The organism is Veillonellaceae bacterium, assembly GCA_025992895.1.
Lineage (GTDB): Bacteria > Bacillota > Negativicutes > Veillonellales > Dialisteraceae > Dialister.
On sequence record DAJPGA010000001.1, the window covers coordinates 1,805,001 to 1,862,671 of the forward strand.

The 57,671-nt window shown below is 46.5% G+C and carries 52 protein-coding genes, 4 tRNA genes, 1 other RNA gene and 2 other annotated features (2 of these 59 cut by a window edge); of the genes, 15 read left to right on the forward strand and 42 right to left on the reverse strand.

Features of this window, described 5'->3' with window-relative positions:
- From OIM03_07850 to OIM03_07890, 9 genes are all read right to left on the reverse strand, one after another.
- Nucleotides 1-1,328, reverse strand: partial view of a sel1 repeat family protein gene (locus tag OIM03_07850; protein ID HJI74181.1) — the 5' portion only. Its footprint begins 187 nt before the window's first position; 1,328 of the gene's 1,515 nt are visible here — the first part of the coding sequence; it begins with the start codon at nucleotides 1,326-1,328; the stop codon falls past the left edge of the window.
- Between the two features lie 206 nt (nucleotides 1,329-1,534).
- Complete coding sequence (locus OIM03_07855) at nucleotides 1,535-1,852, reverse strand: thioredoxin family protein (protein HJI74182.1); 318 nt, start codon at nucleotides 1,850-1,852, stop codon at nucleotides 1,535-1,537.
- A 141-nt stretch (nucleotides 1,853-1,993) separates the two neighbouring features.
- Nucleotides 1,994-2,338, reverse strand: a transfer-messenger RNA (tmRNA) gene (ssrA, locus tag OIM03_07860).
- 70 nt (nucleotides 2,339-2,408) lie between these two features.
- Complete coding sequence (locus OIM03_07865; GenBank protein HJI74183.1) at nucleotides 2,409-3,359, reverse strand: P1 family peptidase; 951 nt, start codon at nucleotides 3,357-3,359, stop codon at nucleotides 2,409-2,411.
- Nucleotides 3,359-4,285, reverse strand: coding sequence for an RluA family pseudouridine synthase (locus OIM03_07870; GenBank protein ID HJI74184.1), 927 nt, complete (start codon nucleotides 4,283-4,285; stop codon nucleotides 3,359-3,361). Before OIM03_07870 ends, OIM03_07865 begins: the two co-directional genes overlap by 1 nt.
- Complete coding sequence (lspA, locus tag OIM03_07875) at nucleotides 4,285-4,716, reverse strand: signal peptidase II (GenBank protein ID HJI74185.1); 432 nt, start codon at nucleotides 4,714-4,716, stop codon at nucleotides 4,285-4,287. The genes OIM03_07870 and lspA overlap by 1 nt, the downstream gene beginning before the upstream one ends.
- A gap of 117 nt (nucleotides 4,717-4,833) precedes the next feature.
- Nucleotides 4,834-5,811 carry a 3D domain-containing protein gene (locus OIM03_07880; protein HJI74186.1) on the reverse strand — a complete coding sequence of 326 codons (978 nt, stop codon included), beginning with the start codon at nucleotides 5,809-5,811 and terminating at the stop codon, nucleotides 4,834-4,836.
- Nucleotides 5,812-6,441: 630 nt separating this feature from the next.
- Nucleotides 6,442-8,616: a polyphosphate kinase 1 gene (ppk1, locus tag OIM03_07885; GenBank protein HJI74187.1), complete on the reverse strand. Its 2,175-nt coding sequence runs from the start codon at nucleotides 8,614-8,616 to the stop codon at nucleotides 6,442-6,444.
- Between the two features lie 2 nt (nucleotides 8,617-8,618).
- On the reverse strand, nucleotides 8,619-10,175 hold the full coding sequence (locus tag OIM03_07890; protein HJI74188.1) for an exopolyphosphatase: 1,557 nt from the start codon (nucleotides 10,173-10,175) through the stop codon (nucleotides 8,619-8,621).
- Between the two features lie 569 nt (nucleotides 10,176-10,744).
- Here OIM03_07890 and OIM03_07895 point away from each other — a divergent pair.
- A complete protein-coding gene (locus OIM03_07895) occupies nucleotides 10,745-12,322 on the forward strand; it encodes a Ppx/GppA family phosphatase (protein HJI74189.1) in 1,578 nt (525 codons plus the stop codon).
- Nucleotides 12,323-12,389: 67 nt separating this feature from the next.
- Entirely contained in the window at nucleotides 12,390-12,881 is a 492-nt protein-coding gene (gene queF, locus OIM03_07900) for a preQ(1) synthase (GenBank protein ID HJI74190.1), read from the forward strand.
- 49 nt (nucleotides 12,882-12,930) lie between these two features.
- Here the strand turns inward: queF and OIM03_07905 are convergent, their stop codons facing one another.
- The 4 genes from OIM03_07905 to OIM03_07920 form a co-directional block, all read right to left on the reverse strand.
- Nucleotides 12,931-13,614 (reverse strand): energy-coupling factor transporter transmembrane protein EcfT, encoded by a 684-nt coding sequence (locus OIM03_07905; GenBank protein HJI74191.1) that lies wholly within the window; start codon nucleotides 13,612-13,614, stop codon nucleotides 12,931-12,933.
- A complete protein-coding gene (locus OIM03_07910; GenBank protein ID HJI74192.1) occupies nucleotides 13,611-14,429 on the reverse strand; it encodes an energy-coupling factor ABC transporter ATP-binding protein in 819 nt (272 codons plus the stop codon). The genes OIM03_07905 and OIM03_07910 overlap by 4 nt, the downstream gene beginning before the upstream one ends.
- A complete protein-coding gene (locus OIM03_07915) occupies nucleotides 14,422-15,906 on the reverse strand; it encodes an ATP-binding cassette domain-containing protein (protein ID HJI74193.1) in 1,485 nt (494 codons plus the stop codon). The genes OIM03_07910 and OIM03_07915 overlap by 8 nt, the downstream gene beginning before the upstream one ends.
- A 59-nt stretch (nucleotides 15,907-15,965) precedes the next feature.
- Nucleotides 15,966-16,194 (reverse strand) — a binding site (T-box leader).
- A 129-nt stretch (nucleotides 16,195-16,323) separates the two neighbouring features.
- Nucleotides 16,324-16,818, reverse strand: coding sequence for a nitroreductase family protein (locus tag OIM03_07920; GenBank protein HJI74194.1), 495 nt, complete (start codon nucleotides 16,816-16,818; stop codon nucleotides 16,324-16,326).
- A 317-nt stretch (nucleotides 16,819-17,135) separates the two neighbouring features.
- Here OIM03_07920 and OIM03_07925 point away from each other — a divergent pair, with 317 nt between their 5' ends.
- From OIM03_07925 to OIM03_07945, 5 genes are all read left to right on the forward strand, one after another.
- The gene (locus OIM03_07925) at nucleotides 17,136-17,564 is read left to right on the forward strand and encodes a universal stress protein (GenBank protein HJI74195.1); all 429 of its coding nucleotides are present in this window, start codon (nucleotides 17,136-17,138) and stop codon (nucleotides 17,562-17,564) included.
- Nucleotides 17,565-17,667: 103 nt separating this feature from the next.
- Nucleotides 17,668-18,096 (forward strand): universal stress protein, encoded by a 429-nt coding sequence (locus OIM03_07930; GenBank protein ID HJI74196.1) that lies wholly within the window; start codon nucleotides 17,668-17,670, stop codon nucleotides 18,094-18,096.
- A gap of 152 nt (nucleotides 18,097-18,248) precedes the next feature.
- Entirely contained in the window at nucleotides 18,249-18,677 is a 429-nt protein-coding gene (locus OIM03_07935; GenBank protein ID HJI74197.1) for a universal stress protein, read from the forward strand.
- A gap of 206 nt (nucleotides 18,678-18,883) precedes the next feature.
- Nucleotides 18,884-19,312 (forward strand): universal stress protein, encoded by a 429-nt coding sequence (locus OIM03_07940; GenBank protein ID HJI74198.1) that lies wholly within the window; start codon nucleotides 18,884-18,886, stop codon nucleotides 19,310-19,312.
- A gap of 18 nt (nucleotides 19,313-19,330) precedes the next feature.
- Nucleotides 19,331-19,816 (forward strand): universal stress protein, encoded by a 486-nt coding sequence (locus OIM03_07945; GenBank protein HJI74199.1) that lies wholly within the window; start codon nucleotides 19,331-19,333, stop codon nucleotides 19,814-19,816.
- A 60-nt stretch (nucleotides 19,817-19,876) separates the two neighbouring features.
- Here OIM03_07945 and OIM03_07950 read toward each other — a convergent pair whose 3' ends face one another.
- The 12 genes from OIM03_07950 to OIM03_08005 form a co-directional block, all read right to left on the reverse strand.
- A complete protein-coding gene (locus OIM03_07950) occupies nucleotides 19,877-20,731 on the reverse strand; it encodes a mechanosensitive ion channel family protein (GenBank protein HJI74200.1) in 855 nt (284 codons plus the stop codon).
- A 138-nt stretch (nucleotides 20,732-20,869) separates the two neighbouring features.
- On the reverse strand, nucleotides 20,870-21,712 hold the full coding sequence (locus tag OIM03_07955; protein ID HJI74201.1) for a bifunctional 5,10-methylenetetrahydrofolate dehydrogenase/5,10-methenyltetrahydrofolate cyclohydrolase: 843 nt from the start codon (nucleotides 21,710-21,712) through the stop codon (nucleotides 20,870-20,872).
- A gap of 10 nt (nucleotides 21,713-21,722) precedes the next feature.
- The gene (locus OIM03_07960) at nucleotides 21,723-23,390 is read right to left on the reverse strand and encodes a formate--tetrahydrofolate ligase (GenBank protein ID HJI74202.1); all 1,668 of its coding nucleotides are present in this window, start codon (nucleotides 23,388-23,390) and stop codon (nucleotides 21,723-21,725) included.
- A 161-nt stretch (nucleotides 23,391-23,551) separates the two neighbouring features.
- Nucleotides 23,552-25,516, reverse strand: a complete 1,965-nt coding sequence (locus OIM03_07965) for a penicillin-binding transpeptidase domain-containing protein (GenBank protein HJI74203.1) — start codon at nucleotides 25,514-25,516, stop codon at nucleotides 23,552-23,554.
- Complete coding sequence (locus OIM03_07970) at nucleotides 25,509-26,912, reverse strand: HD domain-containing protein (GenBank protein HJI74204.1); 1,404 nt, start codon at nucleotides 26,910-26,912, stop codon at nucleotides 25,509-25,511. The genes OIM03_07965 and OIM03_07970 overlap by 8 nt, the downstream gene beginning before the upstream one ends.
- 286 nt (nucleotides 26,913-27,198) lie before the next feature.
- A complete protein-coding gene (locus tag OIM03_07975) occupies nucleotides 27,199-28,410 on the reverse strand; it encodes an NAD-dependent malic enzyme (protein ID HJI74205.1) in 1,212 nt (403 codons plus the stop codon).
- Nucleotides 28,411-28,430: 20 nt separating this feature from the next.
- Nucleotides 28,431-29,198 carry an adenosylmethionine decarboxylase gene (gene speD / locus OIM03_07980; protein HJI74206.1) on the reverse strand — a complete coding sequence of 256 codons (768 nt, stop codon included), beginning with the start codon at nucleotides 29,196-29,198 and terminating at the stop codon, nucleotides 28,431-28,433.
- A gap of 126 nt (nucleotides 29,199-29,324) precedes the next feature.
- The gene (locus OIM03_07985; protein HJI74207.1) at nucleotides 29,325-29,912 is read right to left on the reverse strand and encodes an XTP/dITP diphosphatase; all 588 of its coding nucleotides are present in this window, start codon (nucleotides 29,910-29,912) and stop codon (nucleotides 29,325-29,327) included.
- 35 nt (nucleotides 29,913-29,947) lie between these two features.
- A complete protein-coding gene (locus OIM03_07990; protein ID HJI74208.1) occupies nucleotides 29,948-31,426 on the reverse strand; it encodes a hypothetical protein in 1,479 nt (492 codons plus the stop codon).
- A gap of 146 nt (nucleotides 31,427-31,572) precedes the next feature.
- Nucleotides 31,573-31,965: a 30S ribosomal protein S9 gene (gene rpsI, locus OIM03_07995; GenBank protein HJI74209.1), complete on the reverse strand. Its 393-nt coding sequence runs from the start codon at nucleotides 31,963-31,965 to the stop codon at nucleotides 31,573-31,575.
- A gap of 24 nt (nucleotides 31,966-31,989) precedes the next feature.
- Nucleotides 31,990-32,430, reverse strand: coding sequence for a 50S ribosomal protein L13 (rplM, locus tag OIM03_08000; GenBank protein ID HJI74210.1), 441 nt, complete (start codon nucleotides 32,428-32,430; stop codon nucleotides 31,990-31,992).
- Between the two features lie 459 nt (nucleotides 32,431-32,889).
- A complete protein-coding gene (locus OIM03_08005) occupies nucleotides 32,890-33,018 on the reverse strand; it encodes a hypothetical protein (protein HJI74211.1) in 129 nt (42 codons plus the stop codon).
- Nucleotides 33,019-33,046: 28 nt separating this feature from the next.
- Between OIM03_08005 and OIM03_08010 the strand changes: the two genes are divergently transcribed.
- On the forward strand, nucleotides 33,047-34,507 hold the full coding sequence (locus OIM03_08010) for a carbon starvation protein A (protein HJI74212.1): 1,461 nt from the start codon (nucleotides 33,047-33,049) through the stop codon (nucleotides 34,505-34,507).
- A gap of 74 nt (nucleotides 34,508-34,581) precedes the next feature.
- Here OIM03_08010 and OIM03_08015 read toward each other — a convergent pair whose 3' ends face one another.
- From OIM03_08015 to OIM03_08055, 9 genes are all read right to left on the reverse strand, one after another.
- Nucleotides 34,582-35,214, reverse strand: coding sequence for a lactate utilization protein (locus OIM03_08015; GenBank protein ID HJI74213.1), 633 nt, complete (start codon nucleotides 35,212-35,214; stop codon nucleotides 34,582-34,584).
- 55 nt (nucleotides 35,215-35,269) lie between these two features.
- Entirely contained in the window at nucleotides 35,270-35,962 is a 693-nt protein-coding gene (locus tag OIM03_08020; protein HJI74214.1) for a hypothetical protein, read from the reverse strand.
- A 13-nt stretch (nucleotides 35,963-35,975) separates the two neighbouring features.
- Nucleotides 35,976-36,473: a hypothetical protein gene (locus OIM03_08025; protein ID HJI74215.1), complete on the reverse strand. Its 498-nt coding sequence runs from the start codon at nucleotides 36,471-36,473 to the stop codon at nucleotides 35,976-35,978.
- Between the two features lie 14 nt (nucleotides 36,474-36,487).
- Nucleotides 36,488-37,636 (reverse strand): M20 family metallopeptidase, encoded by a 1,149-nt coding sequence (locus OIM03_08030; protein HJI74216.1) that lies wholly within the window; start codon nucleotides 37,634-37,636, stop codon nucleotides 36,488-36,490.
- A 25-nt stretch (nucleotides 37,637-37,661) separates the two neighbouring features.
- On the reverse strand, nucleotides 37,662-38,813 hold the full coding sequence (locus OIM03_08035; protein HJI74217.1) for a M20 family metallopeptidase: 1,152 nt from the start codon (nucleotides 38,811-38,813) through the stop codon (nucleotides 37,662-37,664).
- A 233-nt stretch (nucleotides 38,814-39,046) separates the two neighbouring features.
- Nucleotides 39,047-39,751, reverse strand: coding sequence for a helix-turn-helix transcriptional regulator (locus OIM03_08040; protein ID HJI74218.1), 705 nt, complete (start codon nucleotides 39,749-39,751; stop codon nucleotides 39,047-39,049).
- Nucleotides 39,752-39,980: 229 nt separating this feature from the next.
- A complete protein-coding gene (locus tag OIM03_08045; protein HJI74219.1) occupies nucleotides 39,981-41,111 on the reverse strand; it encodes an aminotransferase in 1,131 nt (376 codons plus the stop codon).
- Between the two features lie 205 nt (nucleotides 41,112-41,316).
- Nucleotides 41,317-42,090: a protein tyrosine phosphatase gene (locus OIM03_08050; GenBank protein ID HJI74220.1), complete on the reverse strand. Its 774-nt coding sequence runs from the start codon at nucleotides 42,088-42,090 to the stop codon at nucleotides 41,317-41,319.
- Complete coding sequence (locus tag OIM03_08055) at nucleotides 42,074-42,490, reverse strand: hypothetical protein (GenBank protein ID HJI74221.1); 417 nt, start codon at nucleotides 42,488-42,490, stop codon at nucleotides 42,074-42,076. Before OIM03_08055 ends, OIM03_08050 begins: the two co-directional genes overlap by 17 nt.
- A gap of 136 nt (nucleotides 42,491-42,626) precedes the next feature.
- Between OIM03_08055 and OIM03_08060 the strand changes: the two genes are divergently transcribed.
- Nucleotides 42,627-43,454, forward strand: coding sequence for an alpha/beta hydrolase (locus OIM03_08060; GenBank protein HJI74222.1), 828 nt, complete (start codon nucleotides 42,627-42,629; stop codon nucleotides 43,452-43,454).
- A gap of 70 nt (nucleotides 43,455-43,524) precedes the next feature.
- Here the strand turns inward: OIM03_08060 and OIM03_08065 are convergent, their stop codons facing one another.
- From OIM03_08065 to OIM03_08080, 4 genes are read right to left on the reverse strand one after another with little or no spacing between them, the layout of a single operon-like run.
- The gene (locus OIM03_08065; GenBank protein HJI74223.1) at nucleotides 43,525-44,097 is read right to left on the reverse strand and encodes a DUF6020 family protein; all 573 of its coding nucleotides are present in this window, start codon (nucleotides 44,095-44,097) and stop codon (nucleotides 43,525-43,527) included.
- Nucleotides 44,051-45,127: a DUF6020 family protein gene (locus OIM03_08070; GenBank protein HJI74224.1), complete on the reverse strand. Its 1,077-nt coding sequence runs from the start codon at nucleotides 45,125-45,127 to the stop codon at nucleotides 44,051-44,053. Before OIM03_08070 ends, OIM03_08065 begins: the two co-directional genes overlap by 47 nt.
- A gap of 30 nt (nucleotides 45,128-45,157) precedes the next feature.
- Nucleotides 45,158-46,774: a glycosyltransferase family 39 protein gene (locus OIM03_08075; GenBank protein HJI74225.1), complete on the reverse strand. Its 1,617-nt coding sequence runs from the start codon at nucleotides 46,772-46,774 to the stop codon at nucleotides 45,158-45,160.
- A 20-nt stretch (nucleotides 46,775-46,794) separates the two neighbouring features.
- Entirely contained in the window at nucleotides 46,795-48,549 is a 1,755-nt protein-coding gene (locus OIM03_08080) for a DUF6020 family protein (protein HJI74226.1), read from the reverse strand.
- A 171-nt stretch (nucleotides 48,550-48,720) separates the two neighbouring features.
- Here OIM03_08080 and OIM03_08085 point away from each other — a divergent pair, with 171 nt between their 5' ends.
- Complete coding sequence (locus tag OIM03_08085) at nucleotides 48,721-49,734, forward strand: uroporphyrinogen decarboxylase (protein ID HJI74227.1); 1,014 nt, start codon at nucleotides 48,721-48,723, stop codon at nucleotides 49,732-49,734.
- A 103-nt stretch (nucleotides 49,735-49,837) separates the two neighbouring features.
- Here OIM03_08085 and OIM03_08090 read toward each other — a convergent pair whose 3' ends face one another.
- From OIM03_08090 to OIM03_08100, 3 genes are all read right to left on the reverse strand, one after another.
- Nucleotides 49,838-51,133 (reverse strand): dicarboxylate/amino acid:cation symporter, encoded by a 1,296-nt coding sequence (locus OIM03_08090; GenBank protein HJI74228.1) that lies wholly within the window; start codon nucleotides 51,131-51,133, stop codon nucleotides 49,838-49,840.
- Between the two features lie 64 nt (nucleotides 51,134-51,197).
- Nucleotides 51,198-51,437, reverse strand: a binding site (T-box leader).
- A 98-nt stretch (nucleotides 51,438-51,535) separates the two neighbouring features.
- The gene (locus OIM03_08095) at nucleotides 51,536-52,570 is read right to left on the reverse strand and encodes an MATE family efflux transporter (protein ID HJI74229.1); all 1,035 of its coding nucleotides are present in this window, start codon (nucleotides 52,568-52,570) and stop codon (nucleotides 51,536-51,538) included.
- A 43-nt stretch (nucleotides 52,571-52,613) separates the two neighbouring features.
- Nucleotides 52,614-52,886 (reverse strand): MATE family efflux transporter, encoded by a 273-nt coding sequence (locus OIM03_08100; GenBank protein ID HJI74230.1) that lies wholly within the window; start codon nucleotides 52,884-52,886, stop codon nucleotides 52,614-52,616.
- 216 nt (nucleotides 52,887-53,102) lie between these two features.
- Between OIM03_08100 and OIM03_08105 the strand changes: the two genes are divergently transcribed.
- The 5 genes from OIM03_08105 (at nucleotide 53,103) to OIM03_08125 (ending at nucleotide 55,201) form a co-directional block, all read left to right on the forward strand.
- Nucleotides 53,103-53,178 (forward strand) — tRNA-Val (locus tag OIM03_08105).
- Nucleotides 53,179-53,451: 273 nt separating this feature from the next.
- A tRNA-Asn gene (locus OIM03_08110) sits at nucleotides 53,452-53,527 on the forward strand.
- A 2-nt stretch (nucleotides 53,528-53,529) separates the two neighbouring features.
- Nucleotides 53,530-53,604, forward strand: a tRNA-Glu gene (locus OIM03_08115).
- A gap of 1 nt (nucleotide 53,605) precedes the next feature.
- Nucleotides 53,606-53,681 (forward strand) — tRNA-Val (locus OIM03_08120).
- A 470-nt stretch (nucleotides 53,682-54,151) separates the two neighbouring features.
- Entirely contained in the window at nucleotides 54,152-55,201 is a 1,050-nt protein-coding gene (locus tag OIM03_08125; GenBank protein ID HJI74231.1) for an acyltransferase family protein, read from the forward strand.
- 124 nt (nucleotides 55,202-55,325) lie between these two features.
- Here the strand turns inward: OIM03_08125 and OIM03_08130 are convergent, their stop codons facing one another.
- Nucleotides 55,326-57,671, reverse strand: partial view of a YfhO family protein gene (locus tag OIM03_08130; protein HJI74232.1) — the 3' portion only. The gene runs 168 nt beyond the window's last position; the window shows 2,346 of its 2,514 coding nt (coding positions 169-2,514); the start codon falls outside the window, past its right edge — the gene reads right to left on this strand; the stop codon is at nucleotides 55,326-55,328.

Genomic DNA, 57,671 nt, shown 5'->3' on the forward strand with positions numbered 1-57,671 from the left:
TCTCCTGCATAAAAACGCCAGCGAAGTTTTCTGGTGTCAATTCTCTTGGAATTCTCCCCTTTTTCAGCAGCTTCCAGGAATTCCTGCTTTCCCGCTCCTACTTCCGGTCCTTTATAAAGATACATTCTGGCAAGGACTGCCCAGGAATCGGCATCTCCGGCCTCAGCAGCTTTCTTGTATAATTCTTCTGCCTTTTTAAGCTGCTCAATGTAAATATTCCAAAGTTCCTTATCTTCTTTATTTCTATGTGCCTGTCCGGAAAGACGGGAAACAGAGCGCATGACAGGCATCGCCTGCATGGTGTAGTAGGAAATCAGGTCCTTCCTGCACTCTTCGCTCCCGGCTTCAGCGCCTTTTCTTAAATAATACAGACGCTTTTCCTGATCCCCATCCACATAGGATGTCTCCGCCAGAACACGGTATGCTTCGAGGCATCCAAGCGATCCGGCTTCTTCCAGGTACTCCACGGCGCGCTCTTTCCCTTTTTTGCTTCTTGCTGAGCGGAGCGATGATACCCCCGCATGGAGATAGACCTGTGCGGCCTCTGCTTTTCCTCTTTCAATGCCTCTCCGATATGCTTCCATGTACCAGTATACTGACTGCTTCATATTCCTGTAAACACCCATGCCTAAATCATACAGGTGTCCCAGGCGCATGCACGCCGTCGCTCTTCCATGATCAGCCGCCTGCCGGAAGAGGATAGCAGCCCTCTTGACATTAATTTCCGTACCAAAACCATGAAGGAAAGCAAGTCCTGCTCTTTCCATGCATTCCCCGTCGCCGCGCATGGCGCCCTGCAGATAATATGACAGAGCCTTCTTGTCATCACGAAGGCTCGTAACTGCAAATCTGTCATAGGCCCCTACACTGTAAAGCTGTCCTAATTTGGCATAGGACTGGTACAGATTCCCTTCTGCAGCCGCCATGAACCAGTTGACAGCGATATCCCTGACCTCTTCGGAGCGCAGTGCATCCGGCATCATCAATTTGCCTGCCTTGTAAGCGCCGCGCGGAAGCCCCAGCCGGTAAGCTTCTGCATAATAGCCAAAAGCTGCCTGGATATCCTTCCGTCCCGTGTCACCGTATTCACTGATTTTTCCCAGATAAATACAGCTTTCTGCATGACCGCGGCCGGCCAGCAGCTGGAAAGCCTGCTCTGCCTTCTTATACTCTTTTTCATCAAAAAAGTGGACGCCCAGTTTGTAAAGAAGGCTCACTGCAGCGCGGTCTCCCTGAACGACTGCCTTGGTCAGGTGCTCCAAAGCCTTGTCATATGATCGTATCTTAAGATACTGTTTCCCCAGTCGTAAATCTTCGGTGCTCTTCATTGCTTTCGCTCTCCTTGTGTTGGTTTACTTGCAAGCCAATACCTTGAAACGGCACCACTTTGCAGAATTCTGCTCTTTTTATTTATTGTACCACGGAAAAAGTGCAATTGAATGAAGGTTAGTATTGCAGTCTTTTTCCAAAATGGCCTCGGGCAATAAAAAAAGCTATGATCGGATAATTCCAATCACAGCTTTTCTGGTTTTTATTACTTGGAGTTCTTTTCGATAAACTCTTTGAGCTGCGGATAACCTACTGTGCCGTATCCAATGATGCGGTCCTTCGGCTGTCCGTCATGGAAGTAAATCAGAGTCGGAATGGTTTCCACTTCATAACGTTTTGTGATTTCTTCATCGACATCGCAGTTGAGGCCGTAAATCGGCTGGCTGATTTCTTCGGAAAGTTTTTCAACCATTGGGCGCAGGCGGCGGCAGTATCCGCACCATGGTGCGCTGAAACCGAGAATGACATCGCCCTTTGCGATAACCTGATCAATGTTTTCTGTTCCTGTAATTGGCTGTATCATAATTTTCTCCTTCTTCCCGAAAGGGAACTTACATTTCTATTGTGAGTTCATTATATCTTACATATTGATTTTTGTCAATGTTTAGATACAATGATCTTTTTTGTAACAAAAAAGCGGATCATCACGATCCGCTTTGGTTTTTGGTGGAGATGAGGGGAGTCGAACCCCTGTCCAAAAAGCCTGTCCCATAAATTTCTCCGAGTGCAGTTACTGTTTTAGAGTTTAAGCAAAGTATCGTACAGGAACAAACTGCCTTTGCCGATTCCAGAATTAGTTTTCCGCAGAAGTCCCGGACTTCCTTCATTGGTATCCTATTGGTTGATGTCAGCCTGAGGTCATAGGAAAACGCCAGGGGACATTAGCAGATTAAGCTGCTAAAGCAAAATCACGTTTTGCGTTTAAGTTTTTTCACCGTTTAACGGGGTAGATGAAATCCCGACTCGCTGTTTATGAACCAGAATCTCCTGTCGAAACCGGTACATCCCCAAAAGTTAGGTACTTAGCTATTGTACGAGATAATTCTCCAATTGTCAAAGATTATATTTAATTTCTTCTATTATTTGATGATATCACGGTAAGCGGGTCTTCCGCCCATGCCTTCTGCGGATGCGGCCGCATCAAGCACTGCGAGGCGTACAGCTTCCTCCGCCAGATATCCTACTGTATCGATGGTTGTCTTTACTTCCCCGGACGCCATGGTAAAGAGAGTATCTCCGTCCATGGATGTATGGACAGGGCGGATCGAGCGGGCCAGCCCGTCGTGAGCCATGGTAGAAACCATCCGGCATTCCGTCTTTGTCAGATCTGCATTCGTGATGATGCATCCAATGGAAGTATTTCCACCCATATTTCTTTCATATCCTTCAAGCGTCAGCCTGTGTGAGGAAATAATGGTACGATCATCATCTGCCAGAGCTCCTGCCAGGATCTTATCCTGATCATAGATTTCTCCGCATGCATTGACTGCCATATAGGCGCCTACAGCCAGTCCGTCCGGAAGGATGATTTCAGCATATCCTGCACCGCTTTTCATGGCATGTTCAAATCCGGTAAGTTTTCCGACAGATGCCCCCGTTCCTGCGCCATAACATCCAACGGGGAAATCCGTCCCGGCTGCGGATGCTGCCTTGATTCCCATTTCAAGATCCGGGAATGCATGCGGATCACCTATGGAAAGATCAAAAAGAACTGCTCCGCAGACAATCGGTACAGCCGAATCACCGACCGGAAATCCGATTCCCTGTTCTGCCAGGTATCTCATGACGCCTGAATCGGCTTCAAGGCCGAAGGCTGATCCTCCGGATAATACGACAGCATGAATTTTCTGCACGGTTTTTTCCGGACTCAAAAGGTCTGTTTCCCTTGTTCCCGGAGCGCATCCCCTCACGTCAACGCCGGCAGCGGCGCCATCTTCAGGCGCCAGAAAAACTGTCACGCCCGTAAGGCCTTCCCTGTCTTCTGCTGTACCGATTTTAAATCCCGGAACATGTGTTGTTCTGATATCCATCAAAGCTCCTCCTTTCCAGCAATCTCAAGACAGCGCAGCATATCTTCAGGCACCGGTGCTTCAAAATGCATGGCTTCCCCCGTTACCGGATGATGAAGATCGAGGAAACGGGAATGGAGCGCCTGTCCCTCAATCGGGAACGCATCCTTTTTCCATCCATATAAGGGATCATTCACAACCGGGTGTCCTATGTGCGCCATATGAACACGAATCTGGTGTGTCCTGCCTGTCTCAAGGCGGCATTCAATCCAGGAATAATGAGGCATGAATTCAAGGACACGGAAATGCGTCACTGCAGGTTTCCCGGTCTTTGGCTGCACGTCCCACTTCATGCGGTCCTTTGTGCTTCTGCCAAGAGGGAAACGGATGACGCCTGCATTTCCTTCCATTTGTCCGTGGACGAGCGCCACGTAGATCCTCTGCGCTTCATGCGTGGCAATTTCCTCTTTCAGGACAGGAAATGCCCTGGCAGACTTGGCCACGACCATGACACCGGACGTATCCTTGTCCAGGCGGTGAACAATGCCCGGGCGAAGCGGATCCTCGCATGCTTCAAAAAGTTTCGGCCCGCAATGGTACAAAAGTGCATTGACAAGCGTATGGTCCGGATTGCCTGAACCGGGGTGGATGACCATGCCGCGAGCCTTGTTGATGACCATCATGTCATCATCCTCATATAAAATGTCGATCGGAATATCCTGAGGGATGATTTCCAGTTCTTTCTTCTCTTCCCAGCTAAAGGAAATCTCATCTCCCGTGCGGACATGGTAATTCGGCCGGATCATCTTATCCGGAGAGAGAATGGCGCCGCCTTCTTTGATCCATTTCTGCACTTCTGCGCGGGACAGGCCGGATCTGTCCTTCAAAAAGTTATCAAGCCTCAGTCCATTTTCACTTTCACTTACTGTATATACGTTTTTACCCATTAGTCTTTTCTCCAAAAATATAAAACGATCAAAGCCACGCCTACGCAAATGGCAATATCAGCCACATTGAATATCGGCCATATCCTGAAATCAAAAAAGTCAACGACTCCGCCAATCCTGACACGATCGATGGCATTCCCCAGGGCACCTCCTAAAAGGAGACCGACCCCTGCCGAAAAATAAACCGGTTTGGCAGGTATGCGGCTTCTAAATATGAAGAATGCCACATAGAGTACAACAACAATGCCAAGGAAGAACCATTCCTGATGCGGAAATATGCCAAAGGCGGCTCCCGGATTGATGATGTATGTCAAATGGAAGACATTCCTGATGAGCGGAATGGTCTCTCCCAGTTCCATATTTCCTTGAACGATCAGTTTCACAATCTGATCCAAGACGGCCGTCAGGCCCGCAATAACCAATGTCAGCATAAAACCCTCCTGTTTTGTTTCATTATATCATATGCGGCCCTTCCATATTTTCACAGGCATAATAAAACAGCACCGGATATTTCCGATGCTGTCCCATTTTAAAATGAATCAATAGAATCAATAGTTGACGAATACTTCCACGTCTCTTCTGCCAAAGCTGTAGCATTCCTGGAATGTGTCCATACAGAGGTCGATGCGGTTTCCCACGATGGCTCCGCCTGTATCAGCAGCGACTGCTTCCCCGTAATTAGGAATAAACACCTTGGAACCAAGAGGAATGACGCTTGGATCAACGGCAACGGTGCCATGTCCGGCTTTCGTTCCGGTTGCTGTTATACCATAGCCGTCTCCGTCACTTGGATGATAAGCGCTGGCATGCATGGTTGTCACCCAGCCCACAGCGCCTTCCGGATTTCCCGTTTTAGCCATGCCGGGTGTTCCCCTGCTGATGACGTTTGAACGGATGATGTTCGTTTTGATTACTTTGCCGCCAGAAAGAATTTCTTCTACTTCGACTTCTCTCTTTCCCGGTGTTCCTTCCTGAACAACGACTGTTGCATCAGAAGGAAGGCCGCCGTCGTACCATTTTCTATATGTGACGGGCATCGTTTCCGTACGCTTTACCCTTTTCACTGTATATGGCACAACATGGATCTGCATGCCGCTCTTAACCTTCGTCATGCCGTCTTCCATCGGCATCATCTTCTTCCAGTTATAGCCTGCATCGTCCACTACGCCCTGGACCGTCTGCTGCGTCGTATAAACGACTCTGGATTTGCCATCTTCGATGATGGTTACAGGAACCGCTCTTTCAACAACAACCATAGAACCGTTGCTGACTTCATCTGTACTGGTCCAGTACTTGTCATAAGAATTGAGAGAAACATCAAGATCGCTGAGCACTCTCTTGAAACTGGTAGCATTCGTCGTAATGACTTGTTTTCCTTTTTCATCGTAAACGGTAACGACCTTCGCTTCGTCAGCGTTTCCGAATCCGAAAGCTGCCAGAGCCATATCTGTCTGACTGAAAGCAGCAATCAAAAGGAGAGAACCTGCTATTGTTCTTTTTGCCTTAATGAGTGTTGAAGTTTTCATAAATCTATCTCCTATGGCGTTAATTCTATCATAGGTAGACTTTTTGTCAAATTACGGATAGTTGACAATATTATAAGTTGTGTTTTATATAGATTTTATCTGATTTTATTATGAAATTATCACCAGATAAAAATGTATCTATTTTGGCTAGTATTCTATATAAGATTTTATGTTTTACCAGTATTTACCGCGTATTTTAGCATCCTTTAATTGTCAATTATGTCTATTGCAAAAAGACATTTGAGAAATATTAGAAAAATCCTTACTTAAAATCAGTAGATTTTATCGTATTTTCTTCCCTGTCAGCTGCAATTAGCACCACTAATTGTTAACCACTTCCTTTCCCCTCCTGATTTTCGAGATAGCCCTTTTTTGTCCCATTTTTTAACAAATCGCGATTTTTCTATGTCTATTTTTGGTGCCCAAGTGGGAAATTTTATCAAAAAATTCGATTTTGATATAGTCTCATTCCCAAAATAGAACGTTTTTAAAAATAAAAGTGGAAAATTTAAACTTTTTCCACTCAGAAAGGACATGTCCACATCCCGTGGAAAGCCCATAATTTCACATAAAAATGACCCTGACGATATCCATCAGGGTCACATTTATGAACTTATCTTAAATTTTGCATCAATCCTTGGAAGATCCGAAAACAGGAACGTAAGGTTCCATTTTCTGAGCCAGTGTCATTTCTGCTTCCTGGTCTCTCTCTTCTGCTATTTTCTGGAATTCAGCCTGTGCACCCACTTTGTTTTCCGGTGCCACTTCCTTGATCCACATACCGTCGGACTGCATGATATGCGCCTTCTGGTTATCATTGAGTTCAAGAGTTACCATCTTCTTGAGTCTTTCGCAAAGTTCAGCATCCTTGACCGGAATCATAAGTTCTACGCGGTCATTCAGGTTTCTTGGCATCCAGTCGGCGCTGCCGATATAGAATTCTTCGCGGCCGCCGTTTTCAAACCAGAATACACGGCTGTGTTCGAGGAATCTTCCGACAAGGCTCCTGACCGTAATATTATCGCTGATGCCGGGGATCCCCGGTATCAGGACGCAGATGCCGCGGACAATGAGTTCGATCTTGACGCCTGCTCTGGACGCTTCATAAAGTTTGGCAATGATTTCCTTATCAAGAAGAGAATTCATCTTTGCAACGATTCGTGCATTTTCCCCCTGCAGGGCAAAGGATATTTCACGGTCAATGAGTTCCACGCAGCGTTCTCTGAGATTAATCGGCGCTACGATAAAGGAATCCCAGATCGGCGGATCCGAGTAACCGGACAGCAGGTTGAAGAATGCAGATGCATCGCTTCCGAAGTGATCATTGCAGGTGAAGATGCCAAGGTCCGTATACAGCTTGGCTGTCGATGCATTGTAGTTGCCCGTTGCTACATGGACATAGCGGCGGATGCCGTCTTTTTCGCGGCGGATGACAAGCGTACACTTGGAATGAGTCTTGAGGCCTACAAGGCCGTAAATAACGTGAGCACCTGCTTTTTCAAGACGTCTTGCCATAAGGATGTTGTTGGCTTCATCAAAGCGGGCCTTGACTTCCATGAGGACTGTGACCTGCTTGCCATTCTGCGCTGCTTTTTCAAGCGCCTGGATGATCGGGCTCGATGAGCTGACGCGGTACAGTGTCTGCTTGATAGCCAGCACGTCTTTATCTGCGGCAGCTTCTGCCACGAAATTAACGACAGAATCGTCAAAGGATTCATACGGCAGATGAACCATGAGATCTTTCTGGCGGATCATGTCGAATATATTGGTCTTTCCTTCTTTTTCAAGCTGGATCATCGACCATGGATGATGCGGATGGGCTTCCGGATAGCGGAGATGATCATACCCCTTGATACCGCAGAAGGAGAAGAATACTGTCATGTCCAGAGGGCCGTCAATCTCATACATGTCTTCCTTTTCAAGATTCATTTCAGAAGTCATGAAGCGGCGCATAAAGCGGCTCGTGCCCTTTTCGAACTCGATTCTGACGGCTTCGCCTCTCTGTCTTTTCTTCAGCTGGCGTTCTACTTCGACAACGAGATCCTGTGCATCTTCTTCATCTATATAAAGATCGGCATCGCGGGTAAGTCTGAAAGGTCTTGCTTCCAAAAGGTCATAGCCGATGAAGAAACGTGTCGCATAATAACGGATGACCTGTTCCAGGAAAATGAAATCATGTCTTCCCGGGATGTCCTTATTATCCGGAAGGCGGATAATGCGCGGCAGCACGGAAGGAACAGGAACGATGGCAGTCTTGATATCAATATCATTCTCTTCATCCTGCGTCATGTCCCTTTCATTTCTTTCCAGCAGCATGGCAAGGTTCAGGCTCTTGGATGCAAGGAACGGGAATGGATGGGAAGAGTCGACAGCCATAGGTGTCACTACCGGGAATATCTCGCGTTCGAAATATTCTTCCAGCCATCTTTTCTGTTCAGGAGAAGCTTCATCCGGATGAATGAAGTACAGTCCTTCACTTTCAAGTTCCTGCAGAAGGACTTTCAAATATCTGTACTGGCGGGCAACGAGCTTCTGGCATACGTCAGAAATTCCTTCCAGCTGTTCTTCCGGCGTCATGTTGGCAATATCTCTTCTCTTGACGCCATTTTCCTTCTGGTGCTTCAATCCGGCCACGCGGATCATGAAAAATTCATCCAGGTTCGAACTGGTAATCGCAAGAAATTTTAATTTTTCCAGAAGAGGATTATTCGCATCGACTGCTTCCTGCAGTACTCTTCTGTTGAATTGCAGCCACGACAGCTCCCGGTTCAGATAATACCGGTGGTCTCTAACATCTACGTCCATAGCTACCTCCGTTCAAATTTGGCTTCCATGCCAAACACGTTTTCAAAAAGTTCTTTTTCTTTATCAAAAATCCATGTTTCCAGAGCTGTATCCTCATCGCTCTCATATTCAATAAGAAGCGAATCACCTGTAATCCTTGCCGTGACATCCTTGAGCTTCTGCTTTCTGGACATATCCATGGCACGGACCAGACGGAAAATGGAAATAAGCTTCATGGCTGTCATCTTGGAATCATCCGGAAGCACGCGGAAAGGTTCATCCTCATCCGTCGGCTCGCCTTTATGGTCGTAATAGACAATGCATGCCACAATATCCTTTTCCTTGTCGGAGATGCCGAAGATATCAGTTCCGCGGATAATATTCCATGCCGAGGAAGAGGACCCGAGCAGATTGACATACTTGCCGATCTGGTAAAGGATGATGGCCATCCTCAGCAGGAATTCATCTCTTTCATTGAGGCCGTTGTACCTGTCAAAGGCCCTGATGATTACATAGCTGTAAAGTTCCATAGCCTTGGCATGGGCCGGTTCATAGTAATACGATTCCGCAATCGATCTGGTGAGTTCAAGATTCTGCGCTCTCATGTACAGAAGCGCCGGATCCTTCACCTTCTGCGCGCCGTAGAACATGCAGCAAGCCTGAAGGAATGTCATGCCCATCATGACAGCATTTGTAGCGGGAATATTATCTAATATTTCCTTATATATATGAACTGTCGGACTGATGACTGCCGCTGTGGATTCGCTGATGTGATTTTTCTGCATCAGCATGGAAGTGGAGAGCCTTCCCGACTCTTCATAATATTTGTAGAAGGTTTCCGGCTTCACTTCCGCAATGCTCTGGCTGTCCAGCTCAAGATTCAGCTGCTTTCCTACGATTCTTGCTTCGCGGCCGGAGAAAATGACTGTATCGATCTGATGATTTCTGACAAACATCCAGAGTGGTTCCATGATTGCATGGATGTATTCCCCGAGTGCTTCCGGGAAATATCTGGAATCCCTCTGATTCGTCTTGAACGTTTCCAGAAGGCGGAGCGTACCGATGTGGACATTGTGCTGGAAGCAGAGTGAACCGTGTTCCCATACAGTAAGGCCTACGCAGCCTGAAGTAATATCCACAAACAGGAAATTCCTTCCCAGGCGCCCCTCCTGTTCCTTGTTGAATCTTCTTAATAAGTACTGCAGTGCGAAATGCTTGAAATATATTTCCTGCGGCATGTCGACAACCTGCACATTAAAACCCGTATTGACCCGGATCAGGTCAAGAATGGATCTGGCATTCTCCGCTTCGCGGATGACTGCAGTCGCATAAACTGCATACACCTTCACCTGATAATCCGATAAAAGCTGTTTCAAACCATTCAGCATACGGCATAATTTGCGTATTGAATCAAAAGAAAGCTTCCTGTGATTGAAGACTTCTTCACCGAAACTGGTGTCCTTGCGGACTGATTCAATGATGCGCATTTCATCCATGCTGGCATATTCCACAATTTTCATCGATACGTTTGATGATCCAATGTGGATGATCCCGTAAACCAGCGGCTTTCGATCTGCCATAGAGATCCCCCGTTCCTTTAAATTAACTGACGTCAGCAGTACACATACAGCCTACACCATGCATGTAAAACATACGTAAAAATATCCATTTTTCTGAGATATAAAGCATTTTTATCACTTTCTGCCCTTCTGCAGATTCTTCATGAAAAAAATGCCTATGCTGCTTCTTATACTATAAACAAATAATTTGCATGCGTTTTAAGAAGGCAGGTGCAAAACATTTTGTTCAGATACTTCCCTGCATCAATTTACAATGCATTAAATTATTTATAATATATTATTTATTATTATATCCATTCCATAGCCAACTGTCGATGTGCGCACCACCTTATTTTTCTATGAATTTCGCATCTTTCTGGAATCCATTCCTTTTTATTTATCAAGAAAGTATAAAATCCCCGTCTCCCTTCATGATAAATGGTCATCCCATGCCTCCTGTGATTCTTTTGTAAAAATCTTGTATATGGCAAGGCGCATTCTTTGATTCAAGGCATATCTGTTGTAAAATAAATAAGAATGCAAGAAGTACGCGGCATGTATTCAGCCGCTTCGCTATAAAAGGAGATTTCATGGACCGTATAGCTATTATTGATCTGGGTTCCAACTCGATCCGCTTCATTGTCATGCAGATCGGAGAGCAGGGATCCTACAAACTCATTTATCAGGAAAAGAAATCCATCCGCCTTGCGGAAGGCATGACACAGGAGACGCGTCTCCTGACGGAAGAAGCACAGGAGCGTGCACTGAAATGCCTGACTGTATATGCGCATATTATTGAAGTCCAGAAGGTAAAGAAAGTGCTGGCTGTCGCCACTGCTGCAGTAAGGAATGCTGTAAACGGAGCTTCCTTCCTGAAGCGTGTCCGCATGACTACAGGCATTTCCATGACGATCATCAGCGGGCGCGCAGAAGCCGCCCTCGGTTTTTCCGGCGTCATCCACACGATCGACCGCAAGGATTTCCTTCTCTTCGATCTGGGCGGAGCCAGCGTGGAAATTTCTCTTGTAAAAAACAAAAAGCGCCTTCACTCCGTCAGCATTCCCTACGGTGCTGTTACATTAACAGAGATGTTCCAGTCTTCCGGGACGGTCTCCCAATCGAAGCTCACTGAAATGAGAAAATTCATTCAGTCTAAGCTCGATAAGATTACCTGGTTCCCTGAAACGCCTCTTCTTGTCATAGGAGTCGGAGGAACTGTCAGAAACCTTGCAAAAGTTCACCAGAGAAGCACAGGCTATCCGCTTCCAAAACTGCATAATTACAATCTGCCTTCCGAAGATCTCTTTGAAATGGTAAAAGATATTACCTCCAAGACCTTCGAAGAGCGCCAGCACATCAGCGGCCTTTCTTCCGAACGCGCTGACATCATCATTGCAGGCGCCCTGACCGTTCAGGAAATCATCAGGAAAGCCAAGTCATCTTATCTTACGATATCCGGATGCGGCCTTCGTGAAGGGCTCTTCTTCCACTACTATGATCCGATTTATGACAAGGACGGGGATAAGCGCCAGCACATGCTGATCAATTCCATCAAGAATTATCTCCATACGGTTACCGGGGAATACGCATTCCATTCCCGTTATGTCACTGCCCTTGCCCTTTCCATGTTCGATCAGTGGAAGCATGTCCACGGACTCAGCTCCCGTATGCGTACGCTCCTGATGGCTGCAGGTTTCCTTCATGATTCAGGCTCCATGATCAACTATTACAACCATGCGCGCCACAGCGCATACATCGCGGCCAATGCACACATTTTCGGCTGGTCCCAGAAGGAACAGGTCATGTGCTCTCTCCTCTGTGCTTTCCACCACGGATTCTCAGGGAAATATATAAGGAATAATGATGCTTCGAAAATCCTTTCTGAAGAGGAAATGCTCGACGTCAGAAAAGCAGCCCTCTTCCTGGCACTTGCCGAGGGACTCGATGAAAGCCAGGAACAGTGCATTACTCAGGTCATCTGCACATCTGCCAAGGATGCCATGGATCTTCGTATTTACACAAGCAGGAACAATTTCGACGTACCGGCTCATGCAACAGGCCATCTTCTCCGCGAATTTGAAAAGGTTTTCCGCGTTCCCCTCCGTGTACAGTGGTTCCCTGGAAGCAGGAATGCCAATAAGCTTGTCCAGACTGCGAGAAAACTGTAATTTTTACATTCCGGATGAATTATGGTATACTTAGCAAATATAGAAATTTATTTATTTGAGGTGAACAATGAGCCAGAGAGATGATTTAGACAAGCTCAACCAGCTTGGAAATAAAAACACGAAGTATTCCTATGACTATGATCCCAGCCTTCTCGAGAAGATTGAGAACAAGCATCAGGACAACGATTATTTCATCAAATTCAACTGTCCTGAATTTACGAGCCTCTGCCCGAAGACAGGCCAGCCGGATTTCGCTACGATTTACATTTCCTATATTCCTGATAAATACATGGTGGAAAGCAAATCACTGAAGCTCTATCTTTTCAGCTACAGAAACCATGGCGACTTCCACGAAGACTGTGTCAATCAGATCATGATCGACCTGATCCGTCTGCTTCGCCCGCGTTATATCGAGGTATGGGGCAAGTTCCTGCCAAGAGGCGGCCTCTCCATCGATCCATTCTGCAACTATGGAATTCCGGGGACGGAATGGAAGGACTTTGCACGTTACCGCCTGCTGCACCACGATTTGAATCCGGAACGCATCGACAACCGTTAAAAAGACAAAAAAGGCATCCCGACGGGATGCTTTTTTTGTTTATGATCATTTATGCGCCGAGTTTCAGCCTTGCATATATTACGCCGGCAGTAATGAGAACGATGAGGATTATCATAAGATAGTCTGTTCCTTTGGGAGCTACACTTTCCATGAAGGTTCTGTTCGATCCGCCAAATCCGCGAAGTTCCAGCGAAAGCGCCATGGTCTCGCTTCTTCCCAGGGATCGGAGCATCAAAGGACGGACAATGGACATGTATCTTTTAATCTGCTTGAAGAAATTGCCTTTGACAGAGATCCCGCGGCATGCCTGCGCTTCTGCAACGGCCCTGTTCTCATCCACAAAGTCAGGAATAAAACGAAGTCCGGCAGTAAACATGAAAGCATATTCATAAGGCACCTTCATCTGCTGCACCATGGCTGCTGTCAGATCCTGCAGGCGGACAGTGCCAAGAAGATAAATAAAGATGATTGTCATGCCCAGCATTCTCAAGGCAGCTACGACGGATTCCACATTGGAACCGCCGCCGATTTTCTCAATGAGCCCGAGAAATGCGGCAAATACAGTAAGCATAACGAGAGCTTTGACGCTTCTGAAAAGTTCTCCTGAGACAAGAAGAATCAGGATCTCAAAAAGACAGAGAAGAAGAAGGCTTTCAGGCTTCTGGAGAACGATCGCCCAGACGGCTGTTCCCAGCGTCAGTATTATTTTCGTCAGCGGAACAAGATTTCTCATAAAACTCCCTCTCCTTTCAAAGCGATAAATGTCCTGCAGAAGCTGTCCATATCACGGCAGTAAGGTGCGCCTGGCAGTTCCCTTCCCAATAGGACTGATGCCGGATAAAGAAGTCCCCAGTCCTCCGGACGGTTCTTCGCAGAGAACAGTTCTTCCGGCCTGCCGTCAAAGGCGACTTTATGGGATGCAATAACGATGACTCTCGTGCAGTCGCGGGCTACAATATCCATATCATGCGTGACAAGGATGATCGTAATTCCTCTCTGCTGCAGGCTCTCCATCAGACGCATCAGCATTTTCTTTTCATGCCCGTCCTGCCCGCTTGTCGGTTCATCAAGAATCAGATACTCAGTATCCATGGCCAGGGCAGATGCGATGGCGACACGCTGCTGATCGCCGCGGGAAAGGGTCCTTGGATATGCTTCCGCAAGATCTGTCGTATCCGTTTCCATCATGGCCTTTTCAACCATGCGGTCGAGTTCTTCGCCGCGTTTCCCCTGATGATACGGTCCCAATGCAATTTCCTCGCGGACAGTCGGCATGAACATCTGTCTGTCCGGCTGCTGGAATACATAACCGATGAAGCGGCTTCTTTCTGATGCCTCTTCCTTTGTTATGTCCTTTCCTTCGTAAAGCACTCGTCCTTCTGTCGGCTTTTCAAGCCCGGTCAGAAGGCGGGTGATTGTCGTCTTGCCGCTTCCGTTCCTGCCCGTAATGGCAATGAATTCACCTTTCCCGAATTTCAGGGATGTGTCTGAAAGAACGACCGGCATATTCTTCGCATATCTGAATGTTACATGATCAAATTCAAGCATTGTCCCGGCCTCCCTCAAATGAATGAATGACAGATTCCTTGGCTGCCTCTACATTCAGGAAAGAATTCTTGAATGTGAAGCCATGTTCTTCCAGTTCGAGCTGTGCTCTGTACATGTCCGGAATCGCCTCTTCATAGACATGGCTCTTTCTCATGAAACGCATAACTTTTTCCGGATCTCCGGAGCTGATGATTTCGCCCTGATCCATCAGAACGAACTCTGTTGCATAAGGAAGAGCCGCTTCGAGATGATGCTCGGCAACAATAACGGTCAAGCCTTCTTTCTGGTTCAGTTCTCCGACCATTTCATAGAACTCACGGATACCTTCCGGATCCAAGGCCGATGTCGGTTCGTCGAATACAAGAACCTGCGGTTCTTCTGCAAGGACAGCTGCTGCCACGAGTCTCTGGCACTGTCCGCCAGAAAGTGTGGCTACCTTTCTGTCTTCAAGTCCTGTCAGATGAACTTTTGCCAGGGCCTCCTCTGAACGGCGGCGGATTTCTTCAGGCGGGAAACCGTGGTTTTCCAGCGTAAATGCCATTTCCTCCCCGACAGTCAAAGTAACGATCTGCGCTTTGTAATCGGCAAGAATGACGCCGATGGAAGAAGCAAGGTCGGCAATCGTGTGCTGTGTGACGGCCTTGCCGTCTGTATAAACCATCCCCTGCATCGTTCCGCCGTAGTAATGAGGAATGGCACCTGCCATGGACATGAGAAGTGTCGTCTTCCCTGCTCCGTTAGGTCCTGTAACTACGATGAAATCTCCCTTCTGCACTGTCATGGATACATCCTTCAGTGCCGGCTCCTTGGAAAAAGGATATGTGTAAGTCAGATGCTCTACACTGATGACGCCTTCATTTTCCTGCTTCAGGATTATTTTGCTGTGATCGCTGTCTTCTACATCCGATTCCGCCATATAGTGCATCGTCTTGAAAAGGCGGAGCGCCGGGAAATAAAGGAATGGTGTAATGATTCCGTTGCCTACGCCGACCAGAAGCACCATCGGAAGCATGCCGTATACATATACGCTCATGGGGAGCCCCATGACTACTGTCAGAATCGAGACGAAGACGAAGCCCGAAACCAGTGTCGTCACAAAGCCTGCAAGTGCCGGGCGAAGTGAAAACTTTCCAATGCGGATTGGAGGCACAGAATGGGCAAAGAATCCTGCCACATAAGCGCCAAAGAATTCAGAAGCAAAATCTCCGTATGGGAAAGCGGATTTACTGGTAAATACCTCCATCAGAGCCGCCACCATACAGATACCCAGACATTTTTTGTAATCCGGTTTCGTCAGAAGAATCGCAACGACATAGGTCGCAATCATCCAGTTTGGCGTAAAGCCGGCTACAGATGGGGAAACCAGGTGCAGCAGCATACCGATTGCCAGCATCAGCGTAGAGATCGTCAGCCAGCGGAAACGTCCCCCTCTCGCCTTCGTAAAGACAAGCTTGGATACATCCTTCATCGCTTCCATAATATTTTCTCCCTCCGCTGTAATCAATAAAAAAACCTTTCTTCCAATTGCCGAAACGGCAAAGGGACGAAAGGAAATAATTCCGCGGTACCACCCTTGTTGGCCAAAAGACCCAACTCAGTGCATATGCATCTTCTGTAACGGAGAAATCCGGCGGCGCCTACCCCAATCATGGCTCAGACCGCACCTCACAGGCCCATTCGTATGACTTCGCGTACCGGACTTGCACTCGACGCCGGCTCCCTGAAACGATTCCATCATAGTACTCTTCCTGATCACAGGTTCTTTCTATTAAACGAATTATAGCATTCACAATTCGCACTGTCAAAGAAATTTTCTAAACGCTTTGTGACAGAAATCAGCAATTCGACTCTTTCCATAAAAAAGGCCCTGCTTCAGCAGAAACCTTTCTTTTCATTATTTGATTTCATGAATTTTTGACGGATCGAATCTGTCGTGCGCTTTGGGCTCTCTTGCGGGATATCCATAGGCAAAAATAGCAAACGGACGGACTGAGTCGGGAAGATTCAGGATTTCCCTCGCCGCATCCATCCTGTCTTTGAACGGGGAGACGCCAAGCCATACGCCGCCCAAGCCTACATCTCCCGCTGCCAGCCACATATTCCCCATCGCAAGGCTCACATCGTAATCGGAGACCTGCGGCCATTCGCACTCATTCCGGACGGCAGCTGCAATCGCTATGGGTGCTCTTGCGGCAGGCCCTGCATAAGGGCTGATCTTGGAGAGTTTTTCCAGGATATCCCGGTTCGTGATGACGTAGAATTCCCATGGCTGCTGATTGCCTGCTGACGGTGCCTGCATGGCAGCTTTCAGGAGATACTCTGTTTTCTCTGCCTCAACTGGCTGATTCAGATAACGCCTGACACTGGTCCTTTTAAAAATCTGATCCATTTTTTACCCCTTTTATAAAAATTTATTCAAGACACAGAGCTTGTAATTCCTAATTTTGTATTAATTATAGCAAACTATGGTTTTTACGACAAATACTTCGTTTCTATTCATTATGTCTTGCGCTTTTCTCAACTTCTAAATCAATAATTAAATGAAGCAAAAATTTCAATAAAAATAATATCACGCAGTATAAAAATTACCAATTTTACTTTTATATTTTCTTGTGTTCTAATTAAGTTAGAAGAGGGGAAATACGGCATAGTCCGCAGTGTGAGTCAAATCATTTTCATTATATTTTGTAAGAGTAGGTGATTAATATGGAATTCAAAAAAATCCTTGTTCCGGTTGATGGTTCTGATCCATCCATGAACGCATTCCATTGTGCACTGGATCTGGCAAAAGCACACAAGACAGAAATGATTCTGCTCTACGTCATCGATGCCAATGAAATGTTCTATGCAACCAATCAGGTCATGCTGTCCGGCGAATTCTTCGAAACCATGAAGGGTGTAGGCACCAAACTGATCGAAAAGCTGGAGAGCGAGCTTCCTGAAGATGTTCCCCACAAGTCCATCTGTGTCGTAGGCATACCTGGTGAAACAGCATCGGATATTGCCAAGTCAGAAGAAGTAGACCTCATCGTCATGGGCAACAGCGGCAAAGGCGCATTCAATGCTTTCGTCACCGGCAGTGTCAGCCAGTACGTTATCCACCACGTAGAATGCCCGGTTCTGATTGTCAAGTAATAAGAGTTTACAAAAGAATCCGCATGTTTCTTCCTGAGAAGTGAATTATCGTGCATGCGGTCTGTCTTTTCCCTGATTTGAATTCATAAGGAGAATGATCAAAATGGAATTCAAAAAAATTCTTGTTCCGGTCGATGGCTCGGAAGCCGCCGGAAACGCTCTGCACTATGCTGTAAACATGGCAAGAAATCATGGTTCTTCCATTACCCTGATCAGCGTTGTTGATGCCAATGATCTTCTGAGAGAAACCAATGACGTCATGCTGACCGACGAATTCATGGAAACCCTCAAAGCCGAAGGCAAGGAAATCGTTGCCCAGGCTGCCAAGGACATTCCGGAAGAGATTCCCCATGATGAAGTCACCGTCCTGGGCACACCAGGCTATCTCATTGCCAAACACGCTGAAGAAGAAGGCGTAGACCTTATTGTTATGGGCAACAGCGGCAAAGGCGCATTTTCTTCCTTTGTTACCGGCAGTGTCAGCCAGTATGTCATTCACTACGTAAAATGCCCTGTACTGATTGTTAAATAAATAATGAGCCCGGATATCCATCTTCCGGGCTCATTTTGTATTTCGAAGGATATAAAATTAATTCATTTTACTTTTCCAGCCGATTGTGCTGTAATAAAGACAGGAAGGTTGGTATTTCTATTCATTTTCATTATCCGGAGGGTGTGATCATTATGGAAATCAAGACAATTCTTATCCCGGTCGATGGCTCTGAACCTGCCGAGAATGCATTCCGTTACGGCGTAGGGCTGGCAGAAGAGAATGGAGCCACTATCGTTCTTCTCCACGTTCTGGATGCCAATGAAACATACTATGCAACAAACCGTGTGATGCTGGCTGGCGGTATGCTCGACGAAAGAAAAGAAACCGCACAGAGAGTCATGGATCAGATGAAATCTCAGGTTCCGGAAGGAATCACCTGCAAAACAGTCATTGCAGCCGGCGTTCCTGGTGAAACAGCGTGCCGCACTGCAAAAGAAGAAAATGCTGATTTGATTGTAGTAGGCAACAGCGGCAAGGGCGCCATTTCCTCCTTCGTTATGGGAAGCGTCAGCCGTTACATCATTCATCATGTACACTGCCCTGTCCTTGTCGTCAAATAAACAGAATTCTCAAAGACCGCTTTTGCGGTCTTTTTTTATTCCTCTCCCCCTGTTTTTCTTCTGCACTTCATTGAAATACCTATGCACCACTATAAAAATAAACAATTTTACTTTTTGATATCTATATGTTGTAATTAAGATAAGAGCGGTGTTTCCAAAATCCTTTTGGATTTATTAATTTAATCAAGACAAGAAGGTGTCCCCCCATGGAAACAAAAAAAATTCTAGTTCCAGTCGACGGATCAGAACCTGCAAACCGTGCCTTCCACATTGCACTCGATCTGGCTGCCAAAGACAAAGCAGAAGTCACGCTTATTGATGTCGTCGATGTCAATGACATGCTCTATGCAACAAGCAAGGTCATGATCTCCCCTGAGTTCTATACGACCATCAAGAGAAAAGGGAAAGAACTCATTACGGAACTGGAAAAGGAAATTCCTGAATCCATCCCCCACTCCACTGAAATTCATGTCGGTCTTCCGGGCCAGATGATTGCCAGTGTCGCAAAAGAAGGTCATTTTGATCTGATCATCATGGGCAACAGCGGCAAGGGAGCTCTTGATGCTTTCGTCACAGGAAGCGTCAGCCAGTATGTCATTCATCATGCCAACTGCCCGGTCATGATTGTTAAATAAGGAAGCGAGATAGAATCCATGGAAATGAAGAAAATCCTTGTCCCGATCGACGGGTCCGAACCATCAAAAAATGCATTCAAGCTGGCTCTTGCGCTGGCTTCAAAAATGGACAGCGAAGTCATCCTTCTCAATGTTGCTGATGTCAATGAAATGACATATCCGGTCGAACAATTTGATATCCTGACCGATTCTTATTTCGGCAAGAAGGATATGCCTGCCGGCGAGTACAAAGATTACCGTGCAGACGTATTCAAGGCAGCCAACGAAAAAGGCAATGAATTGACAAGGGAACTCGTTGAACAGATCCCGGAGGGTATTACCTATACTGTTACAACGAAGATCGGCACCCCAGGCCCGACCATTGTCAGAGCTGTCAAGGAACTGGAAGCTGACATGGTCGTCATGGGAAACAGCGGCAAAGGTGCCCTTTCCTCCTTCGTCACCGGCAGCGTCAGCCAGTACGTCATGCATCATGTAGAATGCCCGGTAACAATTGTTAAATAATCACCCAGTAAAAAAGACTGCGAACACGAATGTGTTCACAGTCTTTTTTTATTTTACCGGTCAGTCTTTTACCTGATGGACGACGACCTGCGGGAACGGGATATCGATTCCTGCATCATCGAGTTTCTTCTTGATAGCTATATACAGTTCATTCTGCGCCGTGAAATAATCTTCACTCGGAACCGTTGCACGGATGTAGATATTAATGGAAGAATCCCCGAGTCCATTGACATAAATGGCGATATCATCCTTGTTCATGACATACTTATTCTCATGGAGCACTTCTTTCAGAAGCTCAATGCAGTAAGCAAGGTCCGTACCATAACCTACACCGATATTGAACTGCAAATTTCTCGTATTAAACGAAGAATAGTTCATGATGACACTATTTGTGAGTGAGGAATTCGGTATGACGATCATCTGATTTCCCATTGTGGAAATCTCCGTGTACATAATCCGGATATCAACAACCGTTCCCTGATTCGTTCCTACTGCAATATAATCCCCCACGCTGAACGGGCGGAAAATCAAAATGAAAATGCCCGAAGCAACGTTTCCGATGTTGTCTTTAAGACCGAGGCCGATAGCAAGTCCGATACCGCCGAAAGCAGCTGCGAGCGTTCCTGCTGCCACGCCGGCTGTACTCAGTGCGATAATGGTAACGATGGCCAGGCAGAAGAAAAATGCAATCTCACTGACAAAACTTCTGGCTGATGGATCGACCTTCCCTTTTTCAAGGATTTTGATGATCCCCCGCCGGATATACCGGCAGATCACATACCCGACAACAAATATGATAATTGCTTCAAGGAGATCGATACCCCTGTTGAAAGCAAAATTTTCTAATCCGTTTATTACTTTGGCCGTGATTCCGACTTCGTCAGTAACCACTTTTGTAACTACATTTGGTTCCACAGTCTCTTCCTTTCTTGATACTTATACCAGATCATTCCTCTTTATTCTAACATATGAGAAAGGAGCAGACAGGGAATTCATGAAATTTTATAAAGCAACGTAAAAAGAGCCGCTGATTTTGCGGCTCTTTTTTGTTCTTTAATCGCGGATGAATTTCTCTCCGGCTTTGATGATATTCTCGATGACCATGGCTGTCGTTACGCTTCCTACGCCCCCGGGAACCGGAGTGATGCATCCGGCCTTCTCAGAGACATTGTCATAATCAACATCGCCAACGGTCTTTCCGTTTACACGGTTGATGCCCACGTCAATGACAACGGCACCTTCTTTGACCATATCCGCTGTCACGTATCCAGGCTTCCCGACAGCAGCGACAAGAATATCAGCCTCGCGAGTCAGGCTTGCCAGATCCTTTGTATGAGAGTGGCAGATCGTTACTGTTGCATTCTCCTTCAGGAGCATAATGGAAACCGGTTTCCCGATGACATTGCTGCGCCCTATGACGACGACGCGCTTTCCATTCATTTCAATCTTATAATGTTTCAGGATTGCCATGACGGCGCGCGGTGTATTTCCGAAGAGTCCGTCTTTCCCGGCAAAAAGTCTTCCCGCATTCATGTCCGTCAGTCCGTCGACATCCTTATCCGGATCAATGAGTGCAATCATCTTTTCAGGATCAATCTGCTCCGGAAGCGGCATCATCATAAGAATGCCTGTTATTTCATCATCATTGCTGAGATCGGTGATCAATTTTCCAAGCTCATCTTCGCTGACATCTTCGGCTTCCTTGAATATGCCTGAATTGATGCCATAACTTTTAGCAGCTTTCTGCATGAAGGATGCATACATGGCAGAGGGCTTGCTGTCACCCGCCAGAATGATGGCAAGCTTTGGTTCATACCTCTTCGCCTTGAGGTTTGCCAGGCGTTCTGCCAGTTCCCTTTCAAGAGCTGCTGCTACTTCTTTTCCATCTAAAATCATTGCTGCCATATCAGAAGAGCCCCGTAATATTTCCTTCGTCATCTACATCGATACGTTCAGCAGCCGGACGGCGTGGAAGCCCCGGCATCGTCATGATCTTGCCAGTCAGAGCGACGACAAAGCCTGCACCGGCAGATACTTTGACTTCTCTGACATGGAGTGTAAATCCTGAAGGTGCTCCCAGCTTGGACGGATCATCGCTGAAGGATACCGGTGTCTTTGCAATGCAGACAGGCATCTTTCCGTATCCCATTTCTTCAATGTGCGCGAGTTCCTTTGCAGCAGCACCATCAAATGCTACGCCGTCAGCACCATAGATTTCCTTTGCAATGGTTTCAATCTTTTCTTTAAGGGAAAGGTCCAGATCATAAAGCGGCTTGTAATTGGATCCCTGATCAATAGCTGCCAGTACTTTTTCACCCAGATCAAGTCCGCCTTCACCACCGTCAGCAAAGACAGTGGATTCAGCAACAGGTACGCCGGCTTCCTTGCATGCTTCGAAAACGACTTTCTTTTCTTCTTCTGTATCGGACGGGAACATGTTCAAAGCAACTACGATCGGAAGGCCGTACTTCTTCAGGTTGTGCATATGGCGGAGCAGGTTCGGAAGTCCTCTCTTTACAGCTTCGGGATCGGATTCTGTCAGTTCGTTCTTTGCTTTTCCGCCGTTCATCTTCAATGCTCGGATAGTAGCGACGAGGACTGCAGCATCTGGTTTAAGACCTGCGAAACGGCACTTGATGTCCAGGAATTTTTCTGCGCCAAGGTCAGCACCGAAGCCTGCTTCCGTAACGACATAATCAGCAAGATGCAGCGCTGTTCTTGTTGCCAGGACAGAGTTGCATCCGTGAGCGATATTGGCAAACGGGCCGCCGTGAATGAAGGCCGGAACATGTTCGAGTGTCTGTACCAGGTTTGGTTTCAGCGCATCCTTCATCAGTGCGGTCATAGCCCCCTGTGCATGAATGTCGCCAGCAGTAACCGGTTTATTATCATAGGTATAGCCGACAATGATTCTTGCAAATCTTTCTTTCATGTCATGGATGGAATCTGCCAGGCAGAGGATAGCCATAACTTCGGAAGCGACGGTAATATCGAAGCCGCCTTCTCTTGGCACGCCGTTTGCATGGCCGCCAAGACCTACAACGATATGACGGAGAACACGGTCATTCATATCCATGACGCGGTTCCATACGACGCGTCTGGGATCAATGTTGAGTTCATTTCCCTGCTGGATATGGTTGTCGACCATAGCTGCCAGAAGGTTATGCGCAGCTGTGATGGCATGAAGGTCTCCGGTGAAATGAAGGTTGATGTCTTCCATCGGTACGACCTGGGAATAGCCGCCGCCGGCAGCGCCGCCTTTTATGCCCATGCATGGTCCAAGGGATGGTTCACGCAGGCAGATCATCGTCTTTTTGCCCAGTTTAGACAGAGCCTGTCCGAGGCCGACGGTCGTCGTTGTCTTGCCTTCTCCGGCAGGTGTTGGTGAAATAGCTGTCACAAGAATCAGCTTCCCCTGTGGTTTTGACAGCACCTCATTCGTGAATTTCAAGGATACTTTGGCTTTGTACGGTCCGTAATTTTCCAGATTTTCAGGAGCAATACCGACTTTCTCACCAATCTCAACAATCGGTTTCATCTCCGCTTTCTGTGCGATTTCAATGTCACTCAGCATCTCTTTTTTCCCCTTTCATGGCAACGGTGAAATAAAGGTAAATCTTTATTTATTATAGCATGCAAGACACTATGCCGCATAAAAACGTACAGGAAATATGGTCATTTTATGTTTTGGAAAACCGACAGCAAAAAACTCTCCCCCGAAGGAAGAGTCTTTTATTACTGCCGGAAATATACGTGGACGCTTGAACCTCTCTTTACAGTTGCCCCGATTCCGGGATCCTGTTTGTAAGCATAGCCGCTTCCTTCAGGCTGGAAGCCAAGCCCAGCGCGGGTCAGCCATTCTCCCGTGTCGCGGATCGTCCATCCTGTAAAGCTTGGAAGCCTGAATTCCTTCACATCTTCTGATGGAATTGCAGGCTTGTACGTTTCAATATCCTTTGCTTTCGGCTTTGCATGTGTTGCTTCATCTTCCAGTGTCGGTACTGCAAGGTAATGCATGATATGCGTCATGGCTTCCTTGAAAACAGGAGCTGCTACCTGGCCGCCATAGTAGACGCCTTTTGGTGTATCCAGTACGACAAGGCATATAGCCCTTGGATCTTCCGTAGGGCCGAAGCCGCAGAAGGATGCAATGTACTGATTTTTAAGATACCCGCCGTTGACTGCATCGATTTTCTGTGCCGTACCTGTTTTTCCTGCCATATGGTAGCCGTCAACCTGCGCATTTGTGCCGCCGCCGGATGCGACTTCCTTTTCCATCATGTCCTTGACTTCATCAGCCACTTCCTTGGATACAGGATTTCCGCTGATTTCCGTCTGATTGACCTTGTAATCGCTTCCATCCGGATTCTTGATTTCCTTGATGATATGCGGCTTGACCATTTGTCCGCCGTTGGCCAGGGCGCTGTATGCCTGTACCATCTGGAGCGGTGTTACTGCAATGCCCTGCCCGATGGACATGGTCGCCACATCGATAGCGCGCATTTCCTTCGGATTGAAGAGAATACCCGATCCCTCGCCTGGAAGATCGATTCCGGTCGGCTTCCCGAAACCGAATTTCTTTGCATATTCCGTCAGTATATCTCCGCCGGTCAGCAGCCCTATATGGGCAAAGCCTGTATTGATGGAGAATTTCAGGATATCAACGAGACGGACATCACCATAGGATTCATCATCCCAGTTCCTGATGGCGTGGCCGGATGCCCAGACTGCCCCGGGATCGTGCCAGACACGCTGCGTGTCATACGTTTTGGCTGCCAGAGCAGCCGCTGCAATGACCGGCTTGAATGTCGATCCTGGTTCGTAAATATCGACGACCGCACGGTTCTTGAACTCTGCTTCTGTGGCCTTGTCAAAGTGGTTCGGATCATAAGAAGGCCTGTTCCCAAGCGCAAGGATAGCTCCTGTCTTAGGATCCATGACGATAATGATGCCGCCGGATGCTTTGGTGCTTGCCATAGCACGGTCGAGCGCTCTTTCTGCATAGAACTGGATATTCTGATCGATTGTGAGATAGACGGATCGTTCATTTTCAGCCTTGTAAGGGGCAAGGGCCGACTCCAGAATCGGATTTCCTCGGGCATCGGTCAGAAGCATCTGCTTGCTCTTGCCTCCGCGGATCAGGTCATCCAGCGACATTTCAAGCCCGTCAAGCCCCTTGTCATCGAGACCTACAAAGCCCAGCACATTCGCTGCCATAGGACCATTGGGGTAGAAGCGGCGGCTTTCATCGAAGAAGCCGAAGCCCTTCCACCCTTTTTCCTTGATCAGTGCCTGCACTTTATCAGAATCTTCCGGATCCATCACACGCTCCAGCCATACGAAACGTGTTTTCCTTGACATGGCCTTCGCCAGGTCTGATTCATTTTTCTTCAGGATCGGAGCGAGGTCTTTCGCTGCTTCTGCCGCACTGACGTTCATTGTCCCGGGATCTGCATACAGTGATTTGACCATGATGGAAAAAGCAAGTTCCTTGCCGTTCGTATCGTAGATTGTTCCTCTTGGTGAATAGAGTGTCTGCACGCCTTCGGTCTGGTTCATCGCCATTTCCTCATACTGGCTTCCGCGGGCAATCTGGATCCATCCAAGTCTTCCAGCAAGCAAAAATCCGACGATGCATAGGACGCCCGCCATCTTCCTGCTTCTGGATTTCATGATTTTTTCAGGACCTGATTTACTCATGCGTTCTTCTCCTCATATAACGGACTGCTGCATCGTAGATGGCCGCAGGTTCATTTTCAAGGCTTCCGCTCTGCACGCGGGTAAGAAGGTTCTTCATTCCTTCAGGCGTCTTGTCCCCTAAGAGGAGAGGCACACGCTTGTCATAATGAAGTTCCTTCGTTGAAACAGGGATTTCCAGCGCAAGCCGGGACATGTATTCTCCGATTTCCTGATGTCCCCTTGTATCGGTGTCCGGATTTCCGCATCCGATAATATCTGCGATGGAAAGATCCGTCATCTGCAGCATGGCTTCAGATACATCAGCCGACGTCGGGAATACTTTTTCTCTGGCAATTTGCCTTATCCACTTGTCGGGATGTGATTTCGGATCGTTGGCAATGGTATGGAATCTCATATGGTTTTCTACCAGCCAGGTTACACGGTTGACAAAAGCTTTCGGACGTCTCCAGCGCTTCAGGAGAGCTCTGGTCATTTCAGCCCCTTCCTTATCATGGCCGTAATCGGTAATCCTTCCCTTGTGAATCCCCCTGACACCAGGCATTCCTTTGCCTACATCATGAAGAAGAGCCGCCCAGCGGTTGATGAGCAATGGTTTTGATGCATCAAGAACGGCCAGTGTGTGATACCAACCGTCGAACTTATGAAATTCTTTCTGCTGCGGAAGTCCCACCAGGTGGGAAAGTTCCGGAAGAATGGCAATTTCCGTTTCTTTGCCGTATTCCGTTGCATGGCAGGAACATTCATTAAGCCCTGTACGCACAAGAAGGTCAAATCCGCGCGCTGCATGCGGCGTCACAATCAGCCGGTCTATTTCACTTTCCACTCTTTCAAGCGAAAGTCCTTTCACCCGTTCAAAGGCGGAAGGCATGCCGTCAATCAGTGAACGATCCGCCATGAAATCCAGCTGGCCAAGAAAGCGGCAGGCGCGGAAAAGACGGAGCGCATCCTCTGAAAAGCGTTTGGATGACTCCCCGACCGTACGAAGCCTTTTCCTGTCCAGATCAGAAACGCCGTCAAAGTAATCATAAATCACGCCGTCTGCATCGACAGCCATGGCATTGACAGTGAAGTCTCGGCGCATCAGGTCTTCCTTCAGATCGGATGCAAAATGCACTTCACTCGGGCGATGTGCATCCTGCCCGTACGTTTCGCTCCGGAAAGTCGTCACTTCATAGCTCATGCCATCAATGACGATGATGACTGTTCCAAAGCGGCGTCCTTCTCCTCCTATGGCTTTCCATCCTCGGCTTTCTGCCACACGGATTGTCTCATCCGGAAGGGCAGGCGTTGTAATATCCCAGTCATGGGGCTCAAGCTTCATCATCAGATCCCTGACGCAGCCGCCCACGATAAATGCTTCAAATCCATCTTCATGAAATGCACGCAAAATATGCATTGCACCCTTGTCTATGAGTCCGATCCGTTCGTCAGAAGACAGATTTTCAAATCCTTTTTTATGAAAGTAAGAAGAAACCGCCCCCAAGAATCCCATGGTTCTCCCTCCTGTATGAATGTATATCTATTATTATATACTGAATTGGAATGGCGGGCAAAAACAGTTATGCGAAATATTTAGATTTTATAATTCAAATATTTGATAAAAATCCCGTTTGAGCAAAAAAGACCCATATCCTGAAATGGACATGAGTCTTTTTATTATCGTATGAAATTACATTCAACGATTAGTCTTTGTACTGAGCCGGAAGTTCGGTTGCTCTTGCTACGCCTGTCTTGATAGCAGCTTCTGCTACGGCCTTTGCAACAACATGAGGAACTCTCTTGTCGAATACGTCAACAACAACATGCTTCGGATCCAGTGTGCACTTTGTAGCCAGATCAGCCAGAGCATGAGCAGCAGCCAGTTTCATTTCTTCATTGATCTGGCGTGCGCGTACGTCGAGAGCACCGCGGAACAGGCCCGGGAATACGGAAGAGTTGTTTACCTGGTTCGGCATATCGCTTCTGCCGGAGCCATAGATGTAAACGCCTTTTTCTTCAGCTTCTTCATACATGATTTCCGGAACCGGGTTTGCCATAGCGAAGACAATGCTCTTGTCTGCCATGGTCTTCAGAGCGTCATTGTTGAATACGCCAGGAGCGGAGCAGCCGATAAGTACGTCTGCGCCTTTGACAGCATCAGCAAATGTTCCCTGCTTGTTTTCCGGGTTTGTCTTCTTGATCAGTTCCATCTGGACTCTGTCGCGTTTTCCATTGTCAAAGAGAATGCCTTTGGAATTCAGGACGGTCATGTTTTCAGCCTTTACGCCGTCTTCCAGAAGCAGCTTTGCAATAGCTGTGCCTGCAGCACCTGCGCCGTTGATAACGACTTTGATATCTTCGATCTTCTTGTCAACGACTTTCAGAGCGCCGAGCAGTGCTGCGAGAGCTGCAATAGCTGTGCCGTGCTGGTCATCATGGAATACCGGAATATTCATGATTTTCTTCAGTTCGTCTTCAATGTCATAGCATTTCGGGGAAGAGATATCTTCGAGGTTGATGCCTGCGAAATTCTTTTCCAGAAGCTTTACTGTATGAATGAATTCATCTTTGTCTTTGGTATCAAGAACGATCGGAATCGCATCAATGTTGCCAAATTTCTTGTACAGAGCAGATTTGCCTTCCATAACCGGCATGGAAGCAGCAGCTCCGATATCGCCAAGGCCCAGTACGCGGGTGCCGTCGGAAATAACTGCTACGACATTGCCTCTCCAGGTCATGGTCAGGGACAGATCTTCGTCGTCCTTAATAGCAAGGCACGGAGCGGAAACACCCGGTGTATATACGATAGCCAGATCGTGGCCGTCGTTCATTTCAGCATTCAGTTCAGTCTTGATCATCTGATGCTTTTCTTTTCTAAGCTCAATGGCTTCCTGTCTAAGTTTCTCGGTATCCATAAAAAACCTCCTGAAAAAAATTAATCTTTTATAGCCGGCATATTCCTGCCGTTGAAGATTTCATACATTTCCTGCTTGAGCAGGCGGCGGATTCTCTTTACTTCCTTCTTGTCGAGTTCCTTTTCCGTCGTGTCAAACAAATAGTTGTCCAGCTTGAAATCATGAATCAGCATCTTCGTGTGGAAAATATTTTCCTGATAGACGTTGACGTCAATCATGTCATAGCGGTGGCGGAGATCCGGCGACATATAATTCTGTATGGAATTAATTCTGTGGTCGATATAGATCTTCTTGCCATTGACATCTCTGGTGAATCCCCTGACACGATAGTCAGTGATTACGATGTCTGCATCAAATGACTTCAGCAAATAGTTGAGCGCCTTCAAAGGAGAGATTTTCCCGCAGGTTGATACATCGATGTCTGCGCGGAATGTGCAGATCCCATCCTGAGGATGCATTTCGGGATATGTGTGAACAGTGATATGGCTCTTGTCCAGATGCATGACCACATCCTGCTTCTCCACTTCTTCCTCTGCAATCAGCATCGTCACGCTGGCGCCCTGCGGATCATAATCCTGCTGGGCCGTATTCAGCACGATGGCGCCGATCGTATCAGCAACCTTATTCAAAATCTGGGTCAGTCTTTCTGCACTGTACTGCTCATCAATATAAGCAATGTACTTTTTTCTTTCCTGTTCTGTACTGGCATAACAAATGTCGTACATATTGAAGCTGAGCGTCTTCGTCAAATTGTTGAAGCCGAACAGTTTAAGCTTACCTCTTTTCATGAAGTAAACTGACACCCCCATCCTTATTCTTACCCGGAATGGAACATTCCAATTATAACATAGAGTCAAATAGATTGAAAACGATTTATATCTTGTATACTTATTCTGTATAGATATCGATTAAGGCTATAATTTTTTTAGCTCATTGAGCAGCGCCTGGATGGCTTTTCCGCGATGGCTGATCTTATTTTTCTCCTCCATGGAGATTTCCGCCATCGTCTTGCCATACTGCGGCAGATAAAACAGCGGGTCATATCCAAAGCCCCCGTTTCCTTTGTAGAAATCACGGATGATGCCCTCGCAGGTACCTTCCGCCGTGATTTCCTTTCCATCCGGCCATACAAGTGCAATGACGCATACATAATGGCCCTTGCGGTCATCTCCGGTATACGGTTTCAGGTCTTCCACAAGTTTTCTGTTGTTGGCCTCATCATCGCCATGCTTTCCTGCATAACGGGCGGAATAAACACCCGGGCGGTCGCCTAAAACATCTGCAATGATGCCGGAGTCATCTGACAGCACAGGAAGATTTGTGACTTTGGCGTAATAATGCGCTTTCTGCAATGCATTTTCCTTGAAAGTTTTTCCGGTCTCCTCTGGATCTGGTGCATCAGAGACATCAGCAACAGGAACAGCTTCCCAGCCTATTTCAGAGAATACTTTCTGAAATTCCCTGATTTTTCCTTTATTATGAGTTGCAAGAACCAGCTTCATTGATTTACCCTGCCTTTCATTTATGACCACTCGATTTATGCCTGACCATGTCCCATCATCAGGGCAACGGAATCCCTCTTTGCATTTCTCCAGGCTTCTTCTGCCTTTGCCAGTGATTCAGCCGTCTTGCGGCAGAGCGCATCTGCTTCGCGGATAACCATATCGTCTGCTTTTGGAAGCGGCAGCCTGAGAATTCGTTCCGTTATTAAATGGTACGAATACCCTGCCTTCATCGTATTAAGGAAGAGCTGCCCGACAGGTCCGTCCAAGTACAGTTTCAAATACCAGGAAGTATACCTATCCGCAGGACGGAGTGCCAGAATGCCAGGTGCAAGAACGCAGGATGTCCCTTCCGGAATAACGGCTGTCTTCACATTTCCGTCCCTGACTGTAATGACAAGATCGCCGCTTCTGACAGCAATTCCTTCATCGCCTTCTTCTGCCGGTGCTGAAGAAATAAGGTCTTTCCTGATTCCTGAATCAGAAATCCCCTCTGCAGAAAGTCCGTCATAATATCCTGCGGAAAGTCTCTCAGGCATGAGACCCTCGAATACTTTTCCGATGGAATGATCGAGATCCAGAATATTTCCTGCAAGGATCGACTGAAGCGCAGGAGATCCGTTGTATGCGTAGATATCGATATTCCAGTCGTCAGCTGCTGCAAAATCTTCAGAAGAAAGTTTAAGCGTATCATACCCATGGAAAGCGCCGGATTCAAATCCTGATTCGCCAAATGATACGACAGGCGACTTTTCTCCTGCGAACCTGAGAAATGCGTATTCTTTGCCGCCCAGATCTGTATCATAATAAGAAACGAGTTTTCCTTCAGCTGCCAGAGCCTTTCGTGCGTCTTCTGCTTCCTCACTCTCCTCCAGAAGAAGCGCATATGGAATCAAAACGTCCATTGTGCCCTTCTCTGAAAGCCTTCTGGTGAGAGAGGCAGCATGTGCAATGCTGTTTGTCTCCCAGTTGAATATATAATTATACACTTCCGTGTCCGTATCAAGTTCTTCCTCCATCATCATCCGCCCGCGAGGAAAAACCATATGGAGTTTTTCTTTCCATTCCTGCGAATTCATGGCAAGAGCGATTCTCTTCGTCGTCAGATCCTTGAAAAGATCATCCAGGACAGGAAGGTAGTTTTCTGCGCCGGAGAAGAGGATTGTCTGTCCTGCTTCTTCTGCCTTCTTTCCTGCTTCCTTGAGAAGAGCTCTGACTTCCTGACGCGCGGTGCCTGCTCCCGGTGCAAAGGCCATCGGGTCCACGCGGAGCGCCAGAGTATACACTCTGGCATATGTATCGGCATCCCCTTCATAAAGGCCCAGGCGGTCAGCCGTTTTCTTCATATTTTCATACAGATCTTCGATGGAAATGCCATATTGGGCATTCGACGGATTGCTGAAAAGGAAATAGTCGAGATACCTTGCACGCATAACTTCCTGAAAGATATTTTCTTCCGGTACACCATATCGTCCAAATGTATTCGTTGCATCAATAATATCCTGTGGAGTCATATCCAATCTTCCTTTCGTTTTTGACTTCAATTGTTATCATTATACTTCACAGAGCCATTGATGCGCTACCTTGCGCAAATGCGGCTGTCTTAACCGAAAAAAAACGCACATGGAATTCCATGTGCGTTTTTGCCGTAATCCAACGATTAACGCTTGGAGAACTGGCTTGCTTTTCTTGCTTTCTTGAGACCGTATTTCTTACGTTCTTTCATTCTCGGGTCACGGGTCAGGAGACCTGCGCTCTTCAGCAGTTTTCTATAGTCAGCGTCTACGTCGAGCAGTGCGCGGCTGATGCCATGACGAATAGCACCTGCCTGGCCTGTACGTCCGCCGCCTTTAACGTTAGCAATAACGTCATATGCGGAGGTTGTGCCTGTCAGTTCGAGCGGCTGTTTAATAATCAGTTCGAGAGTTGCAAGATCGAAATAATCTTTCAGTTCACGACCGTTGATTGTAATGTTTCCCTGTCCCGGTACCAGACGGACTCTGGCAACGGATGTTTTTCTGCGGCCAGTGCCGTAGTATGTAGCTTCTGCCATTTCTTATATTTCCTTCCCTTCTGGTTAACGGATATTGAGCTTCAGTTCTTCAGGTTTCTGAGCTGCGTGCGGATGTTCTGCACCAGCATAAACATGAAGCTTACGATACATCTGAGCGCCAAGTTTGTTCTTCGGAAGCATGCCGCGAATAGCATGTTCAACAACCCAAGCTGGTTTTTCACGAAGAGCGTCCCCGGCTTTCTGGTATCTGTCTCCGCCGATGTAACCGGTGTAGTGGAAGTATACCTTCTTCAGTTCCTTCTTGCCTGTCAGGACGACTTTATCTGCGTTGATGACGATAACGTTGTCGCCTGTATCAACATGCGGTGTGTAAGTAGGTTTATTTTTGCCTGTGAGGACTTTAGCTACACTAGCTGCCAGACGGCCAAGTGTCAGTCCTTCTGCATCAACAATATACCATTTACGGGTGATGTTTCCCGCATTGGCCATAAATGTGCTTTTCATTATAAATGATTCCTCCTGAATACTAAACAGAACCGCAAGATATTGTCTTTCCTCCGGGGCTAGTGGTTTCCGGACAAATCTCACAAGAGGTATTATACCTTTTACGGAGAGTTCATGTCAAGTAAAAATAAAGACTTTTTTCTTCATTTCCTTTAGATTTCATAGGAAAACCTATTTATATTTTATTATACATTATATACCAAAGGAATGAACAAATCTTGAATGATAGATGTGTGCCGTTCCTCAAATGATTCCAATCCGCCAATTAAGGCTACATCTTAAAATAAACTCATCCTCAACGTGTACATTTATTACTAAATGGCATATGTTTTTGCTATTGACGTATAGGTTGGTGTGTTGTATCCTAATATTCGTAAAGTGCAACGGATGAGAACATTAAATCATATTTTCAATAAAGACTCGTCCAACATTTAATTACGAAGCACAAGAAAGAAGGTGTCACGCTGCCGGATGCGGATCGAAACTCCGTTTCCATGATTTGAGATGAAGCATGCCGCTTGTGCCGATAGCCGCAAGACTTTCTGCGGTTCTGGGCAGAAGCACCGGATTCATCAGGAGTGTATTCATTATTTTTTATTTTGGGGAGGTATTTCCTTTGATAACCTTTTTACTTGCGCTGGCCGCTTTAATCACAGGCTACTTTATCTACGGCCGCATCGTTGATCACTTCTTTGGTCCTGACGACCGTCAGACGCCTGCCATGATCCACAACGACGGCGTTGACTACATTCCGCTTCCTACATGGAAAGTTTTCCTGATCCAGCTGCTCAACATTGCTGGCCTGGGACCGATCTTCGGCGCTCTTGGCGGTGCTCTCTGGGGTCCATCCGTTTACTTATGGATTGTCCTCGGTACCATTTTTGCCGGCGGCGTACACGACTATCTCTCCGGCATGATGTCCATCCGTGAAGACGGACACAGCATTTCCGAAATCGTTGGCCACCAGATGGGCAGCACCATGCTGAACATCATGCGTGTCTTCTCTGTCATTCTTCTTATCCTCGTCGGCACCGTATTCATGACAGGCCCGGCAATGCTTCTGGCAAAACTGACAAGCTGGGACGTTCTCCCATGGCTCATCGTTGTTCTTGGCTACTATTTCCTGGCTACCATGCTCCCGATCGATAAGATCATTGCACGTTTCTATCCGCTCTTCGGTATCTGCCTCATCATCATGGCTGTCGGCATTGCGGGCGGCATGCTCCTCGGCGTAGGCGGACACACAATGCCTGAAATGGTTCTCGCAAACCTGTACCCGGGAGAAAACCAGCTCCCGATCTGGCCGTTAATGTTCATCACCGTTGCTTGCGGCGCTATTTCCGGTTTCCATTCCACTCAGTCTCCTCTCATGGCCCGCTGCCTGAAAGATGAACGTCTCGGACGTCCAGTATTCTACGGCGCCATGGTTGCAGAAGGTGTCATCTGCCTGATCTGGGCAGCTGCAGGCGTTACATTCTTCGACGGCACAAGCGGCCTTCAGGCAGCTCTGAAAGCTGGCGGCCCTGGCGGCGCAGTTTATGATATCTGCGTAGGCTACATGGGTGCCGGCATCGGCGCAATCCTTGCTATGCTCGGTGTCGTTGCATGCCCGATCACCTCTGGCGATACTGCATTCCGCGCAGCTCGTCTGACCCTCGCTGACTGGTTCAAGATCGATCAGATCGGCCTTGTAAAACGTCTTGCATTCGCAATTCCGCTTCTCGGCATCGGCGCTGTTCTTTCTCAGATGAACTTCAACATTATCTGGCGTTACTTCTCCTGGACAAACCAGACTCTCGCTATGATTGTTCTCTGGACCGGCGCAGTTTACCTCTATCGTCACTGTGAAGGCAAAGCATGGCTCATGGCATGCATTCCGGCAACATTCATGTCTGTTGTTACCTCCACTTACATCCTTCAGGCTAAGGAAGGCCTCGAACTGGCTACTTCCATCACTTACCCGGCAGGCATCGTATTCGGTGCAGTCTGCCTGGCACTCTACCTGAAAGCTACTGTTTTCAAAAAGAACTCTTCCGCCAATGAAGAACTGGAAGCAGCTCCTGCTGAAAACAACTGATTCATAATAAAAAGCACTCCGCGAGGGAAGGCGCGGGGTGCTTTTTTATTACTTTTATATCTATGACAGATTCATTAATAGCCCAGATCCTCATTGATCAGGATAACTTCCATTTCAATATTTCTCATCTTCTTGTAGTAAATGGCAAGGACATTGCAGATTCTGTCAGGCGCACCGCAGTCATAGCATCGGTCTCCTCCCTGAAGCGAGCATCCGCATTTGTATCCATGGCGGAGAACGTTCTTCGGTGCAGCCACGTTTCTTGCACGGTAAATGGCCTCTTCCAGAGTCGGCATGATTTTATTGACCCCCAGGACAAAGTACACTTTTTTATGCCCGAAGAGCGAACCTGCCACTCTGTTTCCTGTACCGTCCACGTTGACCATGACGCCAGTTTCCGATGCGCCATTGACAGATGTCAGGAAAATATCCGTCACCATGGCTTTTCTCGCTAAATCAAGAAAAGCTTCGTTGCTCTTTTCAAACCCGTCTCTTTCCCTGTTGATCTGGTGTACATCAAATACGGTATTATGGCGGCTCAGTTTTTCATACATGCCCATTGACTGAAGTGTCAATGAATCCCCGAATCCCACGGTCTCTCCGTCAATCTTCCCGTCGAGGTACTCTGCCGCTTCCCCGGCCGTTTCAAAGACGCTGCACTCGAAGCGATTGCGTTTAAATGCCCTTCTCGCTTTTTCCAGATCCATATTCTTCTCCTTTTGCATTAAATAAAGGGAAGCCCGAAACAGGCTTCCCTTCTATTTATGCCTCCTCAGAAGGCAGTACTGATTCAGGATGTCTTCTGTGATAATACTTCAGATAAAAGCGGACGAAATTCGCACCGATAAATTTAACAACAATAATAAGAACTATAATCACGCCTACGGGCAACACAGAGATAGGAAGAAGTGCCGCTCCGGAAGCGATGGTATTGTTGATGACGGCAGAGCCTGCATACTGATACGCAGCAAAAATCGTTCTTTCATCATCATTCATCATGCCCTCTTCATAAAGGTTCTTTGTCATGAAAGCGCCGATATCGGAACTGGTAAAGCTGGATATGAAGGCAAGTCCGGCCACGCCAGGAATTCCCAGAAGGAAACGGAGGAATGGCTGGAAGAGCTTGCCGGCAGCCTTCAAAGCTCCTAAATGCTCGCATGTTTCAATCAATCCCTGCGCGAGCATAGTGACCGGCACCATTGTCAATGCAAAGGCAAAACCTTCCCTTGCACCAAATCCGCCTGTTCCCTGCATTGCAATCTTCGCACCATCGGCATGGCCAAACTGCCCCATCAGGTTCATCAGGTCGAATGCTTTCAGGAAATTATCCTGATGCGCTACAAGCCCTGAAAAGGAGATGATCAGGAAAGCGAGGGATAGCCATCCTTTCCATGTCACCTTGTATTCATTTTCCTTCTGCAGCGCTTCCTGTTTATTTTCTTTCGATTCACTCATTGGCTGTTCCTCCTCAGTATCCCATTAAAACAAGCACGAGACGCGTCAGGAACATGACAATAACAGCGTCAATGATCGGCGTTGCAAACATGACCGGATAATAAAGAGCGCGCACTTTGCATACTAAAACGATTCTGGCAAAATGCCCGATCAGCGTTCCCATCGTAATGCATGCAGGAAACAGGATTGTTGCTTCTACCGCGGTCAGATTTCCGCTCATATACATGCCGGCAGCCGTAGCACAGCCTGCAGCTTTTGCGAAGAACGCCGCCAGAAGGACGACGGAAGCTTCACCCGGAAGTCCAAAAATTCCCATGACCGGGGCCAGCAGCTTTCCAATCAGCGGCATAATCCCTGACAGGTTCAAGAAGGTAATCAGCGTATACGCCATGACCATTGCCGGAGCAATTAGTTCAACGGTAATGTAAAACCCCTTCTTGGCTCCCCTCATAAAATATTCCGGAAGTGACAAATCCTCTTCTTTTTTTACTTCTGCTTTTGCTGCTGCCATACTGCTATTCTCCTTTAAACTTCATTCATTTTTAAAATAACGGCGCCAAGGAGCTTTGCTCTTTCAAACAGGCTGTCCTTAAGCGCATATTCATCTCTTGTATGATTGAACCGGCCTTTGACACCCATGGCGCAGACGGTCGGAACTCCGGCATACACAACATATCCCGAATCACTGCCGCCGCCTACAAGCTTTCCTTCTGACACGGGGATCCCGTTTTCTTCTCCAGTCTTCTTTACAAGTTCGAACAGCTTCTTGTTGTCTTCTGTCATTTTCATGGGAAGCATGCCTTCATGGTATAAAAGGAGCTCTGTCTTCGTTCCTTCTATGTAGGTATGATTCAAGACCTTGAGAAGTTCTTCCTTGACGAATGGTGAAATATCCGGATCCTGGAAACGGATATCCCCTTCTACTTCACAGTAGTCCGGAATGGCGTTTGATACGGTGCCGCCCTTAATGGTCCCGACATTGAACGTAATTCCCTTATCCCAGTCTGTCATATTCTGGATATCATCAATCTTCTTTGCCATTTCCCAAATGGCGCTTCTGCCCTGGCGCGGATTATTTCCTGCGTGAGCCGCAATGCCATGCACGGCAGCCTTGAATACGACACCGCCTTTTCTGCCAATGACAAGTGAATCATCTTCGTACCCTGTCTCGCAATTAAAGCAGGCTGCGCATCCCCTGGCTTCGCGCTGCAGCATAACAGTTGCTTTCGATCCGTTATGGGCGATTTCTTCATCAGAAACAAGAATCACCTTTAATGGACGTCCGGAAAACCCCACACTGTGAAGCGCTTTCAATGCAGAAAGCATAACGGCAACGCCGCCTTTCATATCCAGTGCGCCGGGTCCCGTGACACGATTTCCTTCTACGGTAAACGGCCTCCTAGCTGCCTCGCCGACAGGAAATACAGTATCCATATGCCCCAAAAGGAGGACGGGCGCACGGGAATCTCCAGGGAATTCAGCAATCAGCGCCTTCCCTTCCTCATCCCACCTGGCGTCCCCGCCTGCTTCTTCCAGTTCTTTGGATACTCTTTTGGCGACAAGGTCTACACCTTCCCGGTAAGAGGCAGGACTGTCCTGATTGACGAGATCCTGCCAGAGATCCATCATCTGGGCTTTATGGTCATCTATATAAGCAAATACATCCTCTTTCATACGATTCCCCCGATTCTTTTTCGGATTAGAGCTCAGACAGAAGTGCCATCAGCAGTTTTGTTCTTTCAAAGAGAGATTCTTCCTCTGCCCATTCTCTTTCGGTATGGTTAAACTGTCCTCTGACGCCCAGTGCGCAAAGAGTCGGGATACCGCAGGCAGTCAGGTGTGCGGAATCACTGCCGCCGCCGACAGCAATTGCCTTTGCTTTCGGGAATCCATATTTTTCTGCAATAGCTTCAGCTCTTTCAAACAGTTTTTCAGAGCTCTCCAGTCTTTCCATCGGTGGGAATACAACGAGCTTCTTGCAGCAGGTTGTTGTCGATTCCACGTACTGCTTCTTGGCGATTTTCTGGAAAGCCTTCTCAATGCGTTCCATTCCGGCTGTCGTCTTGAAACGGACATCCACCTTCACCCAGGCATGTTCCGGTACAGCATTGGCTACAGTGCCTCCGGCAATAACGCCGCAGTTGACCGTCGTGCCTTCCTGCCAGTCTGTTTCAGCCTGGATATCAAGGATCTTATGAGCCAGTTCTTCCACAGCACTTCTTCCGTCTTCCGGATTATTGCCTGCATGGGCACCTACGCCGTCCACTTCGAAGAGGTACTGGGCAACGCCCTTTCTCTCGATAACAACGCTGTTGTCCACAAAACCTGTTTCCAGATTGAATCCCATGACAGCGCCCTTGGCTTCTTTTTCGTAATCAGCAGATGCTGTGGAATTTCCATGAGCGACTTCTTCATCGCCTGCAAGGATGATTTTGATGCGGTAACGGTTATAACCGGCTTCCAGAAGGAAACGTACTGCATAAAGAAGGATCGTTACGCCGCCCTTCATATCAAGGACGCCCGGACCTGTTACCTTTCCGTCTTTAATGGTAAACGGTCTTGCTGCCGCTGTCCCGTCGCCGAACACCGTGTCCATATGACCTGTCAGAACAATGAACGGCTTACTTGCATCACCGTACTCCGCAACAAGCATATTGCCTGCCTTTTCGTATTCATGGAACCAGACTTTGAATCCGCATTTTTCCAGGAAATCTCTTACATCGCGGCCTACACCATCGACGCCTGCCTTGTTTCCTGATCCGCAGTCTCTGTCTACCAGAAGCTTCCAGGTATCCACCATAGCTTCACGATTCTGATCTACCTTATCAAATAACTGAACAACATCTTCCATACTTCCCAGCCTCCTTGTGCTTATCCGCTTTGCGGCCTAAACTTTTATTCAAATTGATATGGCAGTTGTCTGGGTATGTAACCCGCAGCTACTATATCTATGATTATATGTCATCCTACTCTTTTTAACAAAGTGAAAATTGTAATAAGAGCCGACATTGTAGATAAATTTCATTTTATGATTTTTCACATTCGCCCATGAAAAAAAGCAGCCATAACGGCTGCGCTGATGTATTATTTTTTTGATCTTGGCTGGCTCCGGGCTCTTGCAAGAAGCTGGGATCTGTTCTCCACATGAAAATGATGCATCAATTCCTCGACATGGTAGCGGACTGTGCGCGGACTGATGTCGAGCGTTTCTCCGATTTCCTTATACGTTTTCCCATCGCAAAGTTCGGAAAGAATCTGCTTCTGGCGGCGCGTCAGATCGACATCGGTCTTGAACCCTTCCATTGCAAGAAGCGTCCTGGCATATTCGTAATTGGCCCGGCCGGCAGTAATGGCAAATTTCTCATCCTTGCCGACAGCAAACCAGGGATTGGACGCATGAATATGCGTGATGAAAATATGCTCCCCGTCTCTTCTCATCAGCATGGTCACTCTCTGCACTTCACTGATGACCAGTTTGTACTCCTGAGGCACATAGACATGGCATTCACAAAGAACAAGGCACGCGTTTTCCCCAATCATCTGCGTGTCATACCGGTCGCCATCCACCTTCATCATCGGAATTTCCTTACGAGCCTGCTTCCTGATGTAATAATCCCGTGCTTCTGCCTCTGTACGGTTGAATTCAGGCGCCATATATCCGATCCAGCTGAATCCCTGCGGATCCGCCAGATCAAGCAGCTCTTTTACGGTGGCAGACTTGTCATACCATTTATGAATAAAGTTTTTTGCAACGTCTGCGGACTTCTCCCGAAAGTCTTTATTATCCATTGGTTACTCCCCACAATCCGATATGTAGCATAACGTACATTTTGCATTAATTTGCTTTATTTCTCTCTATTGTATCGAATTTAAGCCAATAAGAACACTGTCATTTATGACAGTGAGGATAATTTTGACCCTTAATCTTTTTTATAAGCCATTATGCATTATAAAAAGCTCTGACCAGGATTTGACCGAATCAGAGCTTTTATACTTACTTCAGGCAAATGAGCCCTTTTTAATCTTTCGCGATTCTTTTTATGAATTCACTGACAGCCGCAAGCCCGTTTTTCAAGGTTTCCCTGTCTGCAGCGTAGCCGATTCTCATGGAATGCGGTTCTTCGAAGCAGTCACCGGGTGTAACGAATGCACCTGTTTCATGATACATATCACGGCAGAAGTCATAGGAGTCCATAGGAAGATCGTAGTAGACAAGAGAAGTCGTACCTGCCTTCGGACGTACGTAGGAAACATGCGGTTCACTCTTGACCCACGCATCGAGGACGGAAAGGTTTTCACGGATCAGAGCCCTGTTGCGTGAAAGGATCTCATCTTTGTGGCTGAGAGCCAGAGCGGCAATCGTTTCATCAATCATGCCGCAGCTGATCAGATCATAGTCCCTGTGGCTCCTGCATGCAGCAAGAACAGATGGATCCTTTGTAGCAATCCAGCCAAGGCGTACACCGGCAAGGGAGAATACTTTGGACATGGAGCTGACGGAAATGCCTTTTTCATAAAGATCCGTAGCAGAAGGAGACCAGACATCTTCCTGTGTGAGGTGGCGGTAAACTTCATCGACCATCAGGTATGCGCCGCATTCCCTGGCGATTTCCACGATTTCCTTAAGAAGGGTTTCATCCATCAATGCACCGGTCGGGTTGTTAGGGTTATTGAGGCAGATCATCTTCGTTCCCTTGACAGCGAGACGTCTGAGTTCATCGAGGTCAGGCAGGTAGTTCTTATCTTTTTCCAGATGCATGACTTTGACATCTGCGCCAAGAGATGCAGGAATGGAATACAGCTGCTGGTAGGTCGGCATGACGGAAATGACGCGGTCGCCCGGTTCCACGATGGAATAGAACAGATGGTGGTTTGCCCCTGCTGCGCCATGGCAGGTCACGATTTCATCTGTGTTCACATTTTTGTAAAGAGAAGCGATTCCCTTCAAAAGTTCCGGCTTGCTGTAGATATCCCCGTATGTCAGTCTTCTGGCACAGATATCATCCAGGAATTTCTTCTTGTCTGTATGTGTCAGTTCAAAAAGTTTATCCAGTGAAATGGAATCCACGCAGGTTTCCGCTATATTATATTTCGCACCGACTTCATACTCATTCATCCATTCTTCCACGGCAAATGGAGCAATTTTCATAACAATCCATCCTTTCATTAATGACCATCACTTAGAAAAAAAGGTGCTCCAAGATCTTCCTTGTAACGCCGAAGCGCCGTACCTGCGGAAAATCTTGAAACACCTTTTTACGTCCCCATCCGGTGACAGGGACAGTGTGGATATACATTTATGGAATTAAGTTACCATATCCTGCATTTCTTTGCAAGTTCTTACATTATAAATTCTACTTCAGAAGCTGCGGACCGGTTTTTGCTTCTCTTTTTGAAAGCCATTCGCTCCACTTCATATGGTATCCCGTCTTGTGATTCTGCTGTACATACTCATAGAAAGCTTTGATCATTTTAGCCTTCTCTTTGTAGTATGGGTTCTTCCACTGGTTCGTGCCGTTACCTTCGTAATTGACGATATTTCCGCCAATGGCATGCTGTCGTTCAAGAATCGTTTCCATCGGAAGCTGCGGGTTCCGCATCATGTCATACATGGCCATGAAGGCAGTCGTTCTTCCCTTTCCTGCTTCGCAGTGGAAATGAAGCCAGCTGTCTTTGGGCAGGCGTCTGTAGAGCGCAATCATCTGGTCAATCGTATCCGGATCCGGCCAGATATGATCTGTAGCAGGAATGCGGACATAGCGGATGCCTAATTCGCGCGTCAGTTCTTTCTCCGTTGAAGCCTCAGAAACGGTCAGCGGCTGAAAACGGTCTTCGCGCACTCTTGCCCCCGGAGGACTGATCATGATTGTCTTCCCCGGGAGGAAGGCAAATGTCCGGTTTTCTTCTGCCAGGATTTGATCGAGGCTTTTCCCGACATTGCCCCAGTTCCTCTTGCCGTACCGGCTAATCGCCTCACCATTGGCGAAGCCGTGCGTTTCCTGCTTGAGATCGATGTCATAGATCGGGCCCTTCGTATGCTTCCTGATTTCCTTGATCAATCCGCGGAATCCGTCAGCAGAAGGCTGGGCGCTTCCAGAAATATGAAGAGCTTCAAGTCCCTGATACATCTTTTCCCCCGGCATGTTTCTTGACAAAAGGATCAGAAGTGCTGCGGAAATTCACTGGAAATTTTTCCCCTACCGGCGCATCGAGCCGCCAGACTTTTGCTTCATAGGGAGTTCTTGCTGCATTGGCATAACGGATATTGGGATTCAGGATGACCTGTGGTGCTGCAGGAACCATTTCCTGCTGAGCCGTCACGACTTCATGCGGCGCTCCTGACAGATCAGCGGCCCCTGCTGCTCCCCATCCCATAGAGAGGCAAAGGGAAACTGCGGCTCCCAAGTAAAGTAAACGTTTTGCTGCCCGGTTCATATACATCCCCCATTCCAAATTCCTGATTCTTATCAACACGATATTCTTACTACCAGTATACACTTTCGCCGCGAGGAAATCAGCAGGATTCATTGATGAAGGTAACAGCAGATTCCTGTATTAAACGCTTCAGCCTGAAGTGTTACAATAAAGACAGCCCGACGGAGCTTTTACTCTTACGGCTCCCATGAAAGCCATTTCTGTTATTTTTGTTCAGGAGGGATGCATCATGAAAAGCGGTATTTACACAGTCAGCGACGGCACTCACATTTACTATGAAAGAGAAGGAAAGGGACGCTCCATTGTTCTGATTCACGGCTGGGGCTGCTCAGGCCGTTTCTACAAGAAAAATGTGGAAGGATTAAAAGACAGGTATGAAGTCATTACCATGGATATGAGAGGCCATGGCCGGTCTTCCAAGATGCTTGACGGATACTCCATCGACCGTATGGCCAAGGATATCCATGAAGTCATTGAATACCTGGGACTGAAGGATGTCCTGCTCATGGGCTGGTCCATGGGCGGCCCGACCATGCTCTCCTACTGGAAGCAGTTCGGGAAAGACCGCGGCCATCTGGCTGGCCTTGGACTAATTGATATGACGCCATTCCCGTTCAGCCCGGGTGAATGGAATTCCCACAGCCTCAGGAATTACAATACGGAAGGTTTCAACCAGTTCGCAAAATCAATCCAGACCGACCATGCTGCTTTTGTCAAAGCATTCTCGCAGAATATTTTCCAGGGAGGAAAAATCCCGGAAGGATTTGACTGGATGAAGGATGAAATGATGAAACTTCCGGTTCCGATAGGAATTGCGCTCTACTGTGATTACTGCTACAGCGATTACACTGACGTCCTTGGTACGATCACCGTTCCAACCATCGTTCTTTCCTCCAACAGCGGCATTTTCCCGCGGAGCATAGAACAGGGGACCTGGATTGCTTCCCAGATCCCGCATGGGGAATTCGTTCCTTTCGAAAAAGGCGGACACCTCCTCTTCTGGCTTGAATCTGAAAAATTCAACAAGGCAGTTTCCTCCTTCTTCGATAAAATCTAAAATTTCATAAGAAAAAGGATGCGAGATAATCATTCGTCTCACATCCTTTTTTCTTTGCCTAAATCGTTCCCTATAACTCTTCCTTTTCCGGTCTTAAGAACAAGAGAATCAAAAGAACCGGCAGTCCCCATACGTAGGCAAAGGAATAACGGAAGGCATATCCCGCAGGCGTTGCGGCAAGAAGCGTCGCTGTGTTCAGCAAAAGCGGAAGCGCTGCAAGGATGCACCAACTCCTGTGATCCACATAAAACGCAGCCAACAGAAGAATCGTCAGCCAGAGGGCAAAGCCGGCTCCCAGGAACTGGCTTCCTTCATACTGGAAATTGGCGAGGAACGATTTCAATCGGGTAGGCATGGGAAGATTTCCTACGGCCATCCTGTCATTGTCTGCCGGAAGCATATATTTCGTATTCTCATCGGTCAGAGCCCAGCCGAATCTGGACTGCACGTCATAAGCGCCTGGAATCAAGGACCAGAGGCCATAGGTCTGTGTCATCCAGCCTTCCATATATAAACGCGGATTTTTCAATCCCGTATCCACCCATGTAAGGAGGAATTCTTTCTTATGGTCATTCAGCCAGCCGCGCCTGAAATCATCATTCCACTTGACGTAATCGACCGACCGTATATGGCTGGTAATCATTTTTCCAGCTTTCTTCAGAAAGAAGATGGTCCATCAGAAGAACTGTGCTCTCACTCCGGCTGCCATCAAGCGCAAGCACTCTTCCCATCTGCTGCAGAGGGATTCCCATGCTTTCCTGAAAAAGAGGCTCCTCATTCATTTCATGGAGAATCATGCGGCCGGGAGCAATTGAAATGACCAGGCAGCAAAGAATAACAGCCATAATCTTTTTCCACGACGGATTGTGATACATGAGAAAGGCCGACATAAGAACGCAGGCAGCGGCGCCATTGCTTCGAAGGAGCATAAGGCCGAGCACGGCTGCTGCCAGAAGAATATACCTGCCCTTCTCCCATTTCTCTTTCCTTTCCGTGATAAAAAGCCACATCCATACTAAAAGGGCGGCAGAAAAAAGCCCGTCCCTGACAGCTGCGATGGCATAATTTCCTGACATCGGAAAGAGAAGGAAGTACAGGTAAAGAATGTACCCCGCATTTTCATCCACATGCTCCTTCACCCAGAAGGAAAACCTTGTAAGCACGGCTGAGATGACAGCGAGCTGCAGACAGGAAAGGATAAAGATGGATACTTCCCGCGTGCCGAATAACTTTCTTGCTGCTTCCGCTCCATACCCGTAAATAAAGGAATAAAGCCATGGAAACTGGACACCCGCGTATTTCGGATTATCCATCATGAATACCGTATCATTCATCCCGGGCGCCGGATAAAAGGCAAGAAGAAAGATCAAATCATAAAGAAACATAGCGACGGCAAGAACAGGGAACCATTTCCGCCCCAGTCTTTTATGCGGCAGTATCCTTACGCAAAGAAGAAGCTGCACAAGACTCTGCATCAATGCAAAGCCAATGAAAGCAAAGAGAATAAGGAACGGGATATCTGACAGTGACAGCACCGGATCAAGAGCAGAGCGCAGCATTTCCTGATCATCCATCCGGAAAATCTTAATCGTATACCAGATGGCAATCCCCAGCGGAATCCCGCCAAAGAGGCTGGCCTTTCCCAGTCTTCCATGAATTGTCAGATAAGGCATGGCCGCCTCCTTTCCAGCAAAAATCCTCTATCAGTTTTTTACCTGCTGAGCAATTAACCTTTTCCCGCATAAGAGCAAAACCAGCAGGAACGGAATTCCAAGTACATATGCAAAAGAATAGCGGAACGCAAAACAGGCAGGTGTCGAAACGAGCAGTGTCGCCGTATTGATGAAAAGAGGCGCAGCTGTCCATATGATGCGCTCCCTATGTGCGACAAAGAAGGAAAAGCACAAAATGATTGTCGCCCACAAACAAAACCCGCTGCCGAAAAAGACACTGCCTTCATACTGGAACTTAGCCAGGAAATATTTAACCGGTTCGGGCATCGGGAAATCCCCCACTGCCAGTTTATCATTATCATCCGACTGCATTCCATTAACATTTTCGTCCGTCATTGCCCAGCCAAAGCGTGACTGCGGGCTGTATCCCCGTGGGAAAACGGCCCAAAGTGTGTATGTTTCCAGAAACCACCCTTCTATGTACGTCCTTGGATTCTGGATCCCCATGGAAATCCAGTTTTCAATAAATTCCTGTTTGCTCGTATTCATCCAGTATCGGTTGAATTCCGGACTCCCTTTGACGAAATCGACTGTATAAGGGCGATATTCTTTCTTCCATTCATCATAGGGCAGCAGCTTATTCATAAAATCTCTCGATTCCTGACTCATTTGCCCTTCCGTCGCAATGACCCGCCCTGCTTGCTGCAGCGGCACCCCCACTCCTTCCTGGAAGAGAGGTTCCAATCCCATATTCCCCAGTATGATACGTCCCGGAATAATGGCAATAGCCGCGCAAACAAGTCCGGTTAACATAATTTTCTTCCACTTCCTAACAAAGCAGCAAACAAGGACCGTCATGCAAAGAGAAACTGCTGTCCCATTGCTTCTTAGAAGCATTAATCCCATGGATGCTGCTATAAACAGCATATATTCTTTCTTTCCCCACTGCCCTCTTTCCAAAGCAATAAATATCAACCACATCCAGAGGAGTATTGAGAGAGAAAAAATACCATCTCTTACTGCCGCGATCGCATAATTTCCAACAATCGGGCAAAGCAGGAAGTACAAATATAGAAGCATGCCGCTCCGTTTATCAATATGCTCTCGTATCCAAAAGCAAATTTTAGTCAGAGTGAGGGAATAAATTACAAGCTGTAAAACGGAAATAAGAAAGAAACTGGGTTCACCCGATCCCCACAATCTTTCAGACCATTGGTTTCCTATCCCATACAATAATGACGGAAACCACGGGAACTGAATAATTGCCTCTGCAGAATATTTCGCCATATTGAAAGTATCATTCATGCCCGGTGCAGGATAAAATGCCAGCAGAAATAAAAGCTGATACAAAAACATGAGGCCGGCACAGAACCCCCAGTTTCTTCCTGTCCCGGGTATTCCGTCCGATTCATGATTCAGCAGGAATAACGCCAGCGTTTGGATGACCAGAATTGAAATCCCGGCACATAAAATTACAAAGCAGATATCACTTGATTCAAAAATCGGATGCCCGGGAATCGTCAGAAAACCATTCCTGTCCATATCTGCAATTTTTAACGTATACCACAGGCAGAAACCCATGGGGAGACCGAGAAGAATGCTTCCTTTTCCCAGCCTTCCCTGCAGTGTGAAATGGAAATGGCTCATCGTTTCATCTCCTCATGCATCTAATCTTTCCAGTGCGTATACCCATCACCGCTTCTGTCCCTCGGTTCGGGAAATGCTGCTTTCTCATCATGAATGGTATTTCTCATTGGTTCCAGCGGAATGGTTTCCGTGTCTGCCCTCCAGTGCATCCTGCTGTAGCGGCCTTCAGGAAGGAACGGCAGCAAGAAGAAAAGCGGCATGCAAAGAGGGAAGAAGTATACGTAACGGAAAACAAAGGCGGCCGGCGCAGCAATCATCAGCGTCCCCCAGAGAAGACAGGACGGAAGAAGCACAAGGAATCTCGTGTACTGCTGTCTTCTGAAAAGAAGAAGTCCTATGCAAAGGGTAATCCACAGACAGGTACCCGCTCCAAGATAGCGGCTGTGATTCCACAAGTACGTGCCCAGTTTTTCCTGCGTATTGGGATCAAAGAATTTCAGGATGGTTGCTGTATGATAGGCATTATTATGCTGCGGAGCAAGGCCGTTCTTCAGATCATTCTCTGAGAAAGCCCATCCGAATCTCGACTGCGTCATTTCGTCAGGCGCCGGAAATGCCCAGTACCCGTATGTAGCAAAAAGCCATGCCTCTACATATGTTTCCTTATTTCTCTCTCCTAGTGATTTCCACGCTTTCCAGAATTCATCCGGGTGATTATTGAAGTAATAAAAATCGAAATTACTGTTCCATTTGATCAGATCTGCCGTAAACGGGTCGTACCAGGTTTTGATCTGTTCAGGCATCATCATACGGATCGTGTAATTTTCTTCCTCCTTCGTCAAAGGTGCCCCCACTGCCACGGTTCTTGAATACTGCTGCAGCGGAATCCCCACCCTTTCCTGGAAGAGCTGCGGGAGATCCAGTGTCTCTTTAATGACGACATCCGGAGTAATGGAAATAGCAATCATAACAAGAGATGTAAGAAGGACTTTCATGCGTACATGCTTCATCAGGACGATAATACTCAGCATCATGGGAATAAAGACGAAAATGCCATTATTCCGGAGCATCATCATCCCAATGCCGGCAAGCGCATAAAGATATTTGTTCGATTCCCACGCATTTTCCTTGTATCCGGATACAAAAGATGTCATAAGCGGAACCCAGAGAAGAATCACTGCGGAAAAAAGGACATCCTTCACGTTGGAAAATGACATATTGACAATCATAGGAAGGAACCCGTAATAGAGCGCCAGTCCCCAGGAAAGCCACATGCGGCCGGTCTTTCTGTACACCCAGGAGAGTGTATAGGAAATAGCGCAGGCAAAAAGAAACATCTGCACAATGGATATGAACGCAAGTCCGTAAGATGCACTTCCCGTCAGTTCTTTGGAAAGCTCCGTCGGCCCGTAAACGGCCATGCAGTAAATAAATGTATGCTGCCCGGCCGCCCAAATGCCCGCTCTCATGATATCTGTCGTATCATTCATTCCTGTTCCCGGATAAAATACGAGAAAGAAGGGCATCCATGCCAGAAAAAGAAATGCTGTAATCAGCGCAAAAGGCGCATCGAGCGGACTTCCTCCAGGTCCTTCCTTTTCCGGAATCGGAGGAATTTTCTCAAGCAGTCGAAGAAGCAGCGTAAGTACGATGAAAGTGGCGGCTCCTGCCGCCAGAACCATAGGTATATCTTCAACATGAAGCAGCCTTACCCTGTTCCATGGATTGGAATAAGGGTGCCAGCCGATTCTGTATGTGTAAAACTCACAAAAGCCCATGAGCAGCGCAATAAATCCTGTCAGTGCCGTCAGCCATGGTCTTCCCTGATGAGTCATGTCATCACCTCTTGCCTTTAAATGTAACCTATATTATACAAAATTTTATAAGGAGTGTCGAAAACAAAGGCGATCATCCATGGACGCTTTATGAAATCAGGCCATTCCTATGGTATAATGAATAAATAGAGAAATTTCGGTATTTGGAAATCGGATTTCTGAAAGGAGTATATGATGAATAGAGAAGAAAGAGTAAGAGCCGCTCTGGCTTCCAAAGATGTAGACCGTGTTCCGGTCGCTGCCTGGATGCATCTTTCCCAGTTTGATCAGGACCCGATCTCTCTGGCAGAAGCAGAAGTTGAGCTGACAGAAAAATATGATTTCGATTACATCAAAATGATGCCTTTTGGATTGTACAGCACACAGGACTTTGGCAATCAGCTGACAATCTACTGTGATCCTTATGAAGAACCAATCGTTAAAAGATTTGCCATCCAGAGCCCCGCTGACTATGATGCATTAAGAGCGATTCCTGCCATTCAGGGCACATATGGCAAACAGATCGAATTTGCAAGGGAACTGATCCGCCGCCGCAGTCCGGGCACCCCATGCATCCAGACAATCTTCAGTCCATTCTCCACCTTGAAGAAAATGGCCGGCGACCGCCTGCTGAAAGATATGATTTCCTATCCTGAAGCTGTTCATCATGCACTGGCTGCCATCACTGCAACCACACTGGACTTTGTCAGCTACAATATCGATGCCGGTGTCGATGGCTTCTTCTTTGCCACACAGAATGCCGTCCGCACGATGATGTCACCTGATCAATTCCAGGAATTCGGCGCATTCTATGACCTGCAGGTCATCAAATCCTATGCAAAGAAAACCTGGTTCAATGCTATTCATATCCATGGCGAAGACATTTACTTCAATGAAGTCGCCTCCTATCCGGTCAATGCTATCAACTGGCATGACCGCCACACCTGGCCGACACTGAAAGAAGCCAGAAATCTGACTGACAAATGCCTCATGGCAGGCATTAAATCTGCTCCTTACTTCGTAGATGGAGTTCTCCAGTATGATGATATCGTTCTCGATGGAACCCCGGAAGAGATTACCGCGCATGTCAAGGATGCGATTGAACAGGTGGATGGCAGAGGCTTGATCTTAGGACCTGGCTGCGTCGTCAATCCAAAAGCTTCCGAAGAAAACCTCCGCGCTCTCCGCAAGGCAACTGAACTTTAATAAAAAATAAAAGAAGCCGCTTGTTGTAATGACAGCGGCTTTTTTCATGGTCAAATTGCATAGAAAAAAGAGGAGATTTCTCTCCCCTCTTTTTATCTTTCTATTATGCTTCTACAGCAGCGGCCGGTTCCAGTTTCCCTTCCAGGTCATGGTCGGTCATAGCGCATACGCAGGAATCAGACCATACGTTTTCAGCGGTTTCAATCATATCAATGATCGTGTAAATAGGAAGAATGATCCCCATGAGTCCTATTGGTGCACCGATGCCGCTCATAAGAGACAGTGTCAGGAAATAGCATCCCATCGGAACGCCTGCATTGCCGATTGCTGCAATGACAGCAACGACGAGCCATGTCAGCATAGTCGGCATATCCAGCGAATACCCAGCATTCTGCATAACGAACAGGGAAGTAACGAGAATGAAAGCTGCGCACCCGTTCATGTTGATAGTCGTGCAGATTGGGAGGACAAAGCGGGAAACAGCCGGATCTGCTTTCAGATTCGTTTCAGCAGAAGCCAGTGTGACAGGCAGCGTGCCGGCCGAGCTCTTTGTGAAAAGAGCAACGGCTATAGCCGGAGACATTTTACGGAATACAGAAATCGGATTCAGTCCGCGAATCAGAAGGAATACCGGCAGTACAAGGAAGAATTGGATGCAGTTGCTTCCAATGATAACCAACGTGTATTTTCCAAGAGCTCCGACAATGACGCCTGCTTCAATCTGTGCAGAAAGTTGAGCGGCAAATGCCAGAATGCCGACCGGAAGAATATACAGCAGTGCTTTGATCAGTGTGAAGAGCAGTTCCTGGAAACCGAGGATTCCTTTCAGCAGCGTTTCCCTGTTTTCTGTCTTTGGCATGAAAGCAAGTCCAAGACCAAAGGAAGCGGCAATCAGCATAACAGCAAGGACATTCCCGGAAAGGAACGGCTGAATCATATTATTCGGAATAACTCCCAGAATATGATCATAGTAGGAAAGATGTTCCAGATTCTGCGGGACACTGGCTGCACCTGCACCAACTACATCAGCGGGAAGGTTTCCTGGTGCAATCCAGAGGAACATGGCAAGTCCGATGCCGGCTGCACAGAATGTAGTGAGAAGCGTATAAGTGACAGCATGAGCAAAAATACGTCCCGTATTCTTATTGCCGCCCAATGCAGCAAGTGTCGTAATCACTGCCAGTGCAATCGTCGGCACGGCGATAAACTGGAACAGTCTGGTAAATACTGTCGCAATAAATGTGAAAAGCTCATTCAGCGGTTTGATGCCAAGCCATCCAAGCGCGGCACCAACGACAAGCGCCAAGATCCATAATATAAACTGCCGTCCCTGACGTTGCGTCTTGTTGGCTTTCAGGACCTTATCCGCTATGTCCTGAACTCCTTCTTTTTTCTCCATAGTAAGACCTCCTGAAAAAATTTCTCGGGCAGGGCTTTTTGCAATAAAAAAGCCCTCACCCCAACCATGGGACGAGAGACTCGTGATTCACACCCAATTTCGCATATGTGTCACCACATATGCCTCGGTAAGTCCTTTTTCCTAAGGACTCAAGCCCTGTATCGGGAGCTCCCGGAAAAGCCTACTCTGTTTCGGCTCTTCACGCTCAGAAATGCACTTCCGTATTCCTTCCATATCCGCTTTCACCGTCCGGACTCTCTATAATGGATTCAGAAAACGTACTCTCTTTCTTCCCTGCGTTTGATTGCATCTACTATAGCATTCCATCTATGACCTGTCAACACAGGCCGTATTTTTTACCTGTGCTGACAATTTAAAATACAAATCTGACAATTAAAAGGCTCAGGCAAAGCGCTTCCTCCACACACCCTGGTGCCAGCGCCAGAAGAAGACAAGGCCTCTCGTGCATTCATCTGCTGCCATGGCAATCCAGATTCCTGCCAGGCCCCATCCCCAATGGACACCCAGGAGCCAGGATCCGAATGTAGCGACAGACCACATGAAAATGATACCTATGGTTACAGGCGCCCTGACATCGCCAGCTGCATTAAGTGCCATAACCATGCTCATATTGACTGCACGGCCGATTTCAAGGAATATTTCAATGAAAAGAATGGTCTTTCCCAAAGAGAGAACTTCCGGATCACTGGTAAATATGGATAAAACAGAGTATGAATTCAGATAAAGCAGTGTTGATATGGTTCCGGAAAGAAGCATTGCCACTGAAATGGTAAATTTCACACGTCTGTCCACTTCTCCATTATCCCCTGCCCCTTTGAAATAGCCGACCAGAATCTGCGTCGCCATCGCAAGCGACTGGGAATACACATAACTGACCATTGCTATGATATAGCAGTAAACTTTTGTCGTAATAACAACGACGCCAAAAAGATTGACAAACTTCATAATCATGGCCTGGGAAAATTGGTACGAGAATGTTTCTCCTGCTGAAGGTACACCCAGATAAAGAATCTTATGGAATGTTTTCCATGGGAACGGTCTTAAATAAGACATGGAAAATCTGGCAGGCGTGTACTTGTGAAATAAGTAAAGAATCAAAAAGAAACCGATAAACTTAGAAATATTCGTTGATATGCAGACACCGGCCACACCCAGGGACGGAATCGGACCCCAGCCATGGATCAGAAGCATATTGCCACCGATATTGAATATATTCATGACCAGGGAGCAGAGCATCGTCAGTTTAAGCTGGGAAAACCCTCTGAGAAAGGAAATAAAAGCCATGTACATGCTCTGGATGAAAATAAATATGCCAATCCATCGTAAATAAAGAGAAGCATCAGCACGTATTTCATCCGGCATTCCCAAAACATTCAAGAAGAAATCATCAAAGATGAAAAGCGCGGCACTGATCACAAGCCCCAGTACCAGATTGACAGTCAATGAAACCGTACATACTTCACTCTTCACTGACCTTGGAAAGATTTCCGGCGCCCCTGTAATGTGCAATTAAAATTGTCGCAGCCTGCGAAAGGACTGCGAGTGTCAGGATAACTAAATTAAATATGACATTATCATTGCCTACGGCTGCCACGGAATCCTGCGAATAATGACTCAGCATGAACTGATCCACGTTGGGCACCATCATTTGAAGCGTTGTTTCTACAAAAATAGGAACCGACATGGAAAATACCGTCCAGCGGCTCTTATACATTTCACTAGCTGGCATCATACTGCCCCTTTCTTCAGTGTTCAGATGCTAATCTTAGCACGATGTCACAAAGGGTGCAAGAAAATGCATTGTCTTCTTATGTATTTAAAATAAAAAGTATATACACAAGCATTCTTATGCTCACTTGAAATAGCTGTATATGCTGAATTTTATGAGATTTCCTGATTAGGGCTTGCATCTTTCTCATAAATGAGGCATAATAGACATCAGATACACGGGCGATTAGCTCAGCTGGGAGAGCGTCTGCCTTACAAGCAGAATGTCGGCAGTTCGATCCTGTCATCGCCCACCAAGATAAGAAGACACCATGTGACTTGCCTCCATGGTGCCTTTTTTATTGCTCATCAAAGGTGGGCGGAATGCATGCTGACAGGTTGCCTCTCCTAGGCATTAAACTTATGCAGCAACTCTTGTTTCAGTGCGTCACCATTATATTCCAGGTTTCTTATACAATGAGATCTCTGCGAATGTAAGTTTCTCATTATCTTTTAATTATAAGATTGAAAAAAGGTATTGCAAAATTGAAGTCTGTTTGTTATTATATTGAAGTACCTTTCGTACGGATTCCTGAATAGCTCAGCCGGTAGAGCGCGTGACTGTTAATCACGATGTCGCAGGTTCGAACCCTGCTTCAGGAGCCAATGGCCTGTTCGTCAAGTGGTTAAGACACCGCCCTTTCACGGCGGGTTCGCGAGTTCGAATCTCGCACAGGTCACCATGGGCGATTAGCTCAGCTGGGAGAGCGTCTGCCTTACAAGCAGAATGTCAGCAGTTCGATCCTGTTATCGCCCACCAGAAGAAGACATCACGTGATTTATCTCCGTGGTGTCTTTTTTGTTGCTTCGTTGGGCTCTATAGCATTCTTGCCAACTATCTCACTTTGTATTTAACCTCCTGCATCGAGGTTCACTCCTTTTTGCGCGTCGCGCTGCTCCTTCAAAAAGGGTTCACTTTCGAACCATTTCGTTCCTGTTATCGCCCACCAAAAGAAGGCATCACGAGACCTAGACTCCGTGGTGTCTTTTTTATTGCTTTTTAGGGCTCTATAGCATTCTTACCAACTGTCTCACTTTGTATTTAACCTCCTGCATCGAAGCTCACACAATTTTGCGCGTCGCGCTGCTCTTTTATTCTTATATCAAGCATTCCTATTTTTACGATAAGCCAGGTTACATCAAACATATGCTATAATATGATTAGCATAATTAATATTTTTTTATTAATTGTATTATACATTTGTTATACTTATGAAATGGGCTAAAATTATGACTTTAATAGAAACCATATTCTATATTGATAAAAAGCGAATAGAATGGGTAGACATAGCCAAGGGAATCGCTATCATTCTTGTTATTATCGGACATACGGTGCCAGTGAATAGTATTCCTTTTTATGTTATTTTTTCTTTTCATATGCCACTTTTTTTCTTATTAGCAGGATATGTATTCAAAACAGCAGAGACGAAACAGGATTTGTACAAGCACCTCATCAAAAACCTGAAACACCTTATCATTCCAAGTTTAGTTTTTACAATAATCACGTCTATTATTTATCATCATATTATGTATAATAATACCTCTAACAATACCTCTCTACTTAATGAGGCTGCTTTTCATTCAGAACGCTTTTTGTGGGGATCTGGTATTTCCGTAAACGGGCACCCCCCACTTGGTATGATATGGTTTTTGATTTCTCTCTTTTGGGCAAGGGCAATCATTGATATCCTTCATTTAGTATTTTCACACAGACAAGCCGGATATCTCTGCTTATCTCTAGGCATTTTAGGAATAGCACTTGGTTTAAACGGTATATGGCTTCCGCAAAATATGGATGTAACTTTTGTTGCTGTCCTATTCATTTATTTAGGAATGCTTTGGAAGAGAAATACAGAGTTACTTGAAAAAAAGAAATTTTCGATTCTTATCATATCCATCATCGTTTGGATTACCTGCATTCACTTCCATTTTTATAGTAACATGGCTTGGCGCCATTACCCCACTACATGGCTAATGATAACTGAATCTGTTTGTGGATCCTACGTATTTTGTTATATTTGCAAACTCATTGAATCCATCTGCTTTATTCGAATTCCAATGCAAATGTTGGGTATACATTCACTTTGCATCTTTTTCTTTCACAGTGGGGACAGCTATTTTGTTCCTATCTGGACATCCACAAATATCGAACAAGCAATTTTTAACAGAATCATATATGCACTCACATTATCAATACTATTTCTTATCGTCAGGTCACTTATAAAAATGGTAAATTCAAGAAAGAATCCTGCCGTATTATCCCAGGAAAATCAATCTTAACTCAAAAACAATAGAAAGGAACTGTATAAAAATGATTGCTCATTTTTATATAGTTCCTTTTAAATTCTACTATTTCTCCATTTCTTTATGACAGTCTGTTTAGAGCGTAAAGCAATGCGCCATGTTAAAATTTTCTCTTTTTGTATTGATTTCCAACTAAAAAAATAATTCCAATGAGTGTCAAAGCCACCCCTTCTGTCAGCCCTGGAATGTGGTATGTCATTTGGATGTGATTTTTCCCGTCTTCCAGCGGAATATTCATCATGCATCCGGCAAAGATATCCGGAGAAATTTCTTTTTCATTCCTCATGACCGTCCATCCTTTTTCATAAGGGATTGATAGGAAAAGGATATCCCCTTCTCTGCCTTCTACAGTACCACTGATTTCTCCATCTTTAATCGTAATATTTTTAGCAGCTCTTTGATTGATTTCACGAGAGATTTCTTTCAACGCTGAAAGATCCGTTTCATAGAAAAGTGCTTGTTTCATCCGGATATCATCCGAAAGGTCTACATCGATTGCACGAGTCTGACTGCCCGTCGCAGGAATATAGAACATCCCTGAATCGCGTAAAACTTGATCATGCTCACCATTGATAGATATATAGGTGTGAGACCTATTCCAGACAAGATAGACATAGAGAGGGTTCAATCTATCATTGATTTTGTAAATTTCATGACTATTTTCACTGTTTTCAGTAAATACCACTGGAGTGTAAATTGATACAGTATGCCCCATTAATTTACTATAAATTGCATTTGTATACGTAAATGGATTATTGGTCTCCTTCGGAATTGCCAGATGATTCTCATGATAGACGAAAGCCAATGGCAGTGCATATGAATTTTCATATACTGCCTTCCCATTTGCAACGCCAGGTACTGGCGCAGGAACTAATCCTTCGACAGGAGTTGGTGATAATATATATTTTACTCCGAAAAATGAATCGGTGGGAAGTATTGGGGTATGGAATACATTGTAACGCCCTGTAATCCCATAATATCCCATATTTGATAGAATATGGAACTGTGACATTTTCATCAGGGAGGTATATTCCTGCATGCCCCAATAGTTGAAGTTCATCGCTTCATTAAAGCTTATTCCTTCAAATTTTTCCGTCTCGCTGCTTTCTTTATTTATATCCCCTTTATTGGTTACCTGATTGATGCGGTAAATGCCTTTATCATAGTCTTTAAGTCCCTGTATTTGATTTCTTTGCTGATTATCATAAGATTCATAAGCATAGAGACTTGAACCTCCCCGCGTAGAAAGAAATACGCAGACTGACTGCCCCATTTCCCAAATCAAAAGACAAGCCAGTACTCCGATCATAAGTTTTCGTTTGGCAGGATCCTTGTCTGATCTGCTGATTTCGTAAAGAACGATAGGAATAAGAATCAAAAACAGAATGCTAAACTTGAATAACTCCGGATATTGAGCCGGCCTCACCTGTTCGATCAGTATCTGGGACAAAGGGAAAAGCAGGCAAATAAGAAGAGCCTTCCTTCCAAATTTCCATTTCCCCCATGAGGAAAAGTAACTTCCGGAAAGAAAAATCAATATAAAGCAGCCCAAATAAGAGTACCTGGGCATGAATCCCATCGGCTCTTTCATTAAGGAAAACAGCCAAAATAAAATTTGCCAATGAAACATAAGAAAGGCAAAGGCAATCATCAGGAAGGCTAAAATCTTATATTTCCTTTTGAGTTCTTTCACCGTAAAAAGTGCAAGAGCACCAGAGACAGCCAGACTCCCGCAGAATAGAGACATATAGTTTAAGTTAGGAATCACAGCAGAATTAATTCCCATATAATAAGCACCAAGAGAGGCTAATATATCTCCTTGAAATCCTAATGAAATTCGATTCCAGTCAAAGGATCCTCCGATCCCTTCGCGAAGCTGCCATATCGTAGGAAGGAAAAGGATAGAGCTGATTAGAATCCCTGTCACCATACCAAAGACATACCTTGCCGCACTATGTAAAAATTCTTTCTTTGTTCTGCCACGCTGGACATGCAGCAGCATCTCTTCTACCAGAAACCAGAAACCACTGAAGAGACAGTTAATTCCTCCTGTATACCAATTAAACAGAATTGAAAGCGCAGTACTGACGGAAAGCATGCTAATAGCCCCAAAATGCACAGTTCTATATACGCCAAGCATCATAAGGGGCAGCATGTATACCCCATCCAGCCACATAGCGCTCCAGGTCTGGTACAGATTGTAGTGCATAAGGCCGTAGCCAATAGAGAGACCAAACAAAGGAATGATGGGAATTCTTTCATGGAATCTTTCCTGAAGGAACCATGTCATCGTTAATGAAGCCATCCCCATTTTAAGAACAGCTGACAGATTACAGGAAACTGGCACTTGATCTTTTGAAAAAAATAGCAGCAACAGTTCAGAAGGTGATGCTAAATAATAGGAAAATATGCCAATGGCAGATCCGCCGAGACCTTTTGTCATGGT

Bases quoted from the DNA above. Each gene is read 5' to 3' on its own strand.
- OIM03_08090 (HJI74228.1), bottom strand. From the start codon at position 51,133: ATGGAGAAAAAAGAAGGAGTTCAGGACATAGCGGATAAGGTCCTGAAA.
- OIM03_07985 (HJI74207.1), bottom strand. From the start codon at position 29,912: ATGAAGCTGGTTCTTGCAACTCATAATAAAGGAAAAATCAGGGAATTT.
- rpsI (HJI74209.1), bottom strand. From the start codon at position 31,965: ATGGCAGAAGCTACATACTACGGCACTGGCCGCAGAAAAACATCCGTT.
- OIM03_07990 (HJI74208.1), bottom strand. From the start codon at position 31,426: ATGACTCCACAGGATATTATTGATGCAACGAATACATTTGGACGATAT.
- OIM03_08040 (HJI74218.1), bottom strand. From the start codon at position 39,751: ATGGATAATAAAGACTTTCGGGAGAAGTCCGCAGACGTTGCAAAAAAC.
- OIM03_08005 (HJI74211.1), bottom strand. From the start codon at position 33,018: ATGAATACACTCCTGATGAATCCGGTGCTTCTGCCCAGAACCGCAGAA.
- ppk1 (HJI74187.1), bottom strand. From the start codon at position 8,616: ATGGACGTAGATGTTAGAGACCACCGGTATTATCTGAACCGGGAGCTG.
- OIM03_07960 (HJI74202.1), bottom strand. From the start codon at position 23,390: ATGCTGAGTGACATTGAAATCGCACAGAAAGCGGAGATGAAACCGATT.
- OIM03_07890 (HJI74188.1), bottom strand. From the start codon at position 10,175: ATGGCAGATCGAAAGCCGCTGGTTTACGGGATCATCCACATTGGATCA.
- OIM03_07925 (HJI74195.1), top strand. From the start codon at position 17,136: ATGGAATTCAAAAAAATCCTTGTTCCGGTTGATGGTTCTGATCCATCC.
- OIM03_07935 (HJI74197.1), top strand. From the start codon at position 18,249: ATGGAAATCAAGACAATTCTTATCCCGGTCGATGGCTCTGAACCTGCC.
- OIM03_07915 (HJI74193.1), bottom strand. From the start codon at position 15,906: ATGGAAGCGATGAAGGATGTATCCAAGCTTGTCTTTACGAAGGCGAGA.
- OIM03_07945 (HJI74199.1), top strand. From the start codon at position 19,331: ATGGAAATGAAGAAAATCCTTGTCCCGATCGACGGGTCCGAACCATCA.
- OIM03_08065 (HJI74223.1), bottom strand. From the start codon at position 44,097: ATGATTACCAGCCATATACGGTCGGTCGATTACGTCAAGTGGAATGAT.
- OIM03_08030 (HJI74216.1), bottom strand. From the start codon at position 37,636: ATGAAAGAGGATGTATTTGCTTATATAGATGACCATAAAGCCCAGATG.
- OIM03_07930 (HJI74196.1), top strand. From the start codon at position 17,668: ATGGAATTCAAAAAAATTCTTGTTCCGGTCGATGGCTCGGAAGCCGCC.
- OIM03_08125 (HJI74231.1), top strand. From the start codon at position 54,152: ATGACTTTAATAGAAACCATATTCTATATTGATAAAAAGCGAATAGAA.
- OIM03_08100 (HJI74230.1), bottom strand. From the start codon at position 52,886: ATGATGCCAGCTAGTGAAATGTATAAGAGCCGCTGGACGGTATTTTCC.
- OIM03_08025 (HJI74215.1), bottom strand. From the start codon at position 36,473: ATGGCAGCAGCAAAAGCAGAAGTAAAAAAAGAAGAGGATTTGTCACTT.
- OIM03_08015 (HJI74213.1), bottom strand. From the start codon at position 35,214: ATGGATCTGGAAAAAGCGAGAAGGGCATTTAAACGCAATCGCTTCGAG.
- rplM (HJI74210.1), bottom strand. From the start codon at position 32,430: ATGAAAAGCACATTTATGGCCAATGCGGGAAACATCACCCGTAAATGG.
- OIM03_08045 (HJI74219.1), bottom strand. From the start codon at position 41,111: ATGAAAATTGCTCCATTTGCCGTGGAAGAATGGATGAATGAGTATGAA.
- lspA (HJI74185.1), bottom strand. From the start codon at position 4,716: ATGCTGACATTGGTTATTGCGGGCCTGACGGCCGTCTTGGATCAGATT.
- OIM03_07970 (HJI74204.1), bottom strand. From the start codon at position 26,912: ATGCATATTTTGCGTGCATTTCATGAAGATGGATTTGAAGCATTTATC.
- OIM03_07965 (HJI74203.1), bottom strand. From the start codon at position 25,516: ATGAGTAAATCAGGTCCTGAAAAAATCATGAAATCCAGAAGCAGGAAG.
- queF (HJI74190.1), top strand. From the start codon at position 12,390: ATGAGCCAGAGAGATGATTTAGACAAGCTCAACCAGCTTGGAAATAAA.
- OIM03_08060 (HJI74222.1), top strand. From the start codon at position 42,627: ATGAAAAGCGGTATTTACACAGTCAGCGACGGCACTCACATTTACTAT.
- OIM03_07895 (HJI74189.1), top strand. From the start codon at position 10,745: ATGGACCGTATAGCTATTATTGATCTGGGTTCCAACTCGATCCGCTTC.
- OIM03_08055 (HJI74221.1), bottom strand. From the start codon at position 42,490: ATGAATCCTGCTGATTTCCTCGCGGCGAAAGTGTATACTGGTAGTAAG.
- OIM03_08050 (HJI74220.1), bottom strand. From the start codon at position 42,090: ATGTATCAGGGACTTGAAGCTCTTCATATTTCTGGAAGCGCCCAGCCT.
- OIM03_07870 (HJI74184.1), bottom strand. From the start codon at position 4,285: ATGGGTAAAAACGTATATACAGTAAGTGAAAGTGAAAATGGACTGAGG.
- OIM03_08080 (HJI74226.1), bottom strand. From the start codon at position 48,549: ATGACTCATCAGGGAAGACCATGGCTGACGGCACTGACAGGATTTATT.
- OIM03_08070 (HJI74224.1), bottom strand. From the start codon at position 45,127: ATGCCTTATCTGACAATTCATGGAAGACTGGGAAAGGCCAGCCTCTTT.
- OIM03_07865 (HJI74183.1), bottom strand. From the start codon at position 3,359: ATGGATATCAGAACAACACATGTTCCGGGATTTAAAATCGGTACAGCA.
- OIM03_07910 (HJI74192.1), bottom strand. From the start codon at position 14,429: ATGCTTGAATTTGATCATGTAACATTCAGATATGCGAAGAATATGCCG.
- OIM03_07920 (HJI74194.1), bottom strand. From the start codon at position 16,818: ATGGATCAGATTTTTAAAAGGACCAGTGTCAGGCGTTATCTGAATCAG.
- OIM03_08035 (HJI74217.1), bottom strand. From the start codon at position 38,813: ATGGAAGATGTTGTTCAGTTATTTGATAAGGTAGATCAGAATCGTGAA.
- OIM03_08085 (HJI74227.1), top strand. From the start codon at position 48,721: ATGATGAATAGAGAAGAAAGAGTAAGAGCCGCTCTGGCTTCCAAAGAT.
- OIM03_08075 (HJI74225.1), bottom strand. From the start codon at position 46,774: ATGAGCCATTTCCATTTCACACTGCAGGGAAGGCTGGGAAAAGGAAGC.
- OIM03_08020 (HJI74214.1), bottom strand. From the start codon at position 35,962: ATGAGTGAATCGAAAGAAAATAAACAGGAAGCGCTGCAGAAGGAAAAT.
- OIM03_07955 (HJI74201.1), bottom strand. From the start codon at position 21,712: ATGATTTTAGATGGAAAAGAAGTAGCAGCAGCTCTTGAAAGGGAACTG.
- OIM03_07905 (HJI74191.1), bottom strand. From the start codon at position 13,614: ATGAGAAATCTTGTTCCGCTGACGAAAATAATACTGACGCTGGGAACA.
- OIM03_07975 (HJI74205.1), bottom strand. From the start codon at position 28,410: ATGGATACCGAGAAACTTAGACAGGAAGCCATTGAGCTTAGAAAAGAA.
- speD (HJI74206.1), bottom strand. From the start codon at position 29,198: ATGAAAAGAGGTAAGCTTAAACTGTTCGGCTTCAACAATTTGACGAAG.
- OIM03_07855 (HJI74182.1), bottom strand. From the start codon at position 1,852: ATGATACAGCCAATTACAGGAACAGAAAACATTGATCAGGTTATCGCA.
- OIM03_07940 (HJI74198.1), top strand. From the start codon at position 18,884: ATGGAAACAAAAAAAATTCTAGTTCCAGTCGACGGATCAGAACCTGCA.
- OIM03_07880 (HJI74186.1), bottom strand. From the start codon at position 5,811: ATGAAAACTTCAACACTCATTAAGGCAAAAAGAACAATAGCAGGTTCT.